This is a genomic window from Lentisalinibacter sediminis, from assembly GCF_040706615.1.
GTDB lineage: Bacteria > Pseudomonadota > Gammaproteobacteria > Steroidobacterales > Woeseiaceae > Lentisalinibacter > Lentisalinibacter sediminis.
Genome location: NZ_JAPDRF010000007.1, coordinates 285380 through 342135, shown reverse-complemented (window position 1 = coordinate 342135; position 56756 = coordinate 285380). Strand labels below are relative to the sequence as shown.

The following is a 56756-nucleotide window of genomic DNA, read 5'->3' as shown; positions in this document are numbered from 1 at the left end:
AAGGTGCCGTCCGGATGCCGCAGCAGCCGGCCGGGCGACTGCCCGTCGACGGTCACGCGCCCGGGCAGCCAGCCCTGTTCCGAGCCCGGCACCGGCACGGCGACGGCCTCCAGCGCGTTGATGACCAGCAGTATCTCGAGCCGGTCGCCGGTCGCCACCACGCCGGCCGAGTCGATCACGGCACAATCCGGCACACACTCCGGCGCTGCCAGCAGCCGCTGGCGCAGCTCCTCCAGTAATACGGGCGATGGCGTCTCGGCGTACAGATGGCCCGGCATCGATGCGGCCAGCATCAGGGCCAGTATCGCCAGCGGCAAGGCCGCGGCCGCGCTTCCGCCGACCGGCAGCCGCAGCTTCCGCAGGGCCACGATCGTGTCACGCCCCACCCACCACAGCACGGCCAGTCCGAGACCCAGCATGAGCACACGCCACAGCGCCACGGTCCAGCGGGGCAGGATCACCAGGCGCATCGTCTGTCCCGGCTCCACCGGTCCGCTCCAGCGCAGCGGGTAGGTGTTCCAGCGCCACTCCGGGATGCCCGGCCCGGTCTGGACCCGCGCACCCGGTGCATAGCGCTGCTCGGCCGCCGGTCGCGGCGGCACAGCGACCGGCGGCTCGCCGGCAGCCACCTGGTCGACAGCCTGGCCGGTTGCCCTGAGCGCGTCGGCGGCTGCTCGCGACTCCGCCGCCCGCTTCATCTCCATCATTGCCTGGGCCGGCGCAGCCGTCGGCAACCTCGCCGGCGCGTAGGCCGCGGACGCCTCGAGCTGGGGATACAGGGTGTAGCGGATCTGGTTCACGGCGAACGGCACGAACAGGAGCGCGAGCGCCGCCATACTGCCGTGACGGTACCAGCGGGCGAGCTGGCGCAGCCGACCCTCCGGCGCCGCCCGGGCCAGCGCAACCGCGGCGAGCAGGTTCAGAAGCAGCCAGGAGAAGACGGGCAGGTCCTGGTGGATGAGCACCAGCGTGACCAGGGCCACGGCACCTGCCGCGCGGCCGTAGAGCTTGCCCGCGGCCGCGGCCGCCAGCAGCACCACGAACAGATCGAGGAGTCTCCAGCGGCTCAGCCAGGCGCCGGGCGCGCTGTCGGCGCCGAGGGCGGCACCCAGCCGATAGCCCGGCGGCAGGTGGACCGTCGCATTCAGACTCGCCAGCCGCTGCAACCAGCCGGTGACCGGGACGTCGACCGCCCCGGGCAGCCGGCTGAGCGCCTGCAGAGAGACGTCGCGTTCCCGCCACTCGACTCCGCGCGCCTCGCCGTCCGGAGCGTGGGTGACCAGCAGGGCGTCACCTCGACCGTCGCGGGCGCCGAGGAGCTGCCACGGCGCCCCCATATTCAGGCGCCAGTCCCGCTGCATCGTGCCGCGCACCTGATCCAGGGCGGTGAAACCCTGGCCATCGAAGTCGAGCCAAAGCTGGCGTTCTACGGTGAGCGCATTGTCGCCGGACAGCCCGCCCCGGCGGCGCTGCTCCAGCGTGAAGACATCGCCGCCGCCGATCGCGAACGCCGGCAGCGCACCCCAGGGGGCGGGCACGCCGGCCTGTCCCGGATCCACGGTGGTCATGCCCGCGGGTACCGCGATGCGCAGGCGCTCGTCGGCCCGGTAACTCCATATCTCCGTACCGGGCCAGGCACTGCCGCCGGACGGCCGGGGGATCTCTTCCACCAGAGTGTCGGCCCGCCCGACCAGCTCCACCGTCCAGCGCCCCGGGCGGATCTGCAGTGTGAGCGTGCCGTCCGGATCCAGGCGCGCGGGCATCGGGGCGGCCAGCGACTGGCGCACGAAACCGGGTGGCAGCACCGGTTCCAGGGTCACTTCCCGTACCCGACCGGCAGCCTCCAGCTGCAGGCGCGTGGTCAGCCGCGTCGGCACCGCGTCCTCGACGAGCCGATATACCTGGATGCCGAGCGCATCCTCGCGCGGCGACACGCCCTCATCCCGTGCCAGGAACAGGGTGCCGTCGTCACGCCGTGGCCGCAGGACGGCCTCGCCGTCGACGGTCAGCGCCAGCAGGCCGGTCTCCGTCGGTATCGCCAGCGTGCGCGGCCGGCCCTGCCAGTCGAAGCGCCCCGCCACGCGGTAGCGGCCGGGCACGAGCCGCAGCGCCGGACGGGCATCGTGCTCGAATACGGTGGCAGGACGGCCGTCGACCTCGACGGCAGCGGGCCAGTGCTCGGCGTCTCCCGGCAGCGCCACCCACTGCTCGGCGGCAGAGACCTCCCAGGCTTGCTCGAAGCGGGCACCGCGGCCGTCCACCTCCAGCCGGAGCGTGCCGGGCCACGCGCAGCGGAAATCGGACTCGGCCTGTGCGCGCGTGCCGAGCAGGAACGGACACTCCCGGTACTCGCTGCCCCGGGTCGCCCAGGGCACCCAGTCCCTCAGGTCCTGCGGCACCCAGGCCGGGGCGGCGATCGCCGCGGCCGCGGGAAGGAAAGCGGCCGAGGCCACCAGCAACAGCAAACACACCCGCGGCCCGATCGTCATGCCCTTCCTCCCGTGCTCTGGCGCAGTGCCAACGGCGCGGCCGCCGCTCCGGGGTCACATTCTACGCCCAATCGTAGGAGGGCCTTCAGGCCCGATGCCACTCTTGCTGGCCGGTATCACCTCCTCTTGCCGTTGGCACGCCATCGGACGGATATGGGTTGCGGGGACGCTCATGTGGGAGGTCCTTTAGGCCCGATCTTCGCCTGAGCTGGCCGAGCGCTGATCGGGGCTAAAGCCCCTCCTGCATGCCCATCGATGCCTCCGCTGCATCAAGGACGACACCGCAACCCTCACCCACCCGCTAACGGGCCCGTAGCCGAGAGGCTTGGCACCAATCAGCAGGCGCTCCTGACTGTCAGCTCCGTCACGCCACCGCGAGGCGGCCGTCATGCGGGGGTACCCATCGCCGCGACCTTTTGTCGGGAGCAAGATGGATACCCCCGCAGGGCGGCCATAAGAGGCTGGCCGGTATCACCTCCTCTTGCCGTTGGCACGCCATCGGACGGATATGGGTTGCGGGGACGCTCATGTGGGAGGGCCTTTAGGCCCGATCTTCGCCTGAGCTGGCCGAGCGCTGATCGGGGCTAAAGCCCCTCCTGCATGCCCATCGATGCCTCCGCTGCATCAAGGACGACACCGCAACCCTCACCCACCCGCTAACGGGCCCGTAGCCGAGAGGCTTGGCACCAATCAGCAGGCGCTNCCTTTAGGCCCGATCTTCGCCTGAGCTGGCCGAGCGCTGATCGGGGCTAAAGCCCCTCCTGCATGCCCATCGATGCCTCCGCTGCATCAAGGACGACACCGCAACCCTCACCCACCCGCTAACGGGCCCGTAGCCGAGAGGCTTGGCACCAATCAGCAGGCGCTCCTGACTGTCAGCTCCGTCACGCCACCGCGAGGCGGCCGTCATGCGGGGGTACCCATCGCCGCGACCTTTTGTCGGGAGCAAGATGGATACCCCCGCAGGGCGGCCATAAGAGAAGGGGAGCCGGTCGGAAAAGATCGGGCCTGAAGGCCCTCCTACGCGGGGGTCAGTAGCGGAGGGAAGCGTAGACCAGTCGCTCGCCGGGCAGGTCTTCCGCCGGCAGCACCCGCACGCGGCCGCCGTGCAGCCAGGTCTCGACGGCCGCACGGTCGAGGAGATCCTCTCTCGGCAGTTCGTCCCGGTGGCGTACTTCGTGGGCGCCTTCGTCGACGTAACCCCAGTCTTCCCGGTCGCCGGCGACGACGATCTCGCTGACACGGCCTTCCAGCGCGGCGAGCAGAGCTTCGTCGGTGCTGTCGGTCGCGCTGCCGCTGCCCACCGCATCGGCGAGGACCGCTGCGGCCTCCCGGTCGTCCTGCATGTGGCGGCGCTCCACCAGTTCCCTGGCGCGTTCGTGCAGTTCCGCGGTGGAGAGGTGCTCCACATTGCCGTGCAACTCGTCCTCCAGTATGCCCGGCAGGTCGCTCACCTGCCGATAGAGCGCGAGCAGCGACTCCACGCCGGCCAGCACCAGCGGTGATTCACGGGCCGGCAGGAGATCCTGCACCGCCCGGTCGACCTCGCGCAGAAAGCGCTTCAGTTCCGGCGTCACGTCGTCCTTGCCTCCGCCGTGGCTGTGGTAGATGGCCTCTGCACTGCCGCGATGGCCCGCGTGGTGCTGCAGGTTGGGCTCGGTCAGATCGTGTCCCGCGGACTCCTCCAGCGAACGCGGAGCCCGGCCTGCGAGATCCAGCGGCCTCAGGCCTCGATGGTCGCCATGGTCGCCCGCGAACAGTCGCACGTCGTTCTGGCTAATGGCGAGCAGCGAGAAAGGGCCGGTCAGGCCCTGCGCCTCCAGTACCGGTTTCAGGTGGAAACGCCAGCCCACCACGGTCAGCTCCCGCGGCCGCTGCGGCAGCGCGATCCGGTTCAGGCCACTGCCCTTGGTGTATGCGGCCAGACCGCCGTCCAGCGGCTCCTCGGGCCAGAATGTGCCGCCGTCCCTCGCCTCGATCAGCGGGCCCAGCACGGCGGCGCGACGCCGATCGTCCAGGCCCAGGGTCCGGAGCTGGGCATCCGCTTCGGCGATGGCGTTCTTCAGCCGTATCTCGTTTGTCTGCCGCTCCGACGGCAGCGACGTCGACGGGACGACGACGGTCACGTGAGGCATCTCGCCGCGGTCCGCGGCGATCTCGCGCAGCGCGCCGTCGTCCGTCCCGGTGATGCGTTTCTCAGTCACTGGACGCGTCCGGTTATTTGTCGTCCACGAGGAAGCTGACCTTCATGGCCACGCGGTACTCGGCGACTTTGTCGTTCTTCACTACGACCTTCTGTTCCTTGATCCAGGCCGACTGGATGTTGTGTACGGTCTTGCTCGCCCGCGCGATGCCGTCGTTGATGGCGTCTTCGAAGCTTTCCTTCGAATCGGACATGATCTCGGTGACTTTCACTACTGACATGCTTCGATCTCCTTTCGGTTGTCGCATCTCGTCCTCACCCGGAGAGGAGCAAGATCCATGCCGTTGCGCCCGGGCGGCGGCAGGCGCCCACGAGCCGCTTTGCGCCCGGGTTGGCGCCGCGCTGACGCACCGACACGTGCAGAATCTGCACCCTCGGCATGCAGAATCTGACGCCGGCAATGCGGCTGTGGCTGGCTCCGCAAACCCTCTATACTGGTGCCGATGCGATGGGAAGGAACCCGACGAGACGCCACCGGCGCAGGGAGGCGGGAGCGATGAGGCGAGCAGCCCTGACGGCGGGCGCGGATGCGTAAAGCGGCACTGTCTCTGTACGATTCTCTGGTCCTCGGGCGACCCGTAATCACGTTGTTGGTCACGGTCCTCGCCGTCGGCCTGCTCGCCAGCCGTGCGCCGGACTTCGCGCTCGACACCTCCAGCGATTCGCTCCTGCTGGAGAGCGATACCGGCATCCGCTACTACCGTGCCATCCGCGCCCGTTACGGCTCCGACGACTTCCTCATCCTCACGTATACGCCGTCCGGGGATCTCTTCTCCGACGCAGTACTCGATGATCTCGGCAAGCTCCGGAACGAACTCGAGGGCGCCCCGGGCGTGGCTTCCGTGGTCTCCATCCTCGACGTGCCGCTGCTGCAGAGCCCGCCGCTCGGCCCCAGGGAACTCGCGGACGGCGCGCCGACCCTGCTGTCTGCGCAGGTCGACCGCGAACTCGCCCGCGAGGAGCTGACCACCAGCCCTCTCTACCGCAACCGTCTGATGAGCCCGGACGGCGGTACCACCGCGCTGCAGGTCAATCTGGAGCAGGACGAGGCCTACACGGAACTGCTGAACCGGCGCGCCGATCTGCGCGAGATCCGTCTCGAGCGGGATCTGACGGCCGAGGAGTCCGCCGCGCTCGCCGGCGTGGAGCAGCGCATCCGCGAGCGCCGCGAGTCCCAGCAGGCCGAACTGCAGCGCACCATCGCGACCGTGCGCGGCATCGTCGAGGACTACCGCGACGGCACCGAGCTGCACCTGGGCGGGCTGCCGATGATCGCCGCCGACCTGGTGGACTTCATCCGCCGCGACCTGATCGTGTTCGGCATCGGCCTCGCCGTGGCGCTGATCGCCCTCCTCGCCCTGATCTTCCGCCGCCCGCGCTGGGTGGTGCTGCCGCTGGCGACCTGCGCCGCGACCGTGCTCGGCATGATCGGCTTTCTCGGCCTCGTGCAATGGCCGGTCACGGTGGTATCGTCCAACTTCGTCTCGTTGATGCTGATACTGACGCTCTCGCTGAACGTGCACCTGGTGGTGCGCCACCGGGAGCTGCACCGCGAAAAGCCGGACGCCGGCCAGAGGGAACTGGTTCGCGAGACGGTGCGTAACAAGTTCTATCCGGCGCTCTATACGGCGCTCACCACCATGGTGGCGTTCGGCTCCCTTGTGGTGAGCGACATCCGCCCGGTCATCGACTTCGGCTGGATGATGGTGATCGGCATGGCCATGGCCTTCGTGCTCACCTTCCTGATCCTGCCGGCCGCGCTGATACTGCTCTCGCCGGGCGACACGCCCGAGAGCGGCGACTTCACCAACCGCATCACGGGATTCTTCTCGCGGCTGATCGGCTCGGCGCCCCGGGCAACGCTGGCCGGATACGCGCTGATCGCCGTCGCGAGCACGGCCGGCGTGCTGCAGCTCAGCGTGGACAACCGCTTCATCGATTACTTCAAGCAGAGCACGGCCATCTACCAGGGCATGAAGGTGATCGACGAGCGCCTCGGCGGCACCACGCCCCTGGATGTCATCCTGGACGCAGACCCCGCGTTCGTCTCCGACCAGGAGGACGAGCAGAAACAGGCGGACGAGCTTGAGCTGCCCGGCGAGCCGGGCCTGGCAGCGCGCAGCTACTGGTACAACGCCACCCGCAGCGATCTCGTGCGCGAGGCCCACGAGCATCTCGAGTCCCGACCGGACATCGGCAAGGTACTGTCGCTCTCCACCACGCTGGAGGTCATCCGCCAGGTCATGGGCGAGGAAGAGCTCGACAACTTCCAGCTCTCGGTCATCTACAAGCGCCTGCCGGAGGACGTGAAGGAGGTCCTGTTCGAGCCCTACCTGGCCGTCGAGGGTCACCAGATGCGCATCGCCGCGCGCGTCTACGAGACCAGCGAGACGCTGGAGCGCGACGAACTGCTGGAGTCGATCCGCCGCTATCTCGCCGAGGATCTCGGCCTGGGCGAGGAGCGCGTGCATCTCACCGGGCTGATGGTGCTCTACAACAACGTGCTGCAGAGTCTGCTGGGCTCCCAGATCAAGTCCGCCGGGGTGGTGACGGTGGCCGTGGTGCTGATGTTCTGGCTGTCGTTCCGTTCGCTGGCCGTCGCCGTCGTCGCACTCGTGCCGAACGTGGTCGCCGCCAGCGCCGTCCTGGCACTCATGAGCGCGATGGGCGTGCCGCTCGACATCATGACCATCACCATCGCGGCCATCGCCATCGGCATCGGCGTGGACGACACCATCCACTACGTGTACCGCTTCCAGGAGGAGTTCGCGAAGGACGGCGACTACGACGCCACCATCGAGCGCTGCCATCGCAGCATCGGCCACGCGATGTACTACACCTCCATCACCATCATGCTGGGCTTCTCCATCCTCGCGCTGTCGAATTTCGTACCCACCATCTATTTCGGGCTGCTCACGGGCCTGGCGATGGTCGTCGCGCTCGTGGCCAACCTGTCGCTGCTGCCGCTCCTGTTCTCGCGCCTGCGCGTCCTCGGCAGGCCGGACTGAGACGCGGCCGCGGGGGAAAACCGCGCCGCCGGCAATGCGGGAGAAAGATTCCCCGGCGGGGCCGTCTGGCAGGCCCGCCGCGCATTGCCACGATGGAAAACCCGCCGCTCCCTGTCTAGCATGAGGGTGAACAGGGAACGCCAGCCGCCCCGGAGGAGTTCACACCATGGCCAGCAGGACAACGATCGTATTTCCCACCGATTTCTCCGAGACGTCGGTCACCGCCCTGCACTGGGCGCACAAGATGACCGAACAGCTCGGCGGTGAGCTGCATTGCATCACCGTGGTGGAGCCGCCGATCGTCTACACCTCCATGGAGGTGCCGACGGCGGTGCCCACGGTGGAAGAACTGGTGGCCCAGGCCCAGGCGCAGCTGGACGAGTTCACGAGAGACAAACTCACCGGCTTCACGAATCCGCCCGTAGCCAGGGTGCTGGAGGGCCGTCCGGTGGACGAGATCACCGGCTATGCGAAGGAAACCGGTGCCGCGATGATCGTGATGTCCACCCACGGGCGCAGCGGCCTGAGGCACCTGCTGATCGGCAGCACCGCCGAGGGCGTGGTCCGTCACGCCGAATGCCCGGTGCTCACCGTGCGCGGCGCCGATCAGGACTGAATCGCCGTGACCGACGAAAGGACCGAGGCGCTCGCCGAGCGGCTCGCAAAAACCCTCGACCGTAATCGGCCCGCGATGGTCGAGAAGCGCCATGCGAAGGGCTACCGGACCGCGCGGGAGAATCTCGACGACCTGGTCGACACCGGTTCCTTCACCGAATACGGCCAGCTGGCGGTCGCCGCCCAGCGCAGCCGCCGGGACATCGCGGACCTGGAGGAGAACACGCCCGCGGATGCCGTCATCACCGGCACCGGGACCATCAATGCGGAGTTATTCGGCCGCGAGAACGCCCGGGCGGCCGTCGTGGTCTATGACTACAGCGTGCTGGCGGGCACCCAGGGCTACTTCCACCACCGCAAGCTCGACCGGATCTTCGAGCTGGCCGAGCAGTGGGAGCTGCCGGTGGTGATGTACACCGAGGGCGGCGGCGGGCGGCCCGGCGACACCGACGTCACGACCCAGATCGCCGGACTGAATCTGTCGTCCTTCCGCACCTGGGGGCGCCTGTCCGGGCTGGTGCCGCGTATCGCCATCAACAACGGTTATTGCTTTGCGGGCAACGCGGCGCTGTTCGGTTCCGCCGACGTCACCATTGCCACGAAAAGTTCGTGGATCGGCATGGCCGGGCCCGCCATGATCGAGGGCGGCGGCCTGGGCAAGCACGCACCCACCGAGATCGGGCCGGTGGAGGTACAGGAAGGCAACGGCGTCGTCGATATCGTCGCCGACGACGAAGCCCACGCGACGGAAATCGCGCGTCGTCTGCTGGCGTTGTACCAGGGCCGCACCGGCGACCGGGAATGCGCGGACCAGACCGCGATGCGCGATCTCATCCCCGCCGACCGGCGCTGGGTGTATCCGGTACGTGACGTTATCGAGACCCTCGGCGATACGGGGAGCTTCATCGAGCTGCGCCGGCGCTATGGCGCCCCGGTCATCACGGGCTTCCTGCGCATCGAGGGACGGCCGGTCGGGCTGATCGCGAACGACTGCCGGCAGCTCGGCGGCGCCATCACCGCGCAAGCCGCCGAGAAGACCGCACGCTTCCTGCAGCTCTGCGACGCCTGGGATCTGCCGGTGCTCTCCCTCATCGACACGCCGGGCTTCATGGTGGGTCCGGACAGCGAGCGGGAAGCGGCGGTGCGCCGCATGTCACGGCTGTTCGTGGTGGGCGCGAGCATTACGGTGCCGATCCTGGCCGTGGTACTGCGCAAGGGCTACGGTCTGGGCGCCATGGCGATGGCCGGCGGCAGCCTGGCCGCACCGGTCTGGACCGCGTCCTGGCCGACCGGCGAGTTCGGCGGCATGGGCCTGGAGGGCGCCGTACAGCTGGGCTACCGGAAGGAACTCGAGGCGGTGGAAGACCACGCCGAACGCGAGGCGCTGTTCGACAAGCTGGTGAAGCAGATGTACGAGGCGGGCAAGGCCACCGAAGCGGCCGCGCACCTGGAGATCGACGCCGTCATCGACCCGGCCGACACCCGCCGGGAACTGGCCGGGATGCTGGCGCGGCTGCCGCCGCGGGTGGACGAGGGCGGCAGGCGCTACGTCGACACCTGGTAGACGGGGGTAGACGGGTGCCGGACCGAACTTTTGCAACTTTTGAAAGTTATTCGGAGAGTTAGGGCAGCTCGAGAGCGCAGGGGTCATACCCGGGAATCCGTTTCAGGCGTTCGACCTCCTCCCTGACGTAGGCAATCGCCGCGATCTCGCCATGCGATCGCCATTCGTCGATGTAGCGGCGCAGCACCCGCTCGTCGCGAGTCAGTACGATCTCGCCGTCGGTGGTCAGGTGCTCTTCACGCCAGGTATCGAGCGCCTCCCGACGATCATTCACCGCCGCCAGTGTCTCTTCGTCACCGATCCCTTCAGCGATCATTGCCTGCATGCCAATGCCGAGGCCGCGGCCCATGAGGGTGCGGCTGCCCGCCTCCAGACGCAGCGCGAAATCACGGCAGCTATTCCGCCAAAGCAGATCATCGGCAACCCGGTCCCGACACTGGTAGTAGGCCGCCAGCCAGGGCGACGAAAACGACGCCGACCACCCCATGGCCTCCATGACCCGCTGGCCATAAGACTGATCGCTCGCCACTGCGGCGAGAGCCCGCTCGATCACACCGATGAAGTCGATGAGATACTCGCGGTGCTCGCCCGCACTGGCCGCGCGCCGGAGTGCCTCGAGCGCGTCTTCCTCATCGCCCCGGCTGGCGTGGTAGCCTGCGATGGCACCCCACATCTGCCCATTGCTGCCGTCGGCCGCCGCCGCACGCTCGACAATGCCCTGCTCTTCGCAGACACGCGAATCGGGCCGGTTGATGCAGGCATCGAGCAGCCGCTCCAGGATGAGCGGGTGGTCGGGATTGAGCGCGAGGGCCGAGAGCAGACGTTGCAGATGCGCTGGACTGCGTTTTTCCGTGATCAACGCGGCGGCGAGGCGAAGGTCTACGTCTTCCGGTCCCTCCAATGCCCTGGCACGACGTTCGGACTCCTGCTGGCGGCGCTCGAGACGAGCGGCCATGTTTTCCGCCGACGGCAGGTCGTGCGGAGACGGATCGCAGGCGAAGTGACGGTCGGTGGCGACTTCGCGGAGCTGTGGCTCGTTGCCGGCAGGCAACGCCGCTTCTCCGCGCGGTTCAGACGATCGTCGAGGTTCCGCAGCCGAACGAAGCGTGCCGGAGTCGTCGGCCGCGCCATCGTTTCCGCCGCCGTCGTTCCCGGGTAGAACGAACATGGCCGCGAGAACGGCCATGCACAGAACGGCCGCCGACCAAATCCTTGTCCGCGAAGCTGCCACACACCCAGTGTAGCGTTCCGTGGGGTGTTTCCGGTACGCCTACACCTTCTCGCCGAACATGCCGCCCGTACGCGTCTGCAGGTAGGGCATCACCGGAATGTCTTCCTGCTTCAGGAATCCCTGCTGCGGCAGTTTGCCGTCGCGCACCATCTCGATGACGGCGGTCACGGATGCCGACGTCGTCCAGGCGATCGCAGTGAAGCGTTCGTCGCGGACCTTCTGCGGGTAGTAGGAGCGCACGAACTCGCGGCGGGAGAGCTCGTCGTCCTTCCAGCCTTCGGCCGAGATGTGGACGTGCACCACGTCCTCGTCCACAGGCGGCTTGGCGTTGGTGAGAATTTCGCCGGCGAGGTCACGGCGCTCGCGCATGAGCAACTCGTGGAAGAAGAAGTTCATCAGGTCCACATGCCCCGGATAGCGCATGGTCTTGTAGTCGAGGTTCTCGACGTGGTCCTTGAAGGTCTCGCACATCGTGCCAAGGCCGCCGGAGGTGGTGAAGGCCTCGAGCTTGCGGCCGTTGACGAAAACGGTTTCGACCCACTCCATCGGCGAGACCCACTTGTGGACACCTTCCTCGATGACCTCGCAATCGTTCAGGTATTCGTTGACCACGCCTTCGGGCGACCAGTTGAAATTGTAGCCGAGCAGGCCGGTAGGATTCTGTGGCAGTGCACCGACACGCATCTTGATGGAGCGGACCCGGTCGAACTGACGCGCGAGGTGGGAGGCGACGATGCCGACGAAGCCGGGCGCGAGACCGCACTGGGGCGCCATGATGCCCTTCGAGGTCTCGCTCAGTTCGCGGATGGCCGCGGTGGTGGGCACGTCTTCGGTGAGGTCGAAGTAGTGCATGCCGAGGCTGTGCGCGGCGCGTGCCACGTCGGTATTGAGGGCATACGGCAGGCAGGACAGTACGGCTTCGTAGGGCTTGAGCACCTCGGCGAGGCCGGCCGTGTCACCCATATCGGTCTGGATGATGGGGAACGAGGTGCCGAGGTCGAGCTTACGGCTGTCGAGGCCGGTCACGTCGAAACCGGACTCCTCCAGCAGCAGCGCCGCCAGCTTGCCCACCTTGCCGATACCCAGTACCGCGACTTTCTTGAACGACATTTGGCCTCCTCGACCTTTTGTGTTTTGCGGTGTTTGGGGTGCCGGACCGAACTTTTGTGACTTTTCCAACTTGTTGTGCCGTGCGCGAATCTGCACTCACCCTATGGCGCATAAGTTTCATAAGTCCAAAAAGTTCGGTCCGGCACCTAGCTTATTAGTTACAACCGGAACCTTTTGATGCGACTGTAGCAGGTCACCAGCCCCTTTCCGACCCCCGGAAGGGCCTTGGATCGGTATGGAGCTTGCGTCCGCATCGAATAGCGTGGCGGTCGTGCGTTTGTCGGCGATCACCCTCGTCGGGGCGGCCAGTAGTCTGGTGTGGACCGGGCCCAGTCACCCCGCTGCCCGCACCATCCGGGTGGCACCGACGCCTGGAGTGGCTGCCTTCCCCGGCAGATTATGACTATCGGCGCCGTCCTTGACCGTGGTGCCTGCAGACACCGAATTTTAGCTCCGCCCGCCTGCCAACAAGTTCAATAAGTCACAAAAGTTCGGTCCGGCACCCGGCCCACCCGGCCAGCAGCGCCTCGCAAAACGCATCCAGATCATCCGGCTTGCGGCTCGTGATCAGTCCGTCGTCAGTGACCACCTCCTGATCCACCCAGCGTCCGCCGGCATTGCGGATATCGGTCTGCAGGCTCGGCCAGGATGTCAGGGTTCGCCCGTCTACCACGCCGGCTTCCACCAGCACCCAGGGGCCGTGGCAGATGGCCGCGATGGGCTTGCCGAGGCGGAAGAATTCGCGCGTCAACTGTACCGCGTCCTCGTCCAGCCGCAGCGAATCCGGATTCGCGACGCCGCCGGGCAGCACCAGTGCATCGTAGTCCTCCGCGCGGGCATCGCCGACCGGGCGATCGACATCGAAGACATCGCCCTTGTCGAGATGACGGAATCCCTGGATCTTGCCGCTCTTCGGTGCCAGGAGTTCCGCGTCCCCGCCGGCTTCCCGCACCGCCTCCCACGGACGGGTCAGTTCCACCTGCTCCACCCCATCGGTGGCGAGGAAGGCGACTCTCTTGCCCTTCAGCGATTGTCCTTCACTCATGCTACCAAGCTCCTTTCGATTGCCATCGTACTCCTCCGCTGCTCTCTGTGGAGCTGCAAGAGCCATGCCACAAGCTCGGGGCGCTGGCAGCACGGCGACCACCGACTCGCCGATCCCGCGACTGCAAGGATTGCCGCAGCGCCTGCAACCTTTTCACTATCGCCGGGACCGCAGCAAGCCATTAAGCGATCGGCCATCTCTGAGCAACATCGGCCAGTGCCGCCGCGCGCACTGCGCCACCGGCGATCTTCAGTTAGGCTGGGTGCATGATCGACGTCAACGTCTGGACCGTTGCCGCCGCGGCAGCCATCACGGCCGCAGCCACCGGCCTGGGTGCCCTTCCGTTCCTGTTCGTCAGCGGCGTCAACCGGTGGTGGCTCGGCGTGTCCAGTGCCGCGGCCGCCGGCCTTATGCTGGCCGCCAGTCACGGGCTGATCGCCGAGGGCTTCGGCGCGTCACCCGGCCGCACTATTGCCGGCATCCTGCTCGGGCTGTTGCTCGTGGTTGCGGCCAACCGGCTGCTGGCCGGTCGGGGCGACAACGTCGACGTCGCCGAACTGAAAGGCGCGAACGCCCGCAAGGCACTGCTCATCCTCGGCATCATGACGGCCCATTCCTTCGCCGAGGGCGTGGGCGTCGGCGTCTCTTTCGGCGGCAGCGAAGCACTCGGTGTATTCATCGCATCGGCGATCGCCGTGCATAACATACCCGAGGGACTCGCCATCAGCCTGGTGCTGATACCGCGGGGAACGCCGGTGTGGAAGGCCGGTGCCTGGAGCATCTTTACCAGCCTGCCCCAGCCGCTCATGGCGGTTCCCGCCTTTCTGTTCGTTCTCGCTTTCGAACCCTGGCTTCCCGTCGGCCTCGGCCTGGCCGCCGGCGCCATGATCTGGATGGTCTTCTCGGAACTCATACCGGATGCGCTGGATCGCATCTCCGGCTCGACCGCGGGCATCGCGGTCGTGTTGGCGTTCGCTGCCCTGCTCGCATTCCAGCGCTACGTGCTGGGCTGAGAGCCCGGCAAGCGCCTAGTGATCAGATTCCAATCCGGTCGGCGGTGCCATGAACTCCGGGCCCACGGCATGATCGATGTGCTCGTTCAGGATGCTGTCCACCGAGGAGAGCAGCGCCAGATCCATCGACCAGTCGAACACCTCGTCGATGGGCGCCATCTGAGAGGGCTTGCGGCCTCCCCAGATCGCGATCGGCACACGCTGCTCCAGCACCCAGCGCAGGCTGAACGCGAGGAGTGACCGGCCGGTCTTTCGGCGGGCGAGTCTTTCCAGATCCGCTACCGCGGCCAGGTAGCGCTCGAACCGGGGGTCGGCGAATTTGGGATCGGCATTGCGTAGGTCGTCGCCCTCGAAATCCCGGTCCCGGGACATCTTGCCCGACAGGAGGCCGCGGCAGAGTGCGCCGTAGGTCATCAGCGGCAGGCCGCGGCGCTCGCAATACGGCTTGACGCTCGTATCGATGCCCCGCTCGAAGATATTGTACGGCGGCTGACAGACGTGCACCGGACACTCGGCGCGGAAAGCATCGATCTGGTCCGGGGTGAAATTACTGACACCGACGGCCCGGATGAGTCCCTCCTCGAGTAGCTCGCGCATCGCCCGCGCCGTCTCGGCGACGGGCCGTGTGCAGTCGGGCCAGTGGACGAAATGGATGTCGATGGCGTCCCGGCCCAGGCGCTCGAGGGAAGCGTCGATCTCGTGGCGCACCCGGTCGCGGCTGCCGTTGCGGAAGATGCGCTCGTCCTCGGTCCAGTCCAGGCCGACCTTCGTGGAGACGTACACAGGCTCGTTTCCGTCGTATTCGCGCAGTGCCTCGCCAACGATGCGCTCGGAGGTGCCGAAGCCGTAGACCGGCGCTGTATCGATGAGGTTGACGCCGCGCTCTAGGGCGGCGTGCACCGTCTCGATGGAGCGGCGTTTCTCGGTGCCGCCCCACATCCAGCCGCCGATGGCCCAGGTTCCGAGCGCGATGCGGGACACTTCCAGGTCGGTATCGGGGATGCGGTAGTACTGCATGGCAAGGCTATCTCCGTGATTTCGGGGCCGGGTCGCTGACGACGAGTCAGCGCATACTCTAGGCGGCCCGGGGCCCGCGAACATTGCGGAAATTCAATGCCGGCCAGGGCCGGATCAGCATAATGAAAGCCAATGATCGGACGCTTGGGATACGGCCTGCTACTGACCTCGGTCGCACTTATGGCGGCAGCGGCGGCGGCCTCCTCTCCAGCGTCTCCTCCGGACCATAGCGCCGGAGCCGATGCACACGCCCCCGGTGTGGCTGACCCGGGCAGCCTGCGGGACGGCAGGCGGATCTACACCGAGGCCTGCGCGGCCTGCCACGGCGCCGACGGCACGGGTGTCAGGCAGGAGCAACTGGGATTCGGTGTGCCGACACCCGATTTCACCAATTGCAATTTCGCCACCCGGGAGGCGGACGCGGACTGGGTGGCGGTCGCGCACGACGGCGGCCCGGTGCGTGCCTTCGCCCGTATCATGCCGGCGTTCGGCGAGGCGCTGAGCGACCAGCAGCTGGAGGCGGCGGTCGGCCACATACGGAGCTTCTGCACGAGTGACGCCTGGCCGCGGGGCGAGCTGAACCTGCCGCTGCCGCTATACACCACAAAGGCATTCCCCGAAGACGAGGTCATCGTGCAGAGCACGGTCGCGACCGAGGACCCGGGCAACGTGGCGATCGAAGCAATCTACGAAAAGCGCATCGGCGCGCGCAATCAGGTGGAGATCGCGGTGCCGGCGGTATGGTGGGAGTCGCGCACGGCAGACGGCGAGGGCACGGGCGACTGGCGCTCGGTCCTCGGGGACATCGTGCTGGGCTACAAGCGCGTGGTCTACGACGACCTGGGCCGGGGGACGATCGTCAGTTTCGCCACCGAGGTGGTTCTGCCCACCGGCGACGAGGATGCCGGTGCCTCCGCGGGGACGGTGATCGTCGAGCCGATGTTGCTCGTGGGCCAGCTCCTGCCGCGAGGTTATTTCGTCCACGGCCAGGCGGGTTTCGGACTCCCGCTGGAGGATGACGAGGCGGACGACGAGGCGTTCTGGCGACTGGCGGCCGGCCGGGCCATTACCGAGGGCCGATGGGGACGCCGCTGGGCGCCCATGATCGAGGTGCTGGGCAGCCGTGCGCTGGTCGGCGACGCAGACACCGAGTGGGATGCGGTGCCCCAGGTCCAGGTCACGCTCAACCGGCGCCAGCACGTCCGCCTCGGTGTCGGCGTGCGGCTGCCGCTGAACAACACCGGCGACCGGGATCCGGTCGTGCGGCTGTACGTGCTGTGGGACTTTTTCGATGGCGGGCTCACGGACGGCTGGTGAGGATGAAAACTGTGCCCCGGATAAGTTGCCCCGGTTCTCTCGCGCGGATCGCGCAGATCATCATCGTGCTGACCATCGCCGTCCCCGGCCTTGCCGCGGCCCAGGGGGTGGTTACCCACCTGTTCGCGACCAGCGACAACTGCATTGCCTGCCACAACGGCCTTGTGACTGCGGACGGGCGGGATATCTCCATCGGCGACGACTGGAGCGCCTCGATGATGGCGAACTCCGCGCGGGATCCCTACTGGCAGGCGGCGGTGCGCCGGGAGATCATGGATCACCCGGAGGCCAGCGCCGAGGTCCAGGACGAGTGTTCCGCCTGTCACATGCCGATGGCCCGTTACGAGGCGAAGTTCGCGGAGCGCAAGGGGCAGGTCTTCGCTCACCTGCCCGTCGCGCCGGGCGCCGACGGCGAAACCGCGCTGGCGCACGAGGGGGTTTCCTGCGCCATGTGCCACCAGATCCTGCCGGACGGACTCGGTACGGCCGCGAGCTTTACAGCGGGCTTCACCATCGACGAGGATTCGGCGAAGGGTCGACGCCAGATCTTCGGGCCGTTCGAGGTCACCGAGGGCCGAAAACACGTCATGAACTCGGCCTCCCTGTTCAAACCCGGCGAGGGCGGCCACATTCAGGACTCCGGACTGTGCGGCAGCTGCCATACCCTGTACACCCACAGCCGCGGCGAGGACGGCGAGATCATCGCCACGCTACCGGAGCAGATGCCGTACCTGGAGTGGGAACACAGCGACTACCCCGGCCGCGAGACCTGCCAGAGCTGCCACATGCCCGTCGTCGAGGGCGAGACACCGGTCAGTGCGGTACTGGGTGAGCCGCGCGAGGCGGTCTCGAAGCACGTCTTCCGCGGCGGCAACTTCTTCATGATGCGGATGCTGAACCGCTATCGCGGCGAACTCGGCGTGACGGCGGCGCCCCGCGATCTGGAAGAGGCGGCACGCCGCACCGTCGAGCATCTGCAGAGTGCATCCGCGGAGGTCGAGGCGAGTGCGGTGCGCCGGACCGGGACGTCGCTCGAGGCCGTGATCCGCATCCGCAACAAGGCGGGGCACAAACTGCCTTCCGCCTACCCGTCACGCCGGGCGTGGCTGCATGTGACCGTCACCGACGGTGACGGCAACGTCGTCTTCGAGTCCGGCCGGCTGCGCAGCGACGGCTCCATCGCCGGCAACGACAACGACGAAGACCCGCGCCGGCACGAGCCTCATCACGACATCCTCGACGATCCCTCGGAAGTCCAGATCTACGAGGGAATGCTCGCCGATCCCGATGGACGGGTGACGACGGGGCTGCTGACCGCCACCCATTACACGAAGGACAACCGGCTGCTCCCGACCGGCTTCGACAAAACCACGGCGGGCGAGGACATTGCGGTACGGGGTCGCGCCGCGGGTGACGCGGACTTCGCCGGAGGGGGCGACGTGGTGCGTTATCGCGTGGATACGCAAGGAGCCGAGGGTCCGTTCACCGTCGAGGCTGCGCTCTGGTATCAGCCCATCTCATACCGGTGGGCCCGGAATCTGGCACCGTACGACGCGCTCGAGACCCGGCGGTTCGTCCGCTATTACGAATCGATGGCCTCGCAGTCCGGTGTGGTGCTCGCCCGGGACCGTGCCGAGCTGCCCTGACCGCCACCGGGCTCATCCTGCGGAATTTCCGACTTGCAGTCGGACCGGAAGTCTGAAAAGTTGCGAAACTTGCATAAGTTCGGTCCGGCACCTCATGGCTACGCGACGGCAGTTTTTGAAATACGGCGGCGCTGCGGCGTTCGCTGCGACGGCACCGCTGCCGACGCTGGTGGCCGAGCACAAGCAACTGCCAACCCGGCCGATTCCGCACACGGGCGAGTCACTGCCGATCATCGGCATGGGCAACTCGAACGCTTTCCGCAGCGGCAACCGGGACGCCTCCTGGGACGTCATGAAGATGTTCCAGCGCTACGGATCGCGCTACATCGACTGCTCCGGCGACAGCCGCTTTGTCGTGGCCGATGTCGTGGGCGAGCGTGAGATCGGCGATCGCGTCTTCCTCGGCACCTATTTCGACGTCGGCGACGAACCGGCGGCGCGCGACGAGGCGGCACGCCTGCTGGCGATGACCGGCAAACCGACGCTGGACCTCATGCACGCCTATCCCGAGACCGCGGTGCCGAACTGGCAGACGTTCCGGCGCTGGAAAGACGAGGGCCTGACCCGGCATATCGGCGTCGCCCGCCACCGCAGAGAGTACTACCCGGCCATGATGGAGCTCATGGACACCGGCACCGTGGACGTCCTGCAGGTGAACTATTCCCTGATGGAGCCGGAAGCCGCGGAACGCGTCCTGCCGATGGCGCTGGAACGCGGCACCGCCGTCGTCGTCAATCGCCCGTTCATCAACGGCGAGTGGTTCCGGCTGGTGCGCGGCAGAAAACTGCCGCCGTGGGCGGCCGAGTTCGACTGCGACAGCTGGGCGCAGTTCTCGCTCAAGTTCATCCTCTCCCACCCGGCGGTAACCTGCGTGCTGACCGAAACGGCCAACCCGCGGCATGCCGTGGACAACATCGGCGCCGGCTTCGGCGCGCTCCCGGACAAAAAGACGAGGCAACGCATGCGCGCCCTCGTCCGCGACTTCGCCTAGCCGGGCATCGATATACGCCGCGCGTCGGATCCCGGCCAGGGGTACTCCATGTAGCGCGCCGTCGCCCGGGCGATGTCCTCTCCATGGATGTCGGCGACGATCCGCAGAGACATGTCGATACCGGCCGAGATGCCGGCCGAGGTCCAGACGCTGCCGTCCCGGACGAAGTGCCTGTCACGCACCACCTCCACGGCAGGCAGCATCTCCGCCATCCAGTCCAGCGAGCGCCAGTGCGTGGTCGCGCGGCTCCCGTCCAGCAGGCCGGCCGCGCCGAGCAGCAGGGAGCCGGTGCAGACCGAGCAGAGGCGCTCTACTTCGCCGCTGCGTTCGCGCAGCCAGTCCAGCAGGGGCGGGTTCTCCAGTTGCCGGCGCACGCCCCAGCCACCCGGGACCAGCAGCAGATCGAGTGCCGGACAATCGTCGAGGGACCAGCGCGGCGTCACCGTCATGCCGCCCGTCGTGGTGACCGGCGCGCCCGTCTCGGCGACCAGGCCCACGTCGAACGGACACGGTGCCTCGCGCCCCGCGCCCTCCTTCAGCCGGACCGCGGAGAAAACTTCGAACGGACCGCAGAAGTCCAGCACCTCCACGTCATCGAAAACCACGATGCCGACCCGGGGCCACTCCATTGCCCGGCCGCCCTAGTCCGCCCCGGACGGCAGATTCTGCTCGATGCTCACCAGGATGCCGTCCTCGAAGATGTAGTGTGTGTCCCAGAGATCGCAGTAATAGACCTCCCGGTTGCGCTCGGCGAAGACGAGCTTGCCGCGCGCCCGATCCGACCGGAAGCAGGCCTGATCAAAATCTTCCACGGCCATGCCCAGGTCCGGCTGCGCACTCGCGCAGCCGACCAGCATAGACACCGCAATCATCACTGCGCCGGCAATCCCGGGTCCCGAAATCGTCTTCATTCCGGCGGATACCTCTGCAGCCAGGCGAGGATGTGGTCCACCTTCGCGATGAGCTGGCTCGGCCGACGCGCGATGTTGTGGGCCGCGCCCGGTATCTCCACCAGTGCCGTGTCGATGCCGCGGATTTTCAGCGCGCTGTAGAGTTGTTTCGCCTCGGACAATGGCGTGCGCAGGTCGGCGGTGCCCACCATCACCAGCGTCGGGGTCTCGATCTCGCCCACCAGCGAAACCGGCGAGTACTTCATGTACTCCTCTATGCTCTCCCAGGGCTGGCCGGGATAACGATAGTCGGCGTACTTGTAGTAATTGTCGGCGGTCAGCGTCTTGCTGATCCAGTTCATCACCGGCTTGATCACCGCGGCGGCCCGGAAACGGTCGGTCTTGCCGACGATCCAGGCCGTCATGATGCCGCCCGCGCTGCCACCGGTGACGTAGAGGCTGTCCTCGGAGGCGATGCCGGCTTCGACGAGGGCATCGACGCCGTCCATGATGTCCTGGTAATCGCCGCCGGGATAGTCGTGGTACAGCAGGTTGCCGAACTCCTCGCCGTAGCCCGTGCTGCCCCTTGGATTCGGGTAGAACACCACGTAGCCCGCCGCGGCGTAGAGCTGGATCTCGGGGGAGAACACCGGACCGTAGTGGGAGATGGGTCCGCCGTGGATTTCGACCAGCAGCGGATAGTCCCGCTCGGCGTCGTAGCCGGGCGGCTTCACCAGCCAGCCCTGGATCTCCCGCATGTCCAGTGTGGACGGATAACGGAACTCTTCCACCCGGCCCAGCGACCGGCCGCCCAGCGCATCGGCATTCAGGTCGGTGACAGCAGCGGGCGCACCGCCCAGCCAGGAGACCACGGCGACGTCGGCCGGGCGGTGGGCGGTGGCGCGTGTGTAGGCAATCCGGCCGTCCCCGGAAACGGAGAACGAGCCCCGGAGGTAGGGGCGGCCGATGACCGTGCCGCCGACATTCTCCGCCATCACCCGGAACTTGCCGCCGAGGGTGGTGAACCCGATCCGGGTCACGCCCTGATCGGCGTACTGGAAGTACAGGCCGTCGCCCTCCCGGTTCCACGCAAGCCCGGAGACGCTGCGATCGAGCTCCGGCAACAGCTCGCGCTTGCCGCCGCCGTCGATCTCCATTACGTAGAGCCTGTCCACCTGATAGGTCTGGACCTTGTCGTCATAGCCCCGCCAGGCGATCAGGCTGCCGTCCGGCGAGATCACGGGCTCGGTATCCGGGCCATCACGGTCCGTGAGCCGGGTGATCTCGCCGTTCGCCATGTCCACCCGATAGACGTCGGACTCCACGAAATCCAGCTCCCAGTCCGGATTGCGGTTGGCGGAGAACACCAGCGAGTCGCCGTCGGGCGTCCACTGCGGCGTGCCCGTGTGATGGAAGGCGCCGGAGGTCACCTGCCGGGGTGTGCCGCCGTCGGCGGGCAGCACGAAGTAATGATGGAAACCCGGCTCCAGGTAACCGCTGCCATCGCTCTCGTATGTCCCCCGTGTCGTCACCCGCGGCGTCTCCGCCCACTCGGCGCCTTCGGGCTTCGACGGCAGCTCCACCAGTGACGGCGGCTCGGCCGGAACTCGCATGGAGAAGGCGAGCCATCCACCGTCCGGCGACCAGCTCAGCCCGGACGGGCTCGTCTCCAGCTGCGTCAGACTCGCGCGCTTGCCGGATTCCAGCCAGTAGACGAAGATCTCGGCCCCGTCGTCACCGGCCTCGGCGACGTAGGCGATCCGCGTGCCGTCCGGGGACCAGACCGCGCCCGACTCGTCGCGGTCGTCGCCGGTCAGCGGCTCGTGCCGGTTGCTGTCGGAGGCCGCGAGCCAGAGCCGGCCGACGGGCTCATCGGTCATGATGTCCATGCCGTTGCGGACGTAGACGATATGTTCGCCGTCGGGGGATATCTGCGGATCGGAAGCCCACTCCAGCTCGAATACGTCCATGCGTCCGAACGGGGGCTGCGGTGCGGCCACCGCCGCCACTGCGAGCAGCAGGGCAATGGCGGCGAGGCTGGCGCTGGCTGGTCTCGTCATCGGCTCTCGTCTCCTTCGATTCTCCGCGGCAATCTGCCGCAAACGGGGGACATGATACCCGCTGTATCGCAGCGTCGGAGCGCAGGGCGCTACACTGGCGCCACAGACAATCATGAGGACGGATCATGGCGGAACGCAGCTTGAGCCGGGTCATCCCCGGCGTGGAGACCTCCGACGGCGCCGGCGTGCGGCTGCGCCGCAGCCTCGGCGCCGGCGAGTCCGGCCGGCTGGACCCTTTCCTGATGCTGGACGAGTTCGGCACCGACAACCCGGACGACTACATCGCCGGATTCCCGCCCCATCCGCACCGCGGTTTCGAAACCGTCACTTACATGCTGAACGGCCACATGCGCCACGAGGACCACATGGGCAACGTGGGCGAACTCACCGAGGGCGGCGTGCAGTGGATGACCGCCGGCCGCGGCGTGATCCATTCCGAAATGCCGCAGCAGCGGGAGGGCCGCATGCGGGGCTTCCAGCTCTGGATCAACCTGCCCGCCGCGGAGAAAATGAAAGCGGCCGCCTACCGCGACATCCCCGCGGCCGAGATTCCCGCGGCCGACATCCCGGGCGGGCGGGTGAAGGTCATCGCCGGGGAGGTGCCGGTGGACGGGACACCGGTGACCGGCCCCATCCACGGCCTCAGCACGGAACCCGTGTTCGTCGACGTGGAACTGGCCGCGGACCACCTGTTCCAGTGCCCCGTGCCGGCCGGTCACAGCGCCTTCGTCTACGCTTACGAAGGCAGCATCACCGTAGGCCATGGTGCCGACAGCCGGGAACTGCCGCCACGATCGGCAGGCATACTCGGCGACGGGAACAGCGTCACCGTGGAATCCATCGGTGACACCGCGCGGTTCATCCTGCTGGCCGGCAAGCCCATCGGCGAGCCGGTGGCCCAGTACGGCCCCTTCGTCATGAACACCCGCGAGGAGATCGAGCAGGCCATCGCGGACTACCGCAGCGGCGCCCTCGTCGAGTACGCGGAGCGCTGATTCTCCTATACTGGCGGCATGTACGACACGTTGCTGTACGAGTCGGCCGACCGGGTCGCGACGATTACCCTCAACCGGCCCGAGCGGCTGAACGCCATCGACGACGTGATGCCGGGCGAATTGCGCCGCGCCGTGGAACGGGCGGATGCGGACGCCGACGTGCACGTGATCGTCTTGCGGGGCGCGGGCAAGGGATTCTGCGGCGGCTACGACCTCGCCCGTTACGCAGAGAGCGAAGGCGAGGCCCACGGCACCCAGGACATGCCGTGGGATCCTACGCTCGATTACGCCATGATGTCGCGCAACACGCAGGACTTCATGTCCCTGTGGCGCGCGTCCAAACCCGTCATCGGCAGGATCCACGGCGCGGCGGTGGCCGGCGGCAGCGATATCGCGTTGTGCTGCGATCTGATCGTCGCCGCGGAGGACGCACGCATCGGCTATCCTCCGGCCCGGGTCTGGGGCATCCCGACCACCATGATGTGGGTATACCGGCTGGGGCTGGAACGGGCCAAGCGCATGCTGTTCACCGGCGATCTCGTTACGGGCCGCGAGGCCGAGGCCATGGGACTCGTGCTCAAGGCCGTGCCGGCCGAGCGCCTGGACGAGGAGGTGCGCGCGCTCTGCGACCGCATCAAGGGCGTACCGCGCAACCAGTTGATGATGTCGAAGCTGGCGGTGAATCAGGCCTACGAGAACATGGGGCTGCGAACCACCCAGATGTTCGCCAACTTCTTCGACGGCGTTGCGCGCCACTCTCCCGAGGGCTTGTGGTTCCGGGAACGGGCCCAGCAGGTCGGTTTCATGGAGGCCGTGCGCGAACGCGACTCCGGCGCGCCCATCGCACCGGCGGCGAGCAAACGGCCGGAAGACCTGGACCGGGACTGACAGCCTGCCCGGTTCAGCCCAGCTCGATAGCGGCGCAGACCTCGCCCGTGCGGCAGGAACGGGCCCGCAGCGTCACCTGGCCGCCGCCCTTGACCACCAGCGAGCAGCGCGCCCGGCCTGAACTGCCCCGGCCGTAGGGGTAGTACAGCGCCCCGGTGCCCTCGCCCGCGCCGCGCCCCCAGCCGTCCAGGTGGCCGAGCGTGCGGCGCGAACCGCCCTCGGCCAGCTCGCAGCCGTCACACTCGACTTCGAGATACAGCTCCTCGTTCCAGCTGAGCTTCTTCGCCGAGCTCAACACGTAGCTCGGCAGGTAGCCGACGTTCTCCACCGTGACGTCCAGTCGGGTGAGAGCGCCGCCGAGCGCGGTCGTCTCCACTGCGCCGAAGCGCAGCCGGGGCGCCATGGCGGCAACACGCAGGAAGGCGGCCGCGTGCTGGTTGCAGATGCCGGGCAGCAGCTCGTAGGGCGGATTCCACATGCCCACCCGCGGATCGATGCCGCCGAGCTCCACCGCACCGAGCTGCGGATGCTCGAAGCCGCGCCACTCTAGCACCGCGCGCCCGGCGTTCTGTTCGCGATCCCAGCTCGCGATTGCCACCATGTCGTCGCGGTCGAGATCGGTGTAGGCCTTCACGAACGGCTTCTTGCGCTCCAGGCCGACCTGCGCGAACAGGTCCCACAGCTCCACCACGTAGCTGATGCAGCCGCGCTGGTGATAGGCGTAGTCCGTGAGGTCGCCATGCAGCGGCTTGTCCGGCTCGTAGAGGAATTCCTCGTAACCGCTGACCATGGGATAACCCGTGTGGGTCTCCAGCCAGTCGCCCACCTGGCGGAAGATGGCGAGGTCCTCCTGGTCCATCTTCGCGTCCGGCTGGTGGCCCAGTGGACGGATGCCGACGCCGCCGAAGGTGTGCAGGTTCAGCCAGGCGAAGATGTTCGGATGTGCCGTGGTGAACTCGATCACGGCCCGGGACTCCGCCTCGCTGCCGGGATACTCGCCCGCCCCTGCCTGCTCGTGGTCGGGTGCCCAGGACCAGGGGAAATTCCGGTTCAGGTCGATGGGGCTGTCGGAGAGGAAGGACGGCGACGGGACGGTGGCGCCGTCGAAGTTCTCGATGACGCCCTCGGGGTAGAGCTTGTAGAAGGGTCCCTCGTCGTCGACGGTGCGCAGCACCATCAGGTCCGGGACTTCCGTCGATGCCACGAACTCGCCGGTGGGGTCTTCCACACGCATGGCGAGCGCGACGCCGTCGCCGTCGAGATCCGTCGGCCGCCAGTACGAGCGACTGCCGTCCGGACGCCGGTCCCGGGTGTTGGAACGCACGTAGCGGCACTCGTGCAGCATGCGTTCGGCCCCGTCCGGCGAGATGCGCGGCATCACGTAGAACAGCACGTCGCGGAGCGCTTCGCACACCGCCGCGGAGAGGTTGTGCGGCACCGTGTCCTCGGCGTGGAAACGCAGCATGTCCTCGGCTATGCCCAGCGCCACGCTGGAGCCGCAGAGTTCGGCGGCGTGCATATTGCCGTCCACCCAGACGGCGGGACGGATATCGTCGGGCCGCGGCCCGATGGTGAGCAGCCACAGTTCGCGGCCCTCGTCCGTGCGGCCCAGCGATTCCAGCCGGACGAGGTCCGGCCAGGTCTGCGCCCAGTGCTCTAGCGTCGCGGTGAGTTCCTCGTAGGAGAGGTAGCGATTGCGGAAGTCGGCAGTCATGCCGCGATGCTACGGTCAGCCCGGATCGACCACAACAAAAAAATCGGGCTCCGCGACCGGGGTCTCCGATCGCGGGGCCCACCCCCTCGGACCGCCGTCGGGGCCTGACGCCCGACGGCGCGTCACCCCATGGGCCTGTGCGGCCGGGGACGGTCGGATGCTACTCGGCGGCAGCGACGCTCCGTTCCCAGGAGAACAGGGTCCTCGTCGACTGGTCCGCGTCGAGGCCGAGCCGGCTCAGCCGACCGTCGCACTCCGCCGCGCAGTCATCGCTGATGGCGTAGCTCTCGACCTGCGCGCGCGTGCCGAACAGACCGCGATCGAAGGAGGCCTCCAGCGTGATCGTGCCGACGTAGCCCGCACGGTAGCCATCGGGCACCGTGAAGGTGAAGCCGGTGGGCGGCTGGATCTTCTGGCCCTGGTAGCGGAAGCCGATGCTCGTCACCCGGTAGGTGCCCGGTTCCAGCGCCCAGGCGAACTCGCCGTCCCGGCCGATCCTGCCGACGATGGGCTGCGCGCTGCCCGCCTCGGCGAGATTCAGGGTGGCCGAACTGGCGAAGATGCCGTCACCGAAGGCCACCTGATGACCGTTGCGCACCAGCTCGAAGCGGCCGAATACCACGGTGGCGGCCGGATCGCCGGTCTCGCGGTCGATTTCGGCCGCGGAATCGATATTGCCGGCCGTCGTCACGCAGCCGGACAGGCCCGCGAGCAGGCAACCGCCAGCGGCTACGGAGATCAGGCGTCGTATCTTGTCCATAAGAACCCCCTTTTGCATACCAATGTATATACACTGTATATCATCTAATACCTTTGTGTATATACCTGCGCTATCTCACGGGAAATAGTGGTTTTCCGCTGCTCTGCCCCATGGTCCGGTAAATCGCTTGCCAAGCGAACGTATATACATTGAAATACTCTCCCGCGAAGGCGCTCCGGCGACAGACGCGAGGAGCACAACGATGAACGCAACGAGCGACGTGGCCAAGAAAGAGAAAGACAAGAAGAAGAAAAAGGACGCGCAGCTCGTACTCCGCCTGGACAGCGAACTGCGCGACCGTTTCCTGGATGCCTGTCAGGACCTCGATACCTCGGCCGCCCGGGAAGTGCGCCGTTTCATCAAGCGCTTCCTGAAGCGCTACGACGCGGGCGAAATGGAAGACTGACGGCGGCCCGGGCGCAGCGGACGGCGAAACCGGACGGCCGCGCCGTGCGAATATCGTGGTTTGGGACCGAAGAGTCTGCATGCCATGAGCGACACCACAAACAACGCCATCACACTCGACGAGACCATCGAAGCGGCGCGCCCGCTGCACGAGGCGTTCGCATACGTCTCGGACTTCGCCCGCATCGAGGAATGGGATCCGGCGGTGGCGAGCGCCACGCGGCTCACCGAGGGTGGCCCCGGCGTCGGCGCCGAGTACCGCATCGACATGAAAGCGGGTTTCTCGCTGCACTACCGGGTCGTCGAATTCGAACCCGACCGCCGCATGCTGATGACGGTGCAGTCGCGCCTGTTCACGGCCCGTGAGGAGATCCTGTTCGAGGCGGCCGCCGGCGGCACCCGGGTGCGCTATATCGCCAGCTTCGACTTTCCCGCTCCGCTCGCCGCCCTGAACCGGCTGTTCCCGGCCGCGATGAACCGGGTCGGCAAGAGCGCGGTGGGCGGGCTGAAGAAAGCGCTGGAGGACGACTTCGAGCCGCCCCGGGCCTCCCTCCTGACCGCCGCGGCCGACCGCCTCGTGCTGCCGGGCCTGTGGCGCTTCACCCGTCTCGGCTACTGCGCCGCGCGCCGGCACTGGAAACCCGTCTCCGCCTACCTGGGCGACCGCCACCTGCTGATCACCGGCGCCACCTCGGGAATCGGGCTCGCCGCCGCGCGCGAGCTGGCGACGCTCGGCGCAGGGCTGACCCTGGTGGCGCGGGATGCGGACAAGGCCCGGGCACTCGTCGCCGAGTTGCGCGAGCAGACCGGCAACGGCGACATCGGCTACGAGATCGCCGACCTCTCCGTCATGGCGGACGTCCACGCCCTGTGCGACCGGCTGCTCGCCGCAGGCCGCCCCGTCGATGCGCTGATCAACAACGCGGGCGCCCTCTTCAACCCGCGGCAGGAGACGGCGGAGGGGCTGGAGAAGAGCTTCGCGCTGCTCCTGCTCGGCCCGTATATCCTCACCGAGCGCCTGCAGCCGCTGCTCGCGAAGGCCGGAGCGGCGCGGGTGGTGAACGTGCTGTCCGGCGGCATGTACACCCAGAAGATCCGGGTGGACGACCTGCAGAGCGAACGCGGCACCTATTCCGGGTCGGTGGCCTATGCGCGCGCCAAGCGCGGCCTCATGATCCTCACGGAGGCGTGGGCCGCACGCTGGGCGGACGATGGCATCACGGTGAATGCCATGCATCCCGGCTGGGCGGACACCCCCGGCGTGGAGGAATCCCTGCCCGGCTTCTACCGCCTCACGCGATACGTCCTGCGCAGCCCGGAAGAGGGGGCGGACACCGCCGTCTGGCTGGCCGCCGCCAGCGAGGCGGGCGAAGTCTCCGGCCGGTTCTGGCTGGATCGCGAGCAGCACCCGAGCCACCTGTCTTCCCGCACCGTCGAGAGCGCGGCGGAGCGCGCGCGACTGCTCCATCAGCTCGGCGAGCTGATGGAGAGCACCCGGCCCGGCCCGGGTGACGCCGTGGGCAGCGTGGACCGCCGGGCGTCAGTATGATGGTCGGGGCGCATGCGGTCGGGAAGACCGGAGCCCTGATCCAGCCAGTGGAACTATTGAATTGGTGAAGCCAGCGAGGCCAGTGAGAAAACGTCGCTACGCCATCGTCGCGCGCATCGTCGGCGCCGGCGCCGCACTGCTGGGCGCCGCGTGCGCCGGCACCCCATCGCCCGGCGGTTCACAGGTGCGGGCCGACATCAACGTAGTCATCCAGGATCCGCAGGGCAGCCCGGTCTCCTACGGCATCCGTTGCAACGCCGGCGAGGCGAGCGTGCGCGGCGGCGCGCAGATCGACGCCGCAGACGCCTGCAGGGCCCTCGCCCGGCCGGCCGTGCAGAACCGGCTCGTGCGCGGTCCGTCGCCCGAGCAGGTCTGCACCCAGGTCTACGGCGGCCCGCAGACCGCGATGCTGAGCGGCACCCTCGACGGCCAGTCGGTGAGCACGATGGTGACCCGCGACGACGGCTGCGGCATCGGCGACTGGGACAATCTGCTGAAGGACATACTGCTGCCCGTCTCACGCGGCCCCCGGTGAGGAAGAATCCGGCCCTCGGACTCTGGACGCTGGTCGCACTGGTGATCGGCAACATGATCGGCGCCGGGGTCTTCACCACCTCCGGCTTCGCCCTGGCCGACCTCGGCTCACCCTGGCGTGTGCTCGCCGCCTGGCTGATCGGCGGCCTGCTCGCGCTGTGCGGCGCACTGAGCTACGGCGCCCTGGCGCGGCTGGTGCCGGGTTCCGCCGGCGAGTACCTGTATCTCTCCCGCATCGTGCATCCGGCCGTCGGTTTCATCGCGGGCTGGGTCTCCCTGCTGGCCGGTTTCACGGCCGCGATCGCCTACTCCGCGCTCACCTTCGCCGCCTACGCACTCGGGCCGGATGCCGGGGCCGCGAAAGTCACTGCCACCGCGGTGATCGCCGTCGCCGTGCTGCTGCATGCGCTGCGCGTGCGCCAGGGCGCGTGGGTGCAGAATGCCGCCGTCGCGCTGAAGCTCGTGCTGCTGGCCGCCTTCTGCGGTCTCGCCGTCTTCGGCGGCGGCTCCTGGAGCGGCGTCGCTGCGCCGAATCCACCGCCATTCTCGCTGGCCGCCTTCGCACTCTCGCTGCTGTGGATATCGTTCAGCTATTCCGGCTTCAACGCGGCGGTCTACGTCGCCGGCGAAGTGCCCTCGGCGGAATCCGTCGTGCCCCGGTCGCTGCTGCTCGGCACGCTGCTCACCCTGTTTCTCTATCTCGCGCTGAACGCCGTGTTCGTCCTCGCGCCGCCGTTCGAGGCGGCCGCCGGACAGGAGGACGTGGCGGCCATCGCCGCACGCGCGCTCGGCGGCGAGCCGCTGGCGGCCGCCATCCGTTTCCTGATCGCGCTGGCGCTGTTCACCTCGGTCTCGGCGATGGTGATGGCGGGCCCGCGGGTCTACGCGAAGATGGCCGAGGACGGCCTGTTCCCCCGGGTATTCCGTTCCGACGATGGCGCGCCGACGGCGGCCGTGGCGCTGCAGGGTGCGCTGGCCGTCGGGGTCGTCTGGCTGACCGGCCTGCGGGAACTGCTGTCGTATCTCGGCTTCACGCTCGGCCTCAGCGCCGCCGGCACGGCCGCCGCGCTGTTCGTCGCGGTGCGGCGCGAACCCGGGCGTCGCGAGGAATTGCCGGGCTATCCGTGGTCATATCCTTGGGCATATCCCCTGGCTCCGGCCGTGTTTGTCGTCTTCACGCTGGTCTTCGCGGGGCTCGCCGCCACGGTGAACCCCCGCGAGATGCTGGCGGCGGTCGCCACCATCGCTTCGGGCGCCCTGCTCTACCGCCTGACCCGCAGCCGCCGGTCGGTTTGACCACCCGCACATTGCCGGATTACCGTCAGTGCAGAAGGACGTCGTGACGATGGACAGGGCAAAATACACACGCCGTTTGCTGCGATCACTAGCACGGTCACTACTACCGGTGCTACCGCTGGCCGCCGGGCTCGGCCTGGCCGTGCCGCTGACCGCCTGCGGGGAGTCCTCCCGGGAGGCGCAGCGTCTGGCGCTCGCCCGGGCGGTGGAGCAGCAGGTGCAGGAAACCGCCGACTACACGGGCAAAGCGCGTCTCGACCCCGCGGTCCTGGACGCCATCCGTGACGTGCCCCGCCACGAATTCGTCCTGCCGGCCTACCGGGATTACGCCTACGAGGATCGACCGCTGCCGATCGGCGAGGGACAGACGATTTCCCAGCCCTATATCGTCGCGCTGATGACGGATCTCGCCTCTGTCGGGCCCGACTCCACGGTGCTCGAGGTGGGGACGGGCTCGGGTTATCAGGCCGCCGTCCTCGCAGAAATCGCCGAGCACGTCTACACGATAGAGATCGTCGCGCCGCTCGGCGAGCGGGCGGCTGAGACACTGGAGCGGCTCGGCTACGCCAACGTCAGCGTCAGGATCGGCGACGGCTACCAGGGCTGGCCGCAGGCGGCGCCGTTCGATGCGATCGTGGTGACGGCCGCCCCCGAGGCGGTACCGCCGCCGTTGATCGAACAGCTGAAGGTGGGCGGCCGCCTCGTCATCCCGGTGGGTCCCGAAGGCGGCGCCCAGTCCCTTGAGGTGTTCGAGAAACGCCCCGACGGCTCGGTGACCTCCCGCCACGTGCTGCCGGTCCGTTTCGTCCCGTTCACCAGGGATGTCGAACATTAGCGGTATGGCAGCCGCCGCGGTCATTGGGTACATTGACTTGCACCAACCCACAAGCGTACCAACGGGAGTCGCATGATCCATTGGCGACCTGTCTTTCTGAATGCCGCCCATCGGCTATGGCTGCAGTCCACGGCCGCGGCCGCAGCGCTCCTGCTCGCAGCCTGCGTCCAGGCGGAGAGTGGCCAGCCCTTCGCCGTCGAGCCGGTCACCTCGTTCGACGAACCCTGGGCAATGGCCTTCCTGCCGGACGGCCGCCTGCTGGTCACCGAGAAGAAGGGCAACCTCCTCGTGGTGAGCCGGGACGGCGAGAAGTCCCGTCCCGTGCGCGGCGTGCCGGACGTGGACTACGGCGGCCAGGGCGGACTCGGCGACGTCATGCTCCATCCGGACTTCGCCGGGAACGGGGTCATTTATCTGAGCTATGTGGAGGCCGGCGTTGCCGACACCCGCGGCGCCGCCGTGATGCGCGCGACGCTGGAGCTGACCGAGCGCGGGGGCCGCCTCGGCGACGCCGAGGTCGTCTGGCGCCAGTATCCGAAGGTGGTCGGCTTCGGCCATTACGGGCACCGGCTGGCTTTCGACGACGACGGCTATCTTTGGATCACCTCCGGCGACCGCCAGAAGTTCACGCCGGCCCAGGACATGCAGAGCAACATGGGCAAGGTGCTGCGCCTGAACGAGGACGGCTCCGAGCCCGCCGACAATCCCTACGCGAACTACATCGAACAGAGCCCGCTGGTCGACGACATCGGCGTCTACGGCGAGTTCTGGTCGCTGGGCCACCGCAACCCGCTGGGCATCGACATCGATCTGGACGGCCGCCTCTGGGTGATCGAAATGGGCCCGGCCCACGGCGACGAGCTGAATCACATTGTCCGCGCCGAGAACTACGGCTATCCCGAGGTCTCCGAAGGCGACCACTACGACGGCCGTGAGATCCCGGATCACGACACCCGGCCGGAGTTCAAGACGCCGGCCGTGGCCTGGGTGCCGGCCATCTCGCCCGGCGACCTGATGATCTACAAGGGTGATCTGTTCGGCGACTGGCGCGGCGATGCCTTCGCCGCCGGGCTCTCGTCCCGGGCCATCGTGCGCATCGAACTCGACGGCGAGAGCGCCCGCGAGGCCGAACGCTACGACATGGGCGCGCGCATCCGCGCCCTCGCCGAAGGACCGGACGGCGCCATCTGGGTGCTGGAAGACGAGCGCGGCGACAGCCGGGGAAGGCTGCTGAGGCTGACGCCACAGTAGTGTCGGTCGCGTCCCGGGCGGCGCGGAACGACCTCGGTGCCGGAACCGGAATCGGTTCCGGGCGTATAGGCCCGGAAGCCGCGCCGCGGCCCGGCATCTAGCGTATTCCGTCGATCGGCTGATCGACCCGGGATCAATGCCTTGAGCCAGTACGACTCCATCGTCATCGGCGCCGGCCACAACGGACTCGTCTGCGCTGCCTACCTGGCGCGCGGCGGCCAGCGCGTGCTCGTGCTCGAGGCGGGGCCCGCGCCCGGCGGCCTTGCGTCCAGCTACGAGTTCCATCCGGGCTTCCACGTCTCGCCAGCCCACTCGCTGAGTCATTTCTCAGAGCGGGTCATCCGCGAACTGGGACTGCTCGGGCACGGCTTCGAACCCGGCGCCTCGCCGCTGCGGACGGTGGCGCTCGGCGAGGACGGGAGACACGTCACGATCGGCGGCGGCCGGATAGCGGGCGCCGGCACGGCCGACGAGGAAGCCTACCGGGTGTATCTCCGCCGGCTGCAGCGTTATGCGAAGGCGCTCTCTCCGTTCTGGCACAAGACCATGCCCCGGATCGGCGCGACCGGTCTGGCCAACGCGATGACCTTCGCCCACCTCGGCCTGAACCTCCGCCGCATGGGCAGGCAGGACATGCAGGAGTTTCTGCGCATCGCCTCCCTGCCGACACGGGACCTGATGGACGAGCTCTTCGCCAGCGACCTCCTGAAAGCCGCCCTCAGCTGGGACGGGCTCATCGGCGGCAAGATGGCGCCCCGCTCCCCGAATGGGGCGGTACTCGGCATGCTCTATCGGATGGCCGGCGGCTCGGACGGCGAGCATGCGGTGCCGGCGAACGGGATACCCGGCCTGGTCACCGCGCTGGAGGCGGCAGCGAAGCAGGCCGGCACGGAGATCCGCTACGGCGCCCGCGTCAAGCGGATACGGATCGACGCCAGCGAAGACGGCCTGACCGCGAACGGCGTCAGGCTGGCGGACGGGACCGAGATCGGGGCCACGCGCATCGTCTCGGCCGCCGACCCGCAGCGCACGTTCCTGGACCTGGTTGGCGTCGACAACCTGGAGATCGACTTCACGAATCGGATTCGGCGACTCCGCTGCGAGGGCTACGTCGGCAAGCTGCACCTTGCGCTGCACGGGCTGCCGGAATTCCGCGGGCTGGACCGGCCGCACGGACGGATGATCATCGCGCCCACCATGGACGCCATCGAGTTCGCTTTCGACGACGCGAAATACGGCGACTGTCCCTCCCATCCCGTGATGGAGATCGTGATACCGAGCCTGCACGATCCCTCCGCCGCACCCGACGACCGGCACGTGCTCTCCGCCCATGTCATGTACGTGCCTCACCGACTGCGCGGCGGCTGGAGCGACGAGGCGCGAGACCGCATGCGGGAACGCTCGATCGACACCATCGCGCGTTACGCGCCGGATATCCGCGCCCACATCCTGCACGCGGAATTCCTGACGCCGGCGGACATCGAGGCGCGTTTCAGCGTCACCGGCGGCCACTGGCACCATACCGAGTTCGCCATGGACCAGCTGCTGATGATGCGCCCGACCTACGGCGCCGCCCAGTACGCGACCCCGGTGCCGGGCCTCTTTCTCTGCGGCGCGGGTTCCCATCCCGGCGGTGACCTGACCGGCGCGCCGGGCCGCAATGCCGCCCGGGAGATACTGGGATGAAGCGCTACGACGCAGTGGTCATCGGCGCCGGCCACAACGGGCTGGCGAACGCCGCCTACCTGGCCAAGGCAGGCCTCGACGTGGTGGTGCTGGAGAAGAACGACTACATCGGCGGCGCTGCCGTCTCGCGGGAACTGCACGAGGGCTGGACCTACTCCAACTGCTCCTACGTCTGCAGCATGATGCGGCAGGCGATCCACCGCGATCTCGACCTCGGACGCCACGGCCTGCTGCTCGTACCCTACCTCGGCACCGTCAACTTCGGCGACGGCGACGAGCGGCTGTTCTCCTATCACGACGAGGAAGCCGCACACCTGGAGCTGAAACGCCACTCACCCCACGACGCGGACGCGATGCACCGCTTCCAGACGGACCTGATGCGCTACTCGCAGCTGATCCGCAAGACGCTGATGCGCACGCCGCCGGACCCGACCTCTTTCCGGCCGCGGGACATCATGGAGATCCTCTACCTCGCGAAGCAGTTCTGGTCGCTCGGTGAGAAGGAACTCTACGAATACGTACGTTTCTTCACCATGAGTGCCGCCGATTTTCTCGAGGACTATTTCGAGAACGAACTGATCAAGGGCGCGATGGCGAGCCCGGGCATCATCGGCACCGCGCTCGGCGTTTATTCGCCCGGCTCCGCCTATATCCTGCTGCATCACGTGATGGGCGACGTGGACGGCAACATCGGCGCCTGGGGACTCGCCCGCGGCGGCATGGGCGCCATCTCCCACGCCATCGCCTCGGCGCTGCGCGAGCACGGCGGCGAGATCCGCACCGAGGCGGGCGTGCAGCAGGTCGTCGTGGAGAACGGCAAGGCGGTGGGCGTCGCGCTTGAGAACGGCGACGAGATACGGGCCCGCATTGTGGTCTCCAACCTGGACGCGAAGCGCACCTTCACGCAGATCATGGACCGTTCGGACCTGCCGGACGGTATTTACGAGAAGGCGAAGAACTTCAAGATCCGCGGCTCCTCCGGCAAGGTCAATATCGCCCTGTCCGCCATGCCGAAATTCACCGGTGTCCCCGACAACCCGTATCTGAACCGCGGCGGACAGGCCTTCACCGGCACGCTCGAGACCATGGAGCGAGCCTACGACTGCTGGAAACGGGGCCGCTGGTCCGACGATCCGTTCATCGAGTCCGTCATACCCTCCGCCTGGGATCCGACGGTGGCGCCGCCCGGACAGCACTGGATGTCGAACTTCATCCAGTACTGCCCGCCGACGCTGGCGGACGGTCCGTGGACACCGGAACGGCGCGACGCGTTCGGGCAGACGGTCATCGACAAGATCGAGCGTTACAGTCCCGGGTTCAGGGATCTGATCGTGCACATGGAGGTACGCACGCCGCACGAGATCGAGGAAGAGATCGGCCTCACGGAGGGCAATATCTTCCAGGGCGAACTCACCATCGACCAGCTGTTCTTCAATCGCCCCTTTCCGGGCTACGGGCAGTACCGCATGCCGGTGAAGAACCTCTATATGAGCGGCTCCTCCACCCATCCGGGCGGCGGCGTATCGGCCGCCTGCGGAGCGAACTCCGCCCGCGAGATCCTGCGCGATCTCCGGCGCCCGAACACGGTGCCGCAAGACGACTTCAGCGACGAGTGACCATGAGTACCGAGAGTAGCCCGATTGACGATCGATACGCCGGCGAGCGCCTGAAGCTCTCCCCGTTCTACCCGCGGCAGGAGGCGCTGAATATCCGTGAGGCCTGGTCGGCATGGAACGGATACAAATTCGCCGAGTACTACTACGACACCGAGTACGAATATTTCTGCGTGCGCAATCTGTGCGGTACCTACGACATCTGCCCGATGCAGAAATACGAGATCCGCGGCGCCGACGCGGCCGCCATGCTGAACCGGATGGTCACCCGGGATATCGGCCGGATCCGGCTCGATCGCGTCGCCTATTCCGTGTGGTGCACGGACGAGGGCCGCATGATCGACGACGGCACGATATTCCGACTGGCCGACGACCGCTTCATGCTGACCTGCGGCAGCCCGTGCACAGCCTGGCTGGCCCGAAGCGCTTTCGGCTACGACGACGTCACGGTCACGGACATCACCGACGACCTCGCGGCGCTGTCGCTGCAGGGCCCCACCTCCTGCACCGTGCTGAAGCGGATGGGGCTCGAGGGCATCGAGCAGGCGAAGCCCTTCGACATCCGGCATTTCCCCTATCGCGGCGACTCGCTGATGGTCTCGCGCACGGGCTTCACCGGCGATCTCGGCTACGAGCTCTGGATACCGCGGCATCTCGGGCTGCAACTGTGGGACGACCTGTATGCCGCCGGCGCCGACTACGGGATACAGCCCTACGGCGAGGCGGCAACGAACATGGCCCGTCTCGAGGCGGGCTTCATCATGCCGGCCATGGAGTTCAACGAGGCACTGCGCACGGTGCACTTCGAGCACGACCAGACTCCCTTCGAGCTCAATCTCGGCTGGCTGGTCGACTTCCGCAAGCCCCATTTCAACGGCCGCAGCGCGTTGCTGGAGGAAAAGCGCCGGGGGCCGAAGTACACGCTGACGAAACTCGACGTCGAAGGGAACCGGCCGGCGGACGGGTCGTACATCTACGCGAACCGGCGTTGCACGCGGGAGGTCGGCTACGTCACGTCCGCGATGTGGTCGCCGGCGGTCAAGGCGAATATCGCACTGGCGATGATCCGGACGGAGTACCTGGACGGCCCCCTGTGGGCGGAGATCTACTACGAGAAGGAACTGCGCCAGTACAGCCGCGTCGCGCGCTGTCTTCGCCGCGACAAGCCCTTCTGGACGCCGGCTCGCGCCCGCGCCACGCCGCCGCCGGACTACTGACTCACAGGGCTGTGGTAGCTTCTGTACTCCGGCGGCAGGGGATGAAGATGCGTGCAACCGAGTTCGTGAGAAGTTATTTCGACGCCTGGAACCACCGCGACCCGGTCGCCGTGGCCGACCACCTGGCCCGCGACGGCCTGTACTGGGACGTCCCGGAGAACCGGCGCAGCTCGCACGACGAACTGGTCGTGGCCCTGCGGGAGTTCTTCTCCGCCTATCGGCACCGCTACGAGCTGATCGGCGAGGTCGTCGAGGGCCCGCAGACCGTCGCGTTCCAGTACCGGATGTGCCCGCTCGGCTGCGGCGAGGGCTGCGGCGGTGGCCGCGGCACGGTCCGGCCGACACAGGGTGCGGAGTTCATAACCCTGCACGGCGATGCGGCCGTGATGATCCACGACTATTACGAGCTTCCGGCCGCGGCTCGCGCGCCTGCCGCGGGGCGGCCGGCGGCCGCTGCGCCCGGCAGACTGAAATATACGAAGTCAGGACTGACCGGAGCACAGCTCTCTGCCTACCGGGAACGTCTCGAGACGGTCATGGTTTCACGGCAGGCCTGGCTGCGCTCCGATCTGACGTTACCGAAACTCGCGAAGCTCGTGGACTGCTCCGTGAATCACCTGTCGCAGGTGATCAATGCCGGCTTCGGGATGAGCTTCTTCGACTACGTGAACCGATACCGGGTCGAGCATGCGAAGCGGATGCTCGCGGAGACGAACGGCGACGAGAGCGCGATCCTGAATATCGCTTTCGCGACCGGTTTCAATTCGAACTCCGCTTTCTACGCCGCATTCCGGAAGTTCGTCGGCCAGACCCCGGCCCGCTACCGCCGCCGCTCGCGGACGGACCATTGACGCGCCGCCGCCCGACCGTATGAACACCCGCCCGGACCACGGCCACGTCAGCACATGGAGAATGCCATGACCGGGCTGCAGGACCACACCGCCTCCTACTACGCGGCGACCGTCAACGACGCCACCGACTTCGCACCGCTGCGAGGTGCGCAGCGCGCGGACGTGTGTGTCGTCGGCGCCGGGTTCACCGGCATCTCGACGGCGCTGCACCTGGCGGAACGCGGCTACGACGTGCACGTGGTCGAGGCCAACCGGGTCGGCTGGGGCGCCTCCGGGCGCAACGGCGGTCAGATGATCGGCGGCATCTCCGGCGAGGATGTCATCGCCCGACACTGGGGCCGGGATACCGAGGAGCTGTTCGGGGAGCTGCGCTGGGCCGGGCATGAAATCATCCGCGACCGGGTCGAGCGCTACGACATCCGCTGCGACCTGAAATCGGGCTATATCGACGTCGCGATCCGGGAACGGCACCTGCGCGATCTCGAAGCCGACTACGAGCGACTGGAGAAGGCTCGCTTCCCGCACGAATTCAGGCTTCTCTCGCGCGACGAGACCGCGCAGACGATCGGTACGGAAGCCTATATCGGCGGCCTGCTGAACATGGCAAACGGGCATCTGCATCCGCTGAATCTCTGCATCGGCGAGGCCCGTGCCGCCGTTTCCCGCGGCGCGACGATCTACGAGAACTCACCCGCGCTGCGGATCGACAAGGGCGGCAGGCCGAGGGTGGTCACCGCCGAGGGCTCGGTCACGGCCGATGCCGTCTTGATCGCCGGCAATGCCTACCACGACGCGGAACCGGAACTGCGGGGCGCCCTGTTCCCGGTCAGAAGCTACATCATCGCCACCGAACCGCTGGCTGCCCCGATGGTCGCAAAGATCAACCCGCACGATCTCGCCGTGTGCGACCCCAGCTATCTGGTCGAGTACTACCGCCTGAGCGCGGACAAGCGCCTGTTGTTCGGCGGGCGCAGCGGCTACTCCGGCGAAGATCCGGAGCGCATCCGGCGCAGCCATCGGGCGAAGATGGCACGGATCTACCCGGAACTCGCCGAGGTGCGCATCGACTATGCCTGGGGCGGAACCATCGGGGTGCCGCTGAATCGCGTGCCCCAGCTGGGCCGGGTCTCGCCCAATGTCTACTACTGTCAGGGTTATTCGGGTCACGGCGTGAACGTGACCCACCTGGCCGGTCAGATCATGGCGGACGCCGTCGGCGGCGTCATGGAGCGCTTTGATCTGTTCGCTGCGGTGAAGCCGCGGATCGTGCCCGGCGCCTATCTCCTGCGCAAGCCACTGGTCGCGCTGGGGGTGCTCTACCATCAGGTGAAGGACCGGCTGTGAGGGACGCCCTCGCGACGGCCGACCTCCACAAGATCCAGCAGACCGTCAAGTGGATCGTCTACTCGCTGCTCCTCGCCAATTTCGGCGTCTACATTTACGAGGACGTGGACCGGGCCCTGCATACCCTGACCGGAGCGTCGACGCTGCTGGACTGGACCGGCGAGTTCGCAACCACCCTGGATACCGCCGCCTGGCTGGTCCTGCTGGCCATGTTCGAGATCGAAACCTACACACTCGAGGACCGGCAATGGCGAGCGTGGATCGGGAAGACCGTGCACGGCGTCCGGATACTCTGTTACGCGATGATCGCGCACACCGTCTTCGCCTACGGCGTTACGGCCGTCGACTACTCCGCGACCAGACCGGTGGTGAACGCCACCTCCCTCTGCGACCTCGCCGGTAACAACCTGACCTTCGTCTACAACCTCGAGTACACCGCCGTGACCGACGAGAACTGTGCGACGCTGTCCGACGCCTCGGCGTTCTACTATCTCGGCGACAACCCGCTGGTGAGTTCGGAGGCCGGCCTGGAGCTCGAGCGCCGCCTCGCCTGGGGGGACGTGATCGAGGCCATCACCTGGCTGGTCATCATATTCGCCATCGAGATCGTCGTCCGCCAACAGGGCCGCGGGGTCACCGGCGGGGTACTCATGACGAGTGCGAAGACCCTGAAACTGCTCGGCTATGCCATCCTGTTCGTGCTTGCGGGCTGGTGGGCCTATCTCGGCCACTGGATCTACACCTGGGATACGTTCGTCTGGATAGCCGGATTCGCCGTCATCGAGATGAATGTCCACGAGTGGCGTGACGAATTGCTCGATGAACGGGAGCAGGCAGCCTAGCGCATCGCGCCCCGCCGGCCGAGCCAGCGCCGGCTGATGCGGCTGCCGGCGATGACGCCGATCACTGTCGGCAGTATCCACGGGATTACGTGCCATTGCCCCGGCAGCAGTTCGCCGAGAAAACTCCTGCCGCCGAAAGCGAAGAAAGCCGTATAGGCACCGATGCCGCTGCCGATCATCCCGTTCAGGTGCACGACCACCAGTTCGCGGTGGCTCATCCCGGGCTTCCGGGTCTCCCGGAACATGCCGATGGCGGCAAGCATGCCGACACCACCGAAGATGATGAGCAACAGATGCCCGAACCGTAGGCCCAGCCCAATGGAGATCAGGCCCAGCACGGCGAGCGCGACCAGTATCCCGCGGTGCTGCGGCCGCGAGAGCGTGCCCGGCCGGGTCCGCTCGCGCAGGGCGGCCATCCCGTGCCGGACGCTGGCGAAGACGAGCACCGAGAGCATCAGCAGGAACAGGCTGCCGGCCCGGTTGCCGGCGGCAACGCGCGCGGCATCCGCGCCGGCAGGAAGACCGTCGGGATAGCGGATGCCCAGCGGGTCGGCGATCACCATCAACGATACGATGAACGCGCTGCCCGTCACTGCATACATGCAGACGGCGTAGACACGTCCGGCACCGACGTGGAGCGGACTTCCCTTGCGGGCGAATGCGGGCACCCAGAACAGGAGCAGCGCGATGCTGGCGACCGCGACGTGGGCGTCGACGAACAGGCCGTGTAATGTGGTCATGGGACTCTCCTCCTTGCTGGTCTGCAACGGTAGCCACCGCAGCCTCGCGCGCTAAGTGCCATTGGTCAGGAGTACACGCCGTGACTTTCGGCCTATGGCGGATCACGCCCGCTCACGCCACAATCGGTGCATGAGCCACGACCGGGGAGATGCGCTGCCGGCCATAGCCGCCTGGATCACCTGGGGGGCGGTCACGGGATTCGCGCTGTTCGTCATTGCGGGCAGGGCCGGCGAGCCGTCGCCCCTGTTCTGGGGCGCTGCCATCCTGGCGCTCCTCATTCTCGGCGGCATCCTGCTTGCGGGACACGATTCCGCAGCGCGGTTGCTCCGGCTCGCCGCCCTGTGGTCGCAGCCCGTCAGCGCACTCGCCATCGGCGCGCTCACGAGTATCAGCTTCGTACCGATCTACACGATCATCTGGATCGCAATGGCCGCGGAGTTCTATTCCCCGCGCACGCTCTGGTGGCTGCTGGCCGGTCTCTTGCTCGCGTGGTTCGCGGTGTACGTCCCGGCGGGCGGCTACGTGAATGCGGCCATCCAGACGACCTTGTTCGGCACCTTCCACCTCTTCGCGCTCCTGAGCGCGCGCAGCGCGGTGGAGGCCGATGCCGCCCGTCTCGAGGTGGAGTCGCTGAACCGGGAACTGATGGCCACGCAACGCCTGCTCGCGGAGGCTTCCCGCCAGGGAGAACGCACGCGTATCGCCCGCGAACTGCACGACCTGCTGGGGCATCACCTCACCGCACTGTCGATCAACCTGCAGATCGCCGAGCGCACCTCGGTGGGGGAGACCCGCGAGAAGATCGGCGAGTGCCGGGCGCTGGCACGGCTGCTGCTGAGCGACGTCCGCGAAGCCGTCAGCGCACTGCGGGACGACCAGGGCCTCGACCTCGAAGCCGCGATCCGGCTGATCGTGGGCAGCACACCGCGCCTCGACATGCGCCTCGACATCGAGGACGCCCTGGCGATCGACGACGTCGGCATCGCGCAAACCCTGCTGCGCTGCGTACAGGAGGCGGTGACCAATACGCTGCGTCACGCCGACGCCAGCGAGTGCCGCATCCGTATCTGGCAGGCGGATCGTGCCATCCACCTCGAGGTGAGCGACGACGGCCGCGTGCAGGGTGAGGTCACCGAGGGCAACGGACTGACCGGCATGCGCGAGCGGCTGCAGGCGCTGCGCGGCACTTTGCAGCTGGACCGCGCCGGACGGGCGCTGCGGCTGCGCGCCACCGTGCCGCTGCCCGGCTGAGCACCGTGGCCACCCGCCTCCTGCTCATCGACGATCAGACCCTGGTGCGCCAGGGCATCCGCGGCCTGCTCGAACTGTCCGACCGGGTCGCCGTGGTAGCCGAAGGCGGCGACGGCGACCAGGCGGTCGAACTCGCAAGCACCCACCGACCGGACGTCATCCTCATGGACATGCGCATGCCGCGCATGGACGGGGCGGAGGCAACACGAGCGCTTGCCGATGCCGGGCTCGATATCCCCGTCATCATCCTTACGACCTTCGACGACCACAACCAGGTGCTGGCCGGCATCCAGGCCGGGGCCAAGGGTTACCTGCTGAAGGACGTCTCGCTGGAGAGTCTGATCGAGGCCATCGAGTCCGTCGCCGCCGGCAGGACCATGATCCAGCCGGGCGTCACCGAGTCGCTGCTGCGCGGACTCACCGGCAGCGCCGGTTCCGTTGCCGCGGCGCCGCCGGAGCGCCTGACGCCGCGGGAGACGGAAGTCATCCGTCTGATGGCCGGCGGCTACAGCAACCGCGAGATCGCCACGGCGCTCAGCCGGTCCGAAGGCACCATCAAGAATCAGGTATCGAGCATCCTCGGCAAGCTCGGCGTCCGCGATCGTACCCGCGCGGTCCTGAAGGCCATCGAGATGGGATTGCTTGCCGGCCGTAGCCGGGGCCCAGGATGAAGATCCCGCGGTCTCCCCATCCGTGGAAGCTCACGCCGAAGCAGGCGGTCACCGTACAGCGCCGCCTGCGGGACCGCGTCCGACTGCGGCCTGCGCCGCTGCCCCGTCGCATCGCCGGGCTGGACTGCGCGTTCCTGGGCGACTCGGTCGTCGCCGTCGGCGTGGTCTGGGACACGGCCGGAAAGACGGTGGTCGAGACCCGCGCCGCGCGGGCGCCGCTGCGCTTCCCCTACGTACCGGGCCTGCTCTCCTTCCGGGAGGTACCGGTATTGCTTCAGGTGCTGCGCCGACTGCAGACGCCGGTGGGCGGCATCCTCTGTGACGGCCAGGGCATCGCGCACCCGCGGCGGATGGGCCTCGCTACGCATTTGGGGCTCATCGTCGGCCTTCCCACCGTCGGCTGTGCCAAATCGCGGCTGTGCGGCACCCACCGGGAACCCGGGCAGCGGCGCGGGTCGGTTGCCCCATTGATGGACGAGGACGAGCGCATCGGCTCCGTACTGCGTACCCGTGACGGCGTGAAGCCGCTCTACGTCAGCCCGGGACACCTCGTCGATCACGAATCCAGCATCGATTGGGTGCTGGCCTGCGGCCGTGGTTACCGGCTCCCGGAGCCCACCCGGCTGGCCGACCGGCTGGTGGCGCGGTACAAGCGGGAGGGCGCTTACCGGGGTGGGCTGGTCCCGGACGCCTGAGCCGCCTGGATACAAAGAAACGGCGGCGCATCCCTACGCCGCCGTTCCGTTTTCGGCCGGTCACGGGCCGCTAGAGCGGCGCTGTGACCATAGTGGCATCAGCTGCGTTTCAGCGGCTGGCCACCATGCCGGCAGACGGGACTTCCTCGATGTCGAAGCGGTCCAGGGTCATCACCTTGGCCCACGCATTGACGAAGTCACGCACGAACTTCTCGCGCGCATCGTCCGCCGCGTACGCCTCGGCAACGGCCCGCAGCTCCGAGTTGGAACCGAAGATCAGATCCACCGGGGTGGCGGTCCACTGCACTTCACCGGTCTCCCGGTCGCGACCCTCGTAGATGCCCTCGGTCGAGGCCTTCTGCCACTTCGTCGACATGTCGAGCAGGTTGACGAAGAAGTCGTTGCTCAGCGTGCCGGGACGATCGGTGAACACGCCGTGGTCGGCGCCGCCGGTGTTGGCGTCCAGGGCCCGCATGCCGCCGATGAGCACCGTCATCTCCGGCACCGTCAGCGTCAGCAGGTCGGCCTTCTCCACCATCATCTCCGCCGGCGAGCTGTAGTTGTTCTCGCCATAGTAGTTGCGGAAGGCATCGGCAGTCGGCTTCAGATAAGCGAAGGACTCGACGTCGGTCTGCTCCTGGCTCGCATCCATGCGACCCGGCACGAAGGGCACCTGCACATCGTAGCCGGCCTTCTTCGCGGCCTGCTCGACGGCGGCGGCACCGCCGAGCACGATCACGTCCGCCAGCGAAACCTGCTTGTCACCCGACAGCGACTTGTTGAAGTCCTTCTGGATGCTCGTGAGCTTCTTCAGCACCCGGTCGAGTTCCCTCGGGTTGTTCACGGGCCAGTCGCGCTGCGGCGCGAGGCGGATGCGCGCCCCGTTGGCGCCACCGCGCATGTCGGTGCCGCGGAAGGTGGACGCAGACGCCCAGGCCGTGCGCACGAGCTCGGCGGTCGTCAGACCGGAATCCAGGATCTCCGCCTTCAGCTCGGCGACGTCGCCGGCATCGATCAGTTCGTGGTCGACGGCGGGGATGGGATCCTGCCAGAGCAGCGCTTCCTCGGGCACCTCGGCACCGACGTAGCGGGCGCGGGGGCCCATGTCACGGTGCGTCAGCTTGAACCAGGCCCGTGCGAACGCGTCCTCGAACTCGTCGGGGTTCTCCAGGAACCGCTTCGAGATCTTGCGGTAGGCCGGATCTTCCTTCAGGGCGAGGTCCGTGGTCAGCATGATGGGCGGATTACGCTTGCCCTCGACGTGAGCGTCGGGAACGCTGTCTGCGGCAGCGCCGTCCTTCGGCACCCACTGAATGGCGCCGGCCGGGCTGCGGGTCTGCTCCCACTCGAAGTTGAACAGGTTGGCGAGATACAGCATCGACCACTGAGTCGGTGTCTGCGTCCAGGCGCCTTCGAGGCCGCTCGTGATGGTGTCCTCGGCGTTGCCCTTGCCGCACTTGTTCTGCCAGCCCAGGCCCTGCTCCTCGAGGTCCGCGGCAGCCGGTTCCGGTCCGACGCAATCGCCGGGCTTCGCTGCGCCGTGCACCTTGCCGAAGGTGTGACCACCGGCGATCAGGGCAACGGTCTCCGCGTCGTCCATTGCCATGCGGCCGAAGCTCGCACGAATCTGCTTCGCCGAGGCGATCGGATCGGGATTTCCGCCGGGACCCTCGGGGTTTACGTAGATGAGGCCCATCTGCATAGCGGCGAGCGAACCTCGCAGTTCGCCCTTCTCGTCGAACCGGTCGCGTCCGAGCATCTCGGTCTCGGGACCCCAGTTGACGATCTCCGGCTCCCAGTCGTCCTCGCGACCGCCCGCGAAACCGAAGGTCTTGAAGCCCATGGACTCCAGCGAGACGTTGCCCGCCAGGATCATCAGGTCGGCCCAGGAGAGGCTGCGGCCGTACTTCTGCTTGATCGGCCACAGCAGCCGACGAGCCTTGTCCAGGTTGGCGTTGTCCGGCCAGCTGTTCAGCGGATCGAACCGCTGCTGACCGCCGCCGGCACCGCCACGGCCGTCGTGCACGCGGTAGGTGCCCGCGCTGTGCCAGGCCATGCGGATCATCAGCGGACCGTAATGACCCCAGTCGGCGGGCCACCAGTCCTGGGAATCGGTCAGCACGGTCTCGATATCCGATTTGACCTGTTTCAGATCGAGGGCGGCGAACGCCTCGGCATAGTCGAAGTCCTCACCGTAAGGGTTGGACTCTTCGTCGTGCTGGCGCAGCGGCGTCAGATCCAGCTGCTCCGGCCACCAGAAGCTGTTCGGCTTGGCTTCACTCGGGCCGAGAGCCTTCTCGGATGCCACCACGGGTGACATCTCGGACGCCACCGCAGGCGATATCGTTATCGCCATGGCAGCGAGTAGTAGTATCGGTTGTTTACGCATTGCAGTTTTCCCCTTTCAGTAACACACGAAGCGTCACGGTCATTAATTAAACCGGATAAAGGACCGTCATGCGATTCAATTTTTGGGACACTGTGCCCCGGGAAAACGATTGCCCACAGATCATGCGTAACCGTTTAATCGGTCGGCAAAAAACGAGCGAGCCCCGGGCTCGACCTAGTGCCGCAGGCCCGCGGTGAACAATAGAACGGCCGCGGCGGCCGCGACGGTGCGCAACGTGTTCAGGCGCGTCCAGCCTTCGAGGTAGTGCTCCCAGAGCGGAACGGCCTCCGGATCCGCCGCGCAGACCGCCGCGAGCCGGTCGTTGAGCGGGACGTTACCGAGACCCGTCACCAGAAACGTGCCAACCAGGTAAGCGAGCGCACCCGCCAGGAACCAGGGTGCCTGCGGGCTCCCCCAGCCGGCGACGGCCAGGCCGGCGACCACCAGCGACACGACTGCAGTGCCGACGAACGTGCCGAGGAACGACCGGTTCAGGACCACGACGTTGATCGACTGCATCGCCGCGATCCCCTCCGCCGCCGGCAGGCGCGCCAGCGCGCCCATGACGAAGCTGGAGAAGGCGAAGAAGACCCCGGCGACGATTGCCGAGCCGAGCAGCGCCGCCACGGCGGCCACAGGGGCAATTACCGCCACTTCCGTCACCCCGCTCATGCCACCGCCTCCGCGGTGCCCGTATTCCAGGTGCCGCGGGCCGCAACCCGGTGCACAAAGTCGGTGAAATCCGCGGGTTCGCGGCCGAGTGCTCGCTGCACGCCGTCGCAGACGTTCGTGTTACGGCCATCGAGCACGGTGCCGAAGAGGTAATCGAGCAACCAGGCCACGTCGGCCGGAACGCCGGCATCCGCCAGCGCGGCGGTGAACGCCTCCTGCGGGATACGCACGAACGAGACCTGGCGACCGGCCGCCGCCGAGATCTCCGCGGCCAGTTCCGCGAAGGTCAGCGCCCGCGGACCGGTGACCTCGTAGACCTCGCCGGCATGACCGGGCTCACTCAGGGCCGCCGCAACCACGTCCGCGATGTCGTTCACGTCGATGAAGGGCTCCGCAATGTCCCTCGCCGGCAGCGTGATGGCGCCGTCCATGACCATCGGCAGGAACTCGCCCTCCGAGAAGTTCTGCATGAACCAGCCGGCGCGAACGATCGTCCAGTCCACGCGCGAGGCCTGCACGATCCGCTCGCAGGCCTGGGCCTCTTCCTCGCCCCGGCCGGACAGCAGCACCAGACGCCGGACGCCCGCACCGACGGCCCGGGCCACGAAGGCACGGATGGTGTCTGCCGCACCGGGCACCGCGAGGTCGGGAACGTAGGCGATGTACGCCGCCGTCACACCGGCGAGTGCCGCGTCCCAAGTATCGGCGTCCTCCCAGTCGAAGGCGGGCGTCCCGGTGCGGGACCCGATCCGGATCTCCATGCTCCGGGCCTCCAGGGCGCGAGCCACCCGGCGGCCCACCTTGCCGTTGCCGCCGGTCAGCAGGGTCAGCCCGGCTGCAGTCTCGATCTGATTGTTGTCTTTCATGGTTTTCTCCTTCGGTGCTTCAGCTTCGGTTGTTCTGGCTCAGTTGGCGCGACGGAAGTGCAGCAGGGTCAGCAGGCAGATCACACCGATGACGATCTCGATACCGGCGGCGCTCACGATGCCGCTGTGAGGCATACCGTCCACGGCGAGGATCGTCGCGGCGATCGCGACGGCCACCAGTCCGCTGAAAGCGAGGGCCAGCCGCGCGCCCGTCACCCCGTCGAATATGGCTTTTCTTCTTGAATTCATGACGGTTTCTCCTGCTCACTTGACACTGTGTCAATTGACATGGCGTCAACCATAAGGGATGCTTTACACCATGTCAAGCGAAAATTCCGAAACGCGCACCCGAATCCTCGAAGCCACCATCGCGATGCTCGAACAGAAGGGCGGCCACGGGGTGCGGATGGGGGACATCGCAAAGGCGGCGGGAATCTCTCGCCAGGCGGTCTACCTGCATTTCGCGTCCCGCACGGAGCTGCTGATCGCCGCAACGCTCTACCGTGACGAACTGCTCGACGTAAACGTCAGGCTGGCCCCCTCGCGGGCAGCGGAGAAGGGCGTGGAGCGCCTGCGCCTCTACATCGAGTTCTGGGGCAACTTCATCCCCGAGATCTATGGCGTCGGCAAGGCACTCATGGTGGCGCAGCACTCCGACGAGGCGGCGGCCGCCGCGTGGCGCGATCGCATGATCGCGATGAAGGACGGCTGCCGCGCCGCGATCGATGCGCTGCATGCCGACGGCACGCTGGCGCAGGGCTGGACGCGGGCGAAGGCCACCGAGGCGCTGTGGACGATGCTCCTCGTGCCGAACTGGGAGCATCTCACGCTCGAATGCGGCTGGTCGACGAAGGAGTACATCCGCTGGATGCAGTTCCTCGCGCATCGGGCATTCGTCGCGGAGTGAATCCCGGCCGCCGATCGGCCCGGTCCGGGTCGCCCGAACCGTGGTATCTTCTCTGCCGTCCCGACAAGAACAAGGAAACAGCGATGAATCGGTTCCTCCCGTCTGTTGCGGCTGCAGCAATCCTTCTCCTCGGCTTCGCGGCGCCACAGACGGTCGTCGCAGAGACCGAACAATGGGTGCTGGTGACGGGCGCCAGCACCGGCATCGGCCGCAACCTGGCCGAGACTCTCGCGGAGAGCGGCTATCACGTCTACGCCGGAGCGCGTTCGGAAGAAGACCTCGAGGCGCTCGATGCCATCGACAACATCACCGCGGTCCGTCTCGACGTCACGAAGCAGGACCAGGTCGACGCGGTCGTCGACCTGATCACCAGGAGAGGCACGGGTCTCTACGGTCTGGTGAATAACGCGGGCGTGGGCGGTGGCGGCAAGGTGCTGGAGACGCCGGTCGCCGGGCAGAGCTTCGTCTACCAGGTCAACGTCGAGGGCGTCTACCGGACGACCAAAGCCTTCGCGCCACTGGTCGCCGAGCAGAACGGCCGCATCGTCACCACCGGCTCCATTGCCGGCACCATGTCCTGGGCGGGCGGCAACGCCTACAGCGGCAGCAAGCACTGGATCGAGGCATTCACCGATGCGCTGGCCGCCGAAATGGAGCCGCTGGGGGTCCATGTCAGCGTCGTGGAACCGGGTAACTTCAAGTCCCGTATCCGCCGCAGCGCCGTCGCACGCGCCTTCGCGCAGGTCGAAGCCACCGGCGGCGAGATCACCGAAGAGATGCAGCAATTCCAGAAGGCGACCGTGGAACGGGAACTCTCCTACAAGGAACCCGACGAGGTCTCCGAGGCGTTCATGCATGCGCTGTTCAACGAGAAGCCGCTGCGCCGCTACGTGGTAACGCCGAACGAGGAGGAACACGTGGCAACGATCCGGACGAAGCTCACCGAGCTCGTCCAGCTCAACCAGTGGGGACCGTACAGCCACAGCCGTGACGAGCTCGTCGAGATGCTGGACGAGATCCTCTCGGGGGGCACGACTGAGTCTGTCGAGTAGAACGCGCCTCTTCCTCGTCGACGGGCACAACCTGCTCTTCGCGCTGCGCGCTCGCTTCGCGGAGCACCTGGCGGACGGCCATCCCGGCACGGCCGCCCGTGAGGCACTGGTCGACGCAATGGTCGGCGTATTTACCGGCCCGGTACAGGTTGTCCGCATCTACTTCGACGGCAGGACGCCACACCGGGAACAGCGTTCAACGCAGATCGAGGTGATCTATCCCGGGGGTGAAGCGGATCAGTGCGCCGACCGGGCGATCCTGCGGGAACTCGCCGCACGGGATGATGGCGCCAGGACGGGCCCGCTCGTCACGGTCGTGACCCGCGACATCAAGCTGGCCAAGCGAGCTCGAAAACGGGGCGCGGCGGTGGTGGATCCGGAAGCGTTCTTCGCAGCGTGGATGCAGGAAGGCGGCTAGCGCCCAGGTGCTAACCGCCAGCTCCAATTGCGAATATGGCGCGCCCGGAGAGATTGATTCGCTGGCTTCGCGGGATCGAGCACCGGGCTGCCCTTGCGCCTGCATTTCCGGGCCCAATAGCGCCGTAAGCCTTGCCGGCGCCAACGGAATCACCGTTTCAGGTTTGACGATACAGAGCGCGCCTCACCACCCGCGCACAAGTTCGAGACCAGCATCCAGAACGACCGATCGGCCGCGGATAGCCGAGGCTGAACGCCCTTCTCTTTCAAGAGCGCCAGCTGCTGCCGCAACAGCAGGTTTTCTAATGCCAGGTCACGACGGGACCGAAACAATGAAACGAAGGAGTTCAGGACTACGGAGAGCCATTCAGTCATCAGCGAACGCTAAATACCCCGCCGGAAAAATCCAGCAAATTCAATGCGGACGATTAAATGGTAGGCACACCCAACTCGAATTGCGATGCCGCGTGGTGGCGGTTCCGCTCCCCGGCTCGGCCGCTCTACAGTCCACATCCGCTTGTCTTACGATCCGTTTTTCGGGAACCTTTGGACGTTGGGACTCACTAACCCATCGAGCACCGGCCGATGAGCAACGACATGAACCAGACCGTGCCCCCGAAAGCAGCGCCGAACGGCAAGAACCCCCGCCGCCGCGCGCTCGTCTACGTCATCGTCGCCTTCGCCTTGATCGCGATGCTGGCGGCCCTGCCGTTTCTCGCGAGCCGCCCGCGGCCGGCGCCCGATTTCGCGATGACGACGCTCGCGGGCGAAGCGAAGACCCTCGAGACCCTGGCCGGTCGTCCGGTCCTGGTCAGCTTCTGGTCGACCACCTGCGGTCCCTGCATGACCGAGATGCCGTCGCTGATCGCCGTGCATCGCCGGTATGCGTCCGAGGGCCTGGTCACGCTCGCGGTTGCGATGCCCTACGACCGACGGGCCGAGATCGCGCGGGTGGTACGCAGCCAGGGCATGCCCTTCGACATCGTCCATGATGCCGACGGCAGTCTCGCCCGGATGTTCGACGACACCCAGAACACGCCGACGAAATTCCTGATCGACCCGAGCGGCCAGATCATCAAGATCTACGTGGGCTCAACCCACTTTCCCGACCTGATCGAGCGGCTCGAGGGCATGCTCTCGACCTGATCGACGTTGCACCCGGCGCCGCCAGCCAGGTGTGCCCCCAACCTCGTTCCTGCCCGTTGTCGAACGTCAATGCCGTGCCCCCGGGGCCAGCCCGAGACTGAGCGCTCGCCGGATCGCCCTGGGGTGTCGAAAAAAAGAAAGCGGCTAGCGCCTGAGCACTAACCGCTTGATCTAATTGCGGAAAATTGGCGCGCCCGGAGAGATTCGAACTCCCGACCGCCTGGTTCGTAGCCAGGTACTCTATCCAGCTGAGCTACGGGCGCGTTTTTTAAATCTGGCGGAGAGAGAGGGATTCGAACCCTCGAAGGGCTATTAACCCTTACTCCCTTAGCAGGGGAGCGCTTTCGACCACTCAGCCATCTCTCCGTTCCCTGCCACCGGTCACCGCCGGCGCGAAACCGCCATTATAGCGGTCCCTCGCGAGGGCCCGAAAGTGTACTGAGTCCGGTGGGTCGGGTAAAGGGTGCGAGCCGCTACTCGCTGCCGCCGCCGTTGGTGTACGCCGCACCGTTTACCGCGCCGGAACCATTACCCTGCTCGAGCTGGATACGCTCGAAGATCTCTTCCCGATGCACGGCCACGTCACGCGGCGCATTAATGCCGATTCGGACCTGGTTGCCTTTGACTCCGAGAACCGTGACGGTGACGTCGTCCCCGATCATCACGGTCTCTCCGACGCGGCGAGTAAGTATCAGCATCCTGTCTATCCATCCCCTGTCAGGCAGTGCGGGCAAGGCGGCGATCGACTGGCTTGCAACCTTGGATCACTCGAACTCAGCCCTTAATGCTGTCCGACTGATGTATACCACCCACGGTATCTATTAATTTTTTCCCACAAACGGCAAAGCCCGCCGGACAGATTCGAGTCTCTTGGCTAAACTTATGATAAGACTCGATTTACCGACCCAGCCGCCGGGTATGCCCCATGCTGCGGCCGGCTACGGACCATGCATCCTCCCTCACCTAAAATTGTATACCAATAAGCCGGCAGGGGCCAAACGCCTGTGGGTTGCAGAAGTAGACTGCGTCAGGATACGCGTTCCGCGACCCAGTCGCGAACGCCGGCCAGGGCCGAGTCGAGCGCTGCCGGATCGTTGCCGCCGGCCTGAGCGAAGTCCGGGCGCCCGCCACCCTTGCCGCCCACCTGCTCGGCGACGGTGCGCACGAGATCGCCGGCCTTGACGCGATCGGTAGCATCCTTCGTGACGCCCGCTGCCAGGCGCACCTTGTCGCCGTCGGCCGAGCCCACTACCACGACGCCGCGGCCTAGCTTGTCCTTGAGCCGATCGACGGTATCGCGAAGCGTGGCCGGATCGGCGCCGTCGATGCGCAGCGCCAGCACCTTCAGGTCGCCCACGGTCTCCGCGCCGGCCGTGAGGTCCGTGGAACCGCCGCCGGTCGCAAGCTTGCGTTTGAGGTCCGCCACCTCTTTCTCAAGCGCCCGATTTCGCTGTACCACCTGACTGACCTTACTGGCCGCATCGTCCCGGCTGCCGCGCACGAGTTCGGCGATCTGCGCCAGCGCCTCCTCCTCGGCCTTGACCCAGGCCAGCGCCGTCTCGCCGGTGATCGCCTCGATGCGGCGCACGCCGGCGGCGACACCGCCCTCGCCCGTGATCTTGAACAGGCCGATGTCGCCGGTGCGGCTCACGTGGGTGCCGCCGCAGAGTTCCATGGAGAAGTCGCCGAGCCGCAGCACGCGCACCTCGTCCTCGTACTTCTCCCCGAACAGCGCCACCGCGCCAGCGGCGATGGCATCGTCGTAGGCCATCTCCCGGGTCTCCGCGGCGACGTTGCGGCGGATCTCCCGGTTCACGAGGTCCTCGATACGCTGCAGCTCCTCCGGCGTGACGGGGTCGTAGTGGGAGAAGTCGAAGCGCAGGCGCTCCGGAGCCACCAGCGAGCCCTTCTGGGTGACGTGATCGCCCAGCACCTCGCGCAATGCGGCGTGCAACAGGTGGGTGGCGGAGTGGTTCAGTCGCGTGCGGTTGCGCCGCTCGGCGTCGACCTCGGCGCCGACGCTGTCACCGACTTTCAGCGTACCGGCTTCCAGCTTGCCGTAGTGGACATGGGCGCCGCCGCTCTTGCGCGTATCGGTCACCCGGAATGTGGTACCGCCGCCGCTCAGCACGCCGGTGTCGCCCACCTGGCCGCCACTCTCCGCATAGAACGGCGTATCGGCCAGCACGACGCCGCCCTCCTCGCCGGCGGCGAGTTCGGTGACGGTCTCGCCGCCTTTCACCAGGGCGATCACCTCGGACTTGCCGCTGTCCCGCTCATAGCCGGAGAAGCGGCTCTCGGCATCGACGGCAACGCCTTCGCCCCCTGCAGCGCCGAACTTGCTGGCCGCCCGGGCACGCTCGCGCTGGCCTTCCATCGCCGCCTCGAATCCCGGCTGGTCGATGCTCAGGCCGCGTTCACGGGCGATATCCGCGGTGAGATCCACCGGGAAGCCGTAGGTGTCGTAGAGCCGGAAGACGACGTCGCCGGGGATGGTCTCGCCGCTCAGGCCGGAGATGCTCTCCTCCAGTATCGCCATACCCTGCTCCAGGGTCTCGGCGAAGCGCTCCTCTTCCCGCCTCAGCACCTTCTCCACGTGGGCCTGCCGGCGCACCAGCTCCGGGTAGGCCTCACCCATTTCGCCGGCCAGCGGCTGCACGAGCTTGTGGAAAAACGGCTCGGTCACGCCCAGCTTGTAGCCGTGGCGCAGCGCCCGGCGGATGATGCGCCGGAGCACGTAGCCACGGCCCTCGTTGCTCGGGTCCACCCGGTCGGTGATCAGGAACGCGCAGGAGCGGATGTGGTCCGCGATGACGTTCAGTGAACTGGAGTCGTCGTTCGCCACGCCCATGATCCTGGCTATCGCCTCGATCAGGTTGGCGAACAGATCGATCTCGTAGACGCTGTGCACACCCTGCATCACCGCCGAGATGCGCTCCAGGCCCATGCCGGTATCGACCGAGGGCGCCGGCAGCTCGGTCATGGTGCCGTCGGCGGACCGATCGTACTGCATGAAGACCAGGTTCCAGACCTCGACGTAGCGATCGCCATCCTCATCCGGCGAACCCGGCGGCCCGCCCGCCACCTCGGGCCCGTGATCGTAGAAAATCTCGCTGCAGGGGCCGCAGGGGCCGGTGTCGCCCATGGCCCAGAAGTTGTCCTTCTCGCCCAGGCGCGAGAAACGCTCGGGGTCGATGCCGATCTCGTTCAGCCAGATATCGGCAGCCTCGTCGTCGTCCTTGTAGACGGTGACCCAGAGCTTCTCCGGCGGTATGCCGAGTTTCTCGGTGACCAGCCGCCACGCGAAGTCGATGGCCTCGCGCTTGAAGTAGTCGCCGAAGCTGAAGTTGCCGAGCATCTCGAAGAAGGTGAGATGCCGGGCCGTGTAGCCCACGTTCTCCAGGTCGTTGTGCTTGCCGCCGGCGCGCACGCAGCGCTGCGAGCTGACGGCGCGCACGTAGTCGCGCTGCTCCCGGCCCAGGAAGACGTCCTTGAACTGGACCATTCCGGCGTTGGTGAACAGGAGCGTGGGGTCGTTGGCAGGTACGAGCGGAGAGCTGGGCACCACCGCGTGGCCCTCGTCGGCGAAGAACTCCAGGAACGCCGTCCGGAGTTCGCTGCTGGTCATGGATTTCATGGCGTGAGAATCTACCAGATGTTCGGCGGCAGGGTAGCGGAGATCGGGCCGGAGAGGCCCGGATTCAAGCGGTGGCGCCGCCCCGGATGGCCGCCTGGATCTGGTCGGAGTCGAACCCCCGGTACTCGAGGAAGCGCATCTGCTTTGCCCGGCTGGGGAAATCCGGCGGTACGGTCTTGCCGAATTTCTTCACCCGCACCTCGGCGGCCAGCTCGTACCAGTCGACGTCCGCCTCGTCGATGCCGTCCTCGATCAGGAGTTCGTTGACGCCGCGGCGCTCGAGTTCCTGGTAAATGCGGACGGGGCCCTGACCCTTGCGCGCCCGGGCGGCGACGAAGGACTCGACGAAGCGGCTGTCGCTGAGCAGGCCCTCGTCCTCCAGGGCGTCCAGCGTTTCGTCCGCGAGATCGCCGGTGGCGCCCGCCGCCGCCAGCTTGTGCCGGAGCTCCCAGCGACTGTGCTCACGTCGGGCCAGGAAGTCCATGGCACGACGCCGGCAGTCAGCCGGCGTCAATTCACTTTCTTCGAGTTCGCTCACCGTCGGTCAGGCTTCCTTTACCTCGGGTTCGTCGTCCGCCGGCGCCTTCTTCGCGGGCAGCAGCAGCTCGCGGATCCTGCCTTCGATCTCCGCGGCCGTGTCCGGGTGCTCCTTCAGGTACTCCCGCACGTTCTCCTTGCCCTGGCCGATGCGGTCCTCGCCGTAGCTGTACCAGGAGCCGGCCTTCTCGATGATGCCATTGGCGACCCCGAGTTCGATGATCTCGCCCTCGCGGGAGATGCCCTCGCCGTAGAGGATCTCGAACTCGGCCTGCTTGAACGGCGGCGAGACCTTGTTCTTCACCACCTTCACACGGGTCTGGTTGCCGATGACCTCGTCGCCCTTCTTGATGGCGCCGATGCGGCGGATGTCGAGCCGCACGGAGGAGTAGAACTTCAACGCGTTGCCGCCCGTGGTGGTCTCGGGGCTGCCGAACATCACGCCGATCTTCATGCGGATCTGGTTAATGAAGATCACCATGGCGTTGGAGCGCTTGATGTTGCCGGTGAGTTTCCTGAGTGCCTGGGACATGAGCCGCGCCTGCAGGCCCACATGAGAGTCGCCCATCTCGCCCTCGATCTCGGCCTTGGGCGTGAGCGCGGCCACGGAGTCGACCACGATGATGTCCACCGCGCCGGAGCGCACCAGCATGTCGGTGATCTCGAGCGCCTGCTCGCCGGTATCCGGCTGGGAGACCAACAGATCGTCCACGTTGACGCCGAGCTTCTCGGCGTACTGCGGGTCGAGGGCGTGCTCGGCGTCAACGAACGCCGCGGTGCCGCCGGCCTTCTGCGCCTCGGCCACCACCTGCAGCGTCAGCGTGGTCTTGCCCGAGGACTCCGGGCCGTATACCTCGACGACGCGGCCGTAGGGCAGCCCGCCGATGCCGAGCGCGACGTCCAGGCCGATGGAGCCGGTGGACACCGAGTCGATATCGCGCGCCGGCCCGCCGTCGCCCAGCCGCATCACGGAGCCCTTGCCGAACTGCTTCTCGATCTGGCCCAGCGCGGCGGCCAGCGCCTTTTTCCTGTTCTCGTCCATGGTGTACCCGCAGCCTGTTGCGATTCAGTTATGAGAACCCGCGATTATTCCACAACGGCGACCATACATCAGCCATGGGAATCCGGGCCAGCGCGGCAGTTTCTCGGCGGCGGGGCTCATCTCTCCCAGATGCGGAGCGGCCGGTAGACCGAGCCGCCATTGCCATGACTACCGCCGTTCTCCGAGCGCACCAGCGCCACCTGCCGGCAGGGCCACACAACCGGCTCCTCCAGCGCCTTGCGCCCGCTGCGCCGGGCCTTGCGCGCGAGCGTCACGTGGGGCTCCCAGGGCCGGGTCTCCGGCGTCCAGCCCAGCGCCGCCATGCCCGCGCTCATCTCCCGCTGGTAGACGGCCAGCGCCTCCGGGCAGTCTTCGCCCACCAGGCTCAGGATCTTCGGCCGACGCCAGTACGTGATGCGGTCGAGGACGAGCTCGGCATCCGGGATGTCCAGCGCGTCCACCACCATCTCGATCTGCTCCCGGGCCTGCACCGGCCAGTTGCCGACGAAAACCAGGGTGACATGCAGGTTGTCCGCGGGCACCGGTCGGGCGCGGGCCCGTTCCACAGCCGGCGCGGCCACCGCCTCGATGCGCTCGCGCAGCTCCGTGTCCGGCCAGAAGGCGACGAAAAGGCGCTCGGTCTCGGTATCCTGCGGCGGGCCGTCGTGTTGCTCCGCTGCGCTCATCGACTTCTGTTACCGGGGCCTCTCACACCGGGATGCGCGCGAGCACGCCGCCCAGGGCGTGGCAGACG

The 56756-nt window shown here is 67.2% G+C and carries 51 protein-coding genes and 2 tRNA genes (2 of these 53 running past the window's edge); 28 read left to right on the top strand and 25 right to left on the bottom strand.

What is annotated here, in order from left to right:
• From ACJMKX_RS16545 to ACJMKX_RS16535, 3 genes are all read right to left on the bottom strand, one after another.
• Positions 1–2489: the 5' portion of a hypothetical protein gene (locus ACJMKX_RS16545; RefSeq protein ID WP_405227869.1), read on the bottom strand. It extends 1567 nt beyond the left edge of the window; the window shows 2489 of its 4056 coding nt (coding positions 1–2489); its start codon is at positions 2487–2489; its stop codon lies beyond the left edge, outside the window.
• A gap of 1031 nt (positions 2490–3520) precedes the next feature.
• Positions 3521–4693, bottom strand: a complete 1173-nt coding sequence (locus tag ACJMKX_RS16540; RefSeq protein ID WP_405227867.1) for a baeRF7 domain-containing protein — start codon at positions 4691–4693, stop codon at positions 3521–3523.
• Positions 4694–4706: 13 nt separating this feature from the next.
• Positions 4707–4913, bottom strand: a complete 207-nt coding sequence (locus tag ACJMKX_RS16535; protein ID WP_405227865.1) for a dodecin family protein — start codon at positions 4911–4913, stop codon at positions 4707–4709.
• A 306-nt stretch (positions 4914–5219) separates the two neighbouring features.
• Between ACJMKX_RS16535 and ACJMKX_RS16530 the strand changes: the two genes are divergently transcribed.
• The 3 genes from ACJMKX_RS16530 to ACJMKX_RS16520 all read left to right on the top strand — a co-directional run bounded on the left by ACJMKX_RS16530 (position 5220) and on the right by ACJMKX_RS16520 (position 9879).
• The gene (locus ACJMKX_RS16530) at positions 5220–7700 is read left to right on the top strand and encodes an efflux RND transporter permease subunit (RefSeq protein ID WP_405227863.1); all 2481 of its coding nucleotides are present in this window, start codon (positions 5220–5222) and stop codon (positions 7698–7700) included.
• Between the two features lie 166 nt (positions 7701–7866).
• Positions 7867–8316: a universal stress protein gene (locus ACJMKX_RS16525; protein WP_405227862.1), complete on the top strand. Its 450-nt coding sequence runs from the start codon at positions 7867–7869 to the stop codon at positions 8314–8316.
• A 6-nt stretch (positions 8317–8322) separates the two neighbouring features.
• On the top strand, positions 8323–9879 hold the full coding sequence (locus tag ACJMKX_RS16520) for an acyl-CoA carboxylase subunit beta (RefSeq protein ID WP_405227861.1): 1557 nt from the start codon (positions 8323–8325) through the stop codon (positions 9877–9879).
• A 58-nt stretch (positions 9880–9937) separates the two neighbouring features.
• Here the strand turns inward: ACJMKX_RS16520 and ACJMKX_RS16515 are convergent, their stop codons facing one another.
• The 3 genes from ACJMKX_RS16515 to ACJMKX_RS16505 all read right to left on the bottom strand — a co-directional run bounded on the left by ACJMKX_RS16515 (position 9938) and on the right by ACJMKX_RS16505 (position 13265).
• Positions 9938–11065, bottom strand: a complete 1128-nt coding sequence (locus tag ACJMKX_RS16515; protein ID WP_405227860.1) for a tetratricopeptide repeat protein — start codon at positions 11063–11065, stop codon at positions 9938–9940.
• An 84-nt stretch (positions 11066–11149) separates the two neighbouring features.
• Positions 11150–12220, bottom strand: coding sequence for a saccharopine dehydrogenase family protein (locus ACJMKX_RS16510; RefSeq protein WP_405227858.1), 1071 nt, complete (start codon positions 12218–12220; stop codon positions 11150–11152).
• A gap of 481 nt (positions 12221–12701) precedes the next feature.
• A complete protein-coding gene (locus ACJMKX_RS16505; protein WP_405227856.1) occupies positions 12702–13265 on the bottom strand; it encodes a type 1 glutamine amidotransferase domain-containing protein in 564 nt (187 codons plus the stop codon).
• Positions 13266–13531: 266 nt separating this feature from the next.
• Between ACJMKX_RS16505 and ACJMKX_RS16500 the strand changes: the two genes are divergently transcribed.
• On the top strand, positions 13532–14278 hold the full coding sequence (locus ACJMKX_RS16500) for a ZIP family metal transporter (RefSeq protein ID WP_405227854.1): 747 nt from the start codon (positions 13532–13534) through the stop codon (positions 14276–14278).
• 15 nt (positions 14279–14293) lie between these two features.
• Here ACJMKX_RS16500 and ACJMKX_RS16495 read toward each other — a convergent pair whose 3' ends face one another.
• Positions 14294–15295 (bottom strand): aldo/keto reductase, encoded by a 1002-nt coding sequence (locus ACJMKX_RS16495; protein ID WP_405227852.1) that lies wholly within the window; start codon positions 15293–15295, stop codon positions 14294–14296.
• Between the two features lie 258 nt (positions 15296–15553).
• On the opposite strand from ACJMKX_RS16495, the gene ACJMKX_RS16490 reads away from it, so the two are divergent.
• The 3 genes from ACJMKX_RS16490 (at position 15554) to ACJMKX_RS16480 (ending at position 19249) form a co-directional block, all read left to right on the top strand.
• On the top strand, positions 15554–16612 hold the full coding sequence (locus ACJMKX_RS16490) for a c-type cytochrome (protein ID WP_405227851.1): 1059 nt from the start codon (positions 15554–15556) through the stop codon (positions 16610–16612).
• Between the two features lie 11 nt (positions 16613–16623).
• Positions 16624–18258 (top strand): hypothetical protein, encoded by a 1635-nt coding sequence (locus tag ACJMKX_RS16485; RefSeq protein ID WP_405227849.1) that lies wholly within the window; start codon positions 16624–16626, stop codon positions 18256–18258.
• A gap of 94 nt (positions 18259–18352) precedes the next feature.
• Complete coding sequence (locus ACJMKX_RS16480) at positions 18353–19249, top strand: aldo/keto reductase (RefSeq protein WP_405227847.1); 897 nt, start codon at positions 18353–18355, stop codon at positions 19247–19249.
• Here ACJMKX_RS16480 and ACJMKX_RS16475 read toward each other — a convergent pair.
• From ACJMKX_RS16475 to ACJMKX_RS16465, 3 genes are read right to left on the bottom strand one after another with little or no spacing between them, the layout of a single operon-like run.
• Positions 19246–19878 carry a DJ-1/PfpI family protein gene (locus ACJMKX_RS16475; protein ID WP_405227845.1) on the bottom strand — a complete coding sequence of 211 codons (633 nt, stop codon included), beginning with the start codon at positions 19876–19878 and terminating at the stop codon, positions 19246–19248. The two genes, ACJMKX_RS16480 and ACJMKX_RS16475, sit on opposite strands and share 4 nt — an antisense overlap.
• A 12-nt stretch (positions 19879–19890) precedes the next feature.
• A complete protein-coding gene (locus tag ACJMKX_RS16470; RefSeq protein WP_405227843.1) occupies positions 19891–20112 on the bottom strand; it encodes a hypothetical protein in 222 nt (73 codons plus the stop codon).
• 44 nt (positions 20113–20156) lie between these two features.
• Positions 20157–22199 (bottom strand): prolyl oligopeptidase family serine peptidase, encoded by a 2043-nt coding sequence (locus ACJMKX_RS16465; RefSeq protein WP_405227841.1) that lies wholly within the window; start codon positions 22197–22199, stop codon positions 20157–20159.
• Between the two features lie 125 nt (positions 22200–22324).
• On the opposite strand from ACJMKX_RS16465, the gene ACJMKX_RS16460 reads away from it, so the two are divergent.
• Both ACJMKX_RS16460 and ACJMKX_RS16455 read left to right on the top strand, forming a co-directional pair.
• Positions 22325–23194, top strand: a complete 870-nt coding sequence (locus tag ACJMKX_RS16460) for a pirin family protein (RefSeq protein WP_405227840.1) — start codon at positions 22325–22327, stop codon at positions 23192–23194.
• An 18-nt stretch (positions 23195–23212) separates the two neighbouring features.
• Positions 23213–24082 (top strand): crotonase/enoyl-CoA hydratase family protein, encoded by an 870-nt coding sequence (locus ACJMKX_RS16455; RefSeq protein WP_405227838.1) that lies wholly within the window; start codon positions 23213–23215, stop codon positions 24080–24082.
• A 13-nt stretch (positions 24083–24095) separates the two neighbouring features.
• Here the strand turns inward: ACJMKX_RS16455 and ACJMKX_RS16450 are convergent, their stop codons facing one another.
• Positions 24096–25796, bottom strand: a complete 1701-nt coding sequence (locus ACJMKX_RS16450; protein WP_405227836.1) for a M14 family metallopeptidase — start codon at positions 25794–25796, stop codon at positions 24096–24098.
• Positions 25797–25956: 160 nt separating this feature from the next.
• Positions 25957–26556, bottom strand: a complete 600-nt coding sequence (locus ACJMKX_RS16445) for a hypothetical protein (RefSeq protein WP_405227834.1) — start codon at positions 26554–26556, stop codon at positions 25957–25959.
• 202 nt (positions 26557–26758) lie between these two features.
• On the opposite strand from ACJMKX_RS16445, the gene ACJMKX_RS16440 reads away from it, so the two are divergent.
• The 12 genes from ACJMKX_RS16440 (at position 26759) to ACJMKX_RS16385 (ending at position 39979) form a co-directional block, all read left to right on the top strand.
• Positions 26759–26962 carry a hypothetical protein gene (locus ACJMKX_RS16440; protein WP_405227832.1) on the top strand — a complete coding sequence of 68 codons (204 nt, stop codon included), beginning with the start codon at positions 26759–26761 and terminating at the stop codon, positions 26960–26962.
• 84 nt (positions 26963–27046) lie between these two features.
• Positions 27047–28510: an SDR family NAD(P)-dependent oxidoreductase gene (locus tag ACJMKX_RS16435; protein ID WP_405227830.1), complete on the top strand. Its 1464-nt coding sequence runs from the start codon at positions 27047–27049 to the stop codon at positions 28508–28510.
• A gap of 82 nt (positions 28511–28592) precedes the next feature.
• The gene (locus ACJMKX_RS16430) at positions 28593–29045 is read left to right on the top strand and encodes a hypothetical protein (RefSeq protein ID WP_405227829.1); all 453 of its coding nucleotides are present in this window, start codon (positions 28593–28595) and stop codon (positions 29043–29045) included.
• Positions 29042–30340, top strand: coding sequence for an APC family permease (locus ACJMKX_RS16425; protein WP_405227827.1), 1299 nt, complete (start codon positions 29042–29044; stop codon positions 30338–30340). Before ACJMKX_RS16430 ends, ACJMKX_RS16425 begins: the two co-directional genes overlap by 4 nt.
• Positions 30341–30389: 49 nt before the next feature.
• Positions 30390–31175, top strand: coding sequence for a protein-L-isoaspartate(D-aspartate) O-methyltransferase (locus tag ACJMKX_RS16420; RefSeq protein WP_405227825.1), 786 nt, complete (start codon positions 30390–30392; stop codon positions 31173–31175).
• Positions 31176–31247: 72 nt separating this feature from the next.
• Positions 31248–32426: a PQQ-dependent sugar dehydrogenase gene (locus tag ACJMKX_RS16415; protein ID WP_405227823.1), complete on the top strand. Its 1179-nt coding sequence runs from the start codon at positions 31248–31250 to the stop codon at positions 32424–32426.
• Between the two features lie 141 nt (positions 32427–32567).
• Positions 32568–34112 (top strand): phytoene desaturase family protein, encoded by a 1545-nt coding sequence (locus ACJMKX_RS16410; protein WP_405227822.1) that lies wholly within the window; start codon positions 32568–32570, stop codon positions 34110–34112.
• Positions 34109–35728: a phytoene desaturase family protein gene (locus ACJMKX_RS16405; RefSeq protein WP_405227820.1), complete on the top strand. Its 1620-nt coding sequence runs from the start codon at positions 34109–34111 to the stop codon at positions 35726–35728. Before ACJMKX_RS16410 ends, ACJMKX_RS16405 begins: the two co-directional genes overlap by 4 nt.
• 2 nt (positions 35729–35730) lie before the next feature.
• The gene (locus tag ACJMKX_RS16400) at positions 35731–36942 is read left to right on the top strand and encodes an aminomethyltransferase family protein (protein WP_405227818.1); all 1212 of its coding nucleotides are present in this window, start codon (positions 35731–35733) and stop codon (positions 36940–36942) included.
• 41 nt (positions 36943–36983) lie between these two features.
• Entirely contained in the window at positions 36984–37793 is an 810-nt protein-coding gene (locus tag ACJMKX_RS16395; RefSeq protein WP_405227816.1) for a helix-turn-helix domain-containing protein, read from the top strand.
• Between the two features lie 66 nt (positions 37794–37859).
• A complete protein-coding gene (locus tag ACJMKX_RS16390) occupies positions 37860–39137 on the top strand; it encodes an NAD(P)/FAD-dependent oxidoreductase (RefSeq protein ID WP_405227814.1) in 1278 nt (425 codons plus the stop codon).
• Positions 39134–39979 (top strand): hypothetical protein, encoded by an 846-nt coding sequence (locus ACJMKX_RS16385; protein WP_405227812.1) that lies wholly within the window; start codon positions 39134–39136, stop codon positions 39977–39979. Before ACJMKX_RS16390 ends, ACJMKX_RS16385 begins: the two co-directional genes overlap by 4 nt.
• Here the strand turns inward: ACJMKX_RS16385 and ACJMKX_RS16380 are convergent.
• On the bottom strand, positions 39976–40719 hold the full coding sequence (locus ACJMKX_RS16380) for a DUF2306 domain-containing protein (RefSeq protein ID WP_405227810.1): 744 nt from the start codon (positions 40717–40719) through the stop codon (positions 39976–39978). The genes ACJMKX_RS16385 and ACJMKX_RS16380 overlap by 4 nt on opposite strands.
• Positions 40720–40849: 130 nt before the next feature.
• Here ACJMKX_RS16380 and ACJMKX_RS16375 point away from each other — a divergent pair, with 130 nt between their 5' ends.
• Genes ACJMKX_RS16375 through nfi form a run of 3 tightly spaced genes read left to right on the top strand, consistent with a single transcriptional unit; the run spans position 40850 to position 43337 of the window.
• Positions 40850–41971 carry a sensor histidine kinase gene (locus tag ACJMKX_RS16375; RefSeq protein WP_405227808.1) on the top strand — a complete coding sequence of 374 codons (1122 nt, stop codon included), beginning with the start codon at positions 40850–40852 and terminating at the stop codon, positions 41969–41971.
• Between the two features lie 5 nt (positions 41972–41976).
• On the top strand, positions 41977–42642 hold the full coding sequence (locus ACJMKX_RS16370; RefSeq protein ID WP_405227806.1) for a response regulator: 666 nt from the start codon (positions 41977–41979) through the stop codon (positions 42640–42642).
• Complete coding sequence (gene nfi / locus ACJMKX_RS16365) at positions 42639–43337, top strand: deoxyribonuclease V (protein WP_405227805.1); 699 nt, start codon at positions 42639–42641, stop codon at positions 43335–43337. Before ACJMKX_RS16370 ends, nfi begins: the two co-directional genes overlap by 4 nt.
• 109 nt (positions 43338–43446) lie before the next feature.
• Here the strand turns inward: nfi and katG are convergent, their stop codons facing one another.
• The 4 genes from katG to ACJMKX_RS16345 form a co-directional block, all read right to left on the bottom strand.
• Complete coding sequence (katG, locus tag ACJMKX_RS16360; protein ID WP_405227803.1) at positions 43447–45726, bottom strand: catalase/peroxidase HPI; 2280 nt, start codon at positions 45724–45726, stop codon at positions 43447–43449.
• A 174-nt stretch (positions 45727–45900) separates the two neighbouring features.
• Entirely contained in the window at positions 45901–46398 is a 498-nt protein-coding gene (locus ACJMKX_RS16355) for an anthrone oxygenase family protein (protein WP_405227801.1), read from the bottom strand.
• Positions 46395–47264, bottom strand: coding sequence for an NmrA family NAD(P)-binding protein (locus ACJMKX_RS16350; protein WP_405227800.1), 870 nt, complete (start codon positions 47262–47264; stop codon positions 46395–46397). The genes ACJMKX_RS16355 and ACJMKX_RS16350 overlap by 4 nt, the downstream gene beginning before the upstream one ends.
• A gap of 39 nt (positions 47265–47303) precedes the next feature.
• On the bottom strand, positions 47304–47513 hold the full coding sequence (locus ACJMKX_RS16345) for a hypothetical protein (RefSeq protein ID WP_405227799.1): 210 nt from the start codon (positions 47511–47513) through the stop codon (positions 47304–47306).
• A 70-nt stretch (positions 47514–47583) separates the two neighbouring features.
• On the opposite strand from ACJMKX_RS16345, the gene ACJMKX_RS16340 reads away from it, so the two are divergent.
• From ACJMKX_RS16340 to ACJMKX_RS16325, 4 genes are all read left to right on the top strand, one after another.
• A complete protein-coding gene (locus tag ACJMKX_RS16340) occupies positions 47584–48171 on the top strand; it encodes a TetR/AcrR family transcriptional regulator (RefSeq protein ID WP_405227797.1) in 588 nt (195 codons plus the stop codon).
• A gap of 83 nt (positions 48172–48254) precedes the next feature.
• A complete protein-coding gene (locus ACJMKX_RS16335; RefSeq protein WP_405227795.1) occupies positions 48255–49223 on the top strand; it encodes an SDR family NAD(P)-dependent oxidoreductase in 969 nt (322 codons plus the stop codon).
• Positions 49159–49641 (top strand): NYN domain-containing protein, encoded by a 483-nt coding sequence (locus tag ACJMKX_RS16330; RefSeq protein WP_405227793.1) that lies wholly within the window; start codon positions 49159–49161, stop codon positions 49639–49641. The genes ACJMKX_RS16335 and ACJMKX_RS16330 overlap by 65 nt, the downstream gene beginning before the upstream one ends.
• 596 nt (positions 49642–50237) lie before the next feature.
• Positions 50238–50786, top strand: coding sequence for a peroxiredoxin family protein (locus tag ACJMKX_RS16325; RefSeq protein WP_405227791.1), 549 nt, complete (start codon positions 50238–50240; stop codon positions 50784–50786).
• 186 nt (positions 50787–50972) lie between these two features.
• Here the strand turns inward: ACJMKX_RS16325 and ACJMKX_RS16320 are convergent.
• The 8 genes from ACJMKX_RS16320 to ACJMKX_RS16285 all read right to left on the bottom strand — a co-directional run.
• Positions 50973–51049: transfer RNA gene (locus ACJMKX_RS16320), tRNA-Arg, on the bottom strand.
• Between the two features lie 12 nt (positions 51050–51061).
• A tRNA-Ser gene (locus ACJMKX_RS16315) sits at positions 51062–51152 on the bottom strand.
• Between the two features lie 107 nt (positions 51153–51259).
• Positions 51260–51484 carry a carbon storage regulator CsrA gene (gene csrA, locus ACJMKX_RS16310; protein WP_405227790.1) on the bottom strand — a complete coding sequence of 75 codons (225 nt, stop codon included), beginning with the start codon at positions 51482–51484 and terminating at the stop codon, positions 51260–51262.
• A gap of 329 nt (positions 51485–51813) precedes the next feature.
• Positions 51814–54423 carry an alanine--tRNA ligase gene (gene alaS / locus ACJMKX_RS16305; protein WP_405227788.1) on the bottom strand — a complete coding sequence of 870 codons (2610 nt, stop codon included), beginning with the start codon at positions 54421–54423 and terminating at the stop codon, positions 51814–51816.
• 64 nt (positions 54424–54487) lie between these two features.
• Complete coding sequence (locus ACJMKX_RS16300; protein WP_405227786.1) at positions 54488–54961, bottom strand: regulatory protein RecX; 474 nt, start codon at positions 54959–54961, stop codon at positions 54488–54490.
• Between the two features lie 6 nt (positions 54962–54967).
• Complete coding sequence (gene recA, locus ACJMKX_RS16295; protein WP_405227784.1) at positions 54968–56002, bottom strand: recombinase RecA; 1035 nt, start codon at positions 56000–56002, stop codon at positions 54968–54970.
• Positions 56003–56118: 116 nt separating this feature from the next.
• Positions 56119–56688, bottom strand: a complete 570-nt coding sequence (thpR, locus tag ACJMKX_RS16290; protein WP_405227782.1) for an RNA 2',3'-cyclic phosphodiesterase — start codon at positions 56686–56688, stop codon at positions 56119–56121.
• A gap of 22 nt (positions 56689–56710) precedes the next feature.
• Positions 56711–56756: the end of a CinA family protein gene (locus ACJMKX_RS16285; RefSeq protein WP_405227780.1), read on the bottom strand. It continues 464 nt past the right edge of the window; only the last 46 of its 510 coding nucleotides appear in the window; the start codon falls outside the window, past its right edge — the gene reads right to left on this strand; the stop codon is at positions 56711–56713.

What these genes read in the sequence shown, in the direction of transcription:
- ACJMKX_RS16535 (WP_405227865.1), bottom strand. Translation starts at nt 4,913, where the DNA reads ATGTCAGTAGTGAAAGTCACCGAGATCATGTCCGATTCGAAGGAAAGC.
- ACJMKX_RS16530 (WP_405227863.1), top strand. Translation starts at nt 5,220, where the DNA reads ATGCGTAAAGCGGCACTGTCTCTGTACGATTCTCTGGTCCTCGGGCGA.
- ACJMKX_RS16525 (WP_405227862.1), top strand. Translation starts at nt 7,867, where the DNA reads ATGGCCAGCAGGACAACGATCGTATTTCCCACCGATTTCTCCGAGACG.
- ACJMKX_RS16515 (WP_405227860.1), bottom strand. Translation starts at nt 11,065, where the DNA reads ATGGCCGTTCTCGCGGCCATGTTCGTTCTACCCGGGAACGACGGCGGC.
- ACJMKX_RS16510 (WP_405227858.1), bottom strand. Translation starts at nt 12,220, where the DNA reads ATGTCGTTCAAGAAAGTCGCGGTACTGGGTATCGGCAAGGTGGGCAAG.
- ACJMKX_RS16505 (WP_405227856.1), bottom strand. Translation starts at nt 13,265, where the DNA reads ATGAGTGAAGGACAATCGCTGAAGGGCAAGAGAGTCGCCTTCCTCGCC.
- ACJMKX_RS16500 (WP_405227854.1), top strand. Translation starts at nt 13,532, where the DNA reads ATGATCGACGTCAACGTCTGGACCGTTGCCGCCGCGGCAGCCATCACG.
- ACJMKX_RS16495 (WP_405227852.1), bottom strand. Translation starts at nt 15,295, where the DNA reads ATGCAGTACTACCGCATCCCCGATACCGACCTGGAAGTGTCCCGCATC.
- ACJMKX_RS16480 (WP_405227847.1), top strand. Translation starts at nt 18,353, where the DNA reads ATGGCTACGCGACGGCAGTTTTTGAAATACGGCGGCGCTGCGGCGTTC.
- ACJMKX_RS16475 (WP_405227845.1), bottom strand. Translation starts at nt 19,878, where the DNA reads ATGGAGTGGCCCCGGGTCGGCATCGTGGTTTTCGATGACGTGGAGGTG.
- ACJMKX_RS16465 (WP_405227841.1), bottom strand. Translation starts at nt 22,199, where the DNA reads ATGACGAGACCAGCCAGCGCCAGCCTCGCCGCCATTGCCCTGCTGCTC.
- ACJMKX_RS16460 (WP_405227840.1), top strand. Translation starts at nt 22,325, where the DNA reads ATGGCGGAACGCAGCTTGAGCCGGGTCATCCCCGGCGTGGAGACCTCC.
- ACJMKX_RS16455 (WP_405227838.1), top strand. Translation starts at nt 23,213, where the DNA reads ATGTACGACACGTTGCTGTACGAGTCGGCCGACCGGGTCGCGACGATT.
- ACJMKX_RS16450 (WP_405227836.1), bottom strand. Translation starts at nt 25,796, where the DNA reads ATGACTGCCGACTTCCGCAATCGCTACCTCTCCTACGAGGAACTCACC.
- ACJMKX_RS16445 (WP_405227834.1), bottom strand. Translation starts at nt 26,556, where the DNA reads ATGGACAAGATACGACGCCTGATCTCCGTAGCCGCTGGCGGTTGCCTG.
- ACJMKX_RS16440 (WP_405227832.1), top strand. Translation starts at nt 26,759, where the DNA reads ATGAACGCAACGAGCGACGTGGCCAAGAAAGAGAAAGACAAGAAGAAG.
- ACJMKX_RS16435 (WP_405227830.1), top strand. Translation starts at nt 27,047, where the DNA reads ATGAGCGACACCACAAACAACGCCATCACACTCGACGAGACCATCGAA.
- ACJMKX_RS16420 (WP_405227825.1), top strand. Translation starts at nt 30,390, where the DNA reads ATGGACAGGGCAAAATACACACGCCGTTTGCTGCGATCACTAGCACGG.
- ACJMKX_RS16415 (WP_405227823.1), top strand. Translation starts at nt 31,248, where the DNA reads ATGATCCATTGGCGACCTGTCTTTCTGAATGCCGCCCATCGGCTATGG.
- ACJMKX_RS16405 (WP_405227820.1), top strand. Translation starts at nt 34,109, where the DNA reads ATGAAGCGCTACGACGCAGTGGTCATCGGCGCCGGCCACAACGGGCTG.
- ACJMKX_RS16400 (WP_405227818.1), top strand. Translation starts at nt 35,731, where the DNA reads ATGAGTACCGAGAGTAGCCCGATTGACGATCGATACGCCGGCGAGCGC.
- ACJMKX_RS16395 (WP_405227816.1), top strand. Translation starts at nt 36,984, where the DNA reads ATGAAGATGCGTGCAACCGAGTTCGTGAGAAGTTATTTCGACGCCTGG.
- ACJMKX_RS16390 (WP_405227814.1), top strand. Translation starts at nt 37,860, where the DNA reads ATGACCGGGCTGCAGGACCACACCGCCTCCTACTACGCGGCGACCGTC.
- ACJMKX_RS16380 (WP_405227810.1), bottom strand. Translation starts at nt 40,719, where the DNA reads ATGACCACATTACACGGCCTGTTCGTCGACGCCCACGTCGCGGTCGCC.
- ACJMKX_RS16375 (WP_405227808.1), top strand. Translation starts at nt 40,850, where the DNA reads ATGAGCCACGACCGGGGAGATGCGCTGCCGGCCATAGCCGCCTGGATC.
- nfi (WP_405227805.1), top strand. Translation starts at nt 42,639, where the DNA reads ATGAAGATCCCGCGGTCTCCCCATCCGTGGAAGCTCACGCCGAAGCAG.
- katG (WP_405227803.1), bottom strand. Translation starts at nt 45,726, where the DNA reads ATGCGTAAACAACCGATACTACTACTCGCTGCCATGGCGATAACGATA.
- ACJMKX_RS16355 (WP_405227801.1), bottom strand. Translation starts at nt 46,398, where the DNA reads ATGAGCGGGGTGACGGAAGTGGCGGTAATTGCCCCTGTGGCCGCCGTG.
- ACJMKX_RS16350 (WP_405227800.1), bottom strand. Translation starts at nt 47,264, where the DNA reads ATGAAAGACAACAATCAGATCGAGACTGCAGCCGGGCTGACCCTGCTG.
- ACJMKX_RS16345 (WP_405227799.1), bottom strand. Translation starts at nt 47,513, where the DNA reads ATGAATTCAAGAAGAAAAGCCATATTCGACGGGGTGACGGGCGCGCGG.
- ACJMKX_RS16340 (WP_405227797.1), top strand. Translation starts at nt 47,584, where the DNA reads ATGTCAAGCGAAAATTCCGAAACGCGCACCCGAATCCTCGAAGCCACC.
- ACJMKX_RS16335 (WP_405227795.1), top strand. Translation starts at nt 48,255, where the DNA reads ATGAATCGGTTCCTCCCGTCTGTTGCGGCTGCAGCAATCCTTCTCCTC.
- ACJMKX_RS16325 (WP_405227791.1), top strand. Translation starts at nt 50,238, where the DNA reads ATGAACCAGACCGTGCCCCCGAAAGCAGCGCCGAACGGCAAGAACCCC.
- csrA (WP_405227790.1), bottom strand. Translation starts at nt 51,484, where the DNA reads ATGCTGATACTTACTCGCCGCGTCGGAGAGACCGTGATGATCGGGGAC.
- alaS (WP_405227788.1), bottom strand. Translation starts at nt 54,423, where the DNA reads ATGAAATCCATGACCAGCAGCGAACTCCGGACGGCGTTCCTGGAGTTC.
- recA (WP_405227784.1), bottom strand. Translation starts at nt 56,002, where the DNA reads ATGGACGAGAACAGGAAAAAGGCGCTGGCCGCCGCGCTGGGCCAGATC.
- thpR (WP_405227782.1), bottom strand. Translation starts at nt 56,688, where the DNA reads ATGAGCGCAGCGGAGCAACACGACGGCCCGCCGCAGGATACCGAGACC.